General features: G+C 57.6%; 37 protein-coding genes and 6 pseudogenes (1 of these 43 cut by a window edge). 20 read left to right on the top strand and 23 right to left on the bottom strand.

Annotation, left to right across the window (positions count from 1 at the left end):
* The 3 genes from BN77_RS30210 to BN77_RS30220 form a co-directional block, all read right to left on the bottom strand.
* Nucleotides 1–1,308, bottom strand: partial view of a choline dehydrogenase gene (locus BN77_RS30210; protein WP_007539475.1) — the 5' portion only. It extends 357 nt beyond the left edge of the window; the window shows 1,308 of its 1,665 coding nt (coding positions 1–1,308); it begins with the start codon at nt 1,306–1,308; its stop codon lies off the left edge, out of view.
* A gap of 318 nt (nt 1,309–1,626) precedes the next feature.
* The gene (locus tag BN77_RS30215; protein WP_028746903.1) at nt 1,627–2,802 is read right to left on the bottom strand and encodes an aminotransferase class V-fold PLP-dependent enzyme; all 1,176 of its coding nucleotides are present in this window, start codon (nt 2,800–2,802) and stop codon (nt 1,627–1,629) included.
* A gap of 128 nt (nt 2,803–2,930) precedes the next feature.
* Nucleotides 2,931–3,770, bottom strand: a complete 840-nt coding sequence (locus BN77_RS30220; RefSeq protein WP_007539477.1) for an ABC transporter substrate-binding protein — start codon at nt 3,768–3,770, stop codon at nt 2,931–2,933.
* A gap of 167 nt (nt 3,771–3,937) precedes the next feature.
* Between BN77_RS30220 and BN77_RS30225 the strand changes: the two genes are divergently transcribed.
* Nucleotides 3,938–4,891, top strand: a complete 954-nt coding sequence (locus BN77_RS30225) for a LysR family transcriptional regulator (RefSeq protein WP_007539478.1) — start codon at nt 3,938–3,940, stop codon at nt 4,889–4,891.
* 104 nt (nt 4,892–4,995) lie between these two features.
* Here BN77_RS30225 and BN77_RS30230 read toward each other — a convergent pair whose 3' ends face one another.
* From BN77_RS30230 to BN77_RS30285, 14 genes and pseudogenes are all read right to left on the bottom strand, one after another.
* Nucleotides 4,996–5,463, bottom strand: a complete 468-nt coding sequence (locus BN77_RS30230) for a RidA family protein (RefSeq protein WP_007539479.1) — start codon at nt 5,461–5,463, stop codon at nt 4,996–4,998.
* Nucleotides 5,464–5,547: 84 nt separating this feature from the next.
* Nucleotides 5,548–6,351, bottom strand: a complete 804-nt coding sequence (locus BN77_RS30235; protein WP_007539481.1) for an amino acid ABC transporter ATP-binding protein — start codon at nt 6,349–6,351, stop codon at nt 5,548–5,550.
* Nucleotides 6,348–7,289: an amino acid ABC transporter permease gene (locus BN77_RS30240; protein WP_007539483.1), complete on the bottom strand. Its 942-nt coding sequence runs from the start codon at nt 7,287–7,289 to the stop codon at nt 6,348–6,350. The genes BN77_RS30235 and BN77_RS30240 overlap by 4 nt, the downstream gene beginning before the upstream one ends.
* A gap of 503 nt (nt 7,290–7,792) precedes the next feature.
* A pseudogene (locus BN77_RS36100) lies at nt 7,793–7,911 on the bottom strand (methyl-accepting chemotaxis protein); the annotation flags it as partial.
* A gap of 370 nt (nt 7,912–8,281) precedes the next feature.
* Nucleotides 8,282–9,253 (bottom strand): ABC transporter permease, encoded by a 972-nt coding sequence (locus BN77_RS30245; protein ID WP_007539487.1) that lies wholly within the window; start codon nt 9,251–9,253, stop codon nt 8,282–8,284.
* 2 nt (nt 9,254–9,255) lie between these two features.
* Nucleotides 9,256–10,275: an ABC transporter permease gene (locus tag BN77_RS30250; RefSeq protein ID WP_007539489.1), complete on the bottom strand. Its 1,020-nt coding sequence runs from the start codon at nt 10,273–10,275 to the stop codon at nt 9,256–9,258.
* Nucleotides 10,265–11,809, bottom strand: a complete 1,545-nt coding sequence (locus BN77_RS30255) for a sugar ABC transporter ATP-binding protein (protein ID WP_007539491.1) — start codon at nt 11,807–11,809, stop codon at nt 10,265–10,267. Before BN77_RS30255 ends, BN77_RS30250 begins: the two co-directional genes overlap by 11 nt.
* Before the next feature lie 65 nt (nt 11,810–11,874).
* Nucleotides 11,875–12,885 carry a sugar ABC transporter substrate-binding protein gene (locus BN77_RS30260; protein WP_007539493.1) on the bottom strand — a complete coding sequence of 337 codons (1,011 nt, stop codon included), beginning with the start codon at nt 12,883–12,885 and terminating at the stop codon, nt 11,875–11,877.
* A gap of 177 nt (nt 12,886–13,062) precedes the next feature.
* Nucleotides 13,063–14,070, bottom strand: coding sequence for a sugar ABC transporter substrate-binding protein (locus tag BN77_RS30265; RefSeq protein ID WP_007539496.1), 1,008 nt, complete (start codon nt 14,068–14,070; stop codon nt 13,063–13,065).
* A gap of 118 nt (nt 14,071–14,188) precedes the next feature.
* Entirely contained in the window at nt 14,189–15,466 is a 1,278-nt protein-coding gene (locus tag BN77_RS30270) for an acyl-CoA dehydrogenase family protein (protein WP_007539498.1), read from the bottom strand.
* 33 nt (nt 15,467–15,499) lie between these two features.
* Nucleotides 15,500–16,918, bottom strand: a complete 1,419-nt coding sequence (locus BN77_RS30275) for an LLM class flavin-dependent oxidoreductase (protein ID WP_007539500.1) — start codon at nt 16,916–16,918, stop codon at nt 15,500–15,502.
* A 374-nt stretch (nt 16,919–17,292) separates the two neighbouring features.
* On the bottom strand, nt 17,293–17,550 hold the full coding sequence (locus BN77_RS33090) for a hypothetical protein (RefSeq protein WP_040679114.1): 258 nt from the start codon (nt 17,548–17,550) through the stop codon (nt 17,293–17,295).
* A gap of 31 nt (nt 17,551–17,581) precedes the next feature.
* The gene (locus BN77_RS36105) at nt 17,582–17,788 is read right to left on the bottom strand and encodes a sigma factor-like helix-turn-helix DNA-binding protein (protein WP_007539502.1); all 207 of its coding nucleotides are present in this window, start codon (nt 17,786–17,788) and stop codon (nt 17,582–17,584) included.
* Nucleotides 17,789–18,075: 287 nt separating this feature from the next.
* Nucleotides 18,076–20,043: a DNA/RNA non-specific endonuclease gene (locus BN77_RS30285; protein WP_007539504.1), complete on the bottom strand. Its 1,968-nt coding sequence runs from the start codon at nt 20,041–20,043 to the stop codon at nt 18,076–18,078.
* Nucleotides 20,044–20,412: 369 nt separating this feature from the next.
* Between BN77_RS30285 and BN77_RS30290 the strand changes: the two genes are divergently transcribed.
* The 11 genes from BN77_RS30290 (at nt 20,413) to BN77_RS30340 (ending at nt 32,513) form a co-directional block, all read left to right on the top strand.
* Nucleotides 20,413–23,409, top strand: a complete 2,997-nt coding sequence (locus BN77_RS30290; RefSeq protein WP_007539506.1) for a Dyp-type peroxidase — start codon at nt 20,413–20,415, stop codon at nt 23,407–23,409.
* A gap of 81 nt (nt 23,410–23,490) precedes the next feature.
* Nucleotides 23,491–24,588 carry an endonuclease/exonuclease/phosphatase family protein gene (locus tag BN77_RS30295; RefSeq protein WP_007539508.1) on the top strand — a complete coding sequence of 366 codons (1,098 nt, stop codon included), beginning with the start codon at nt 23,491–23,493 and terminating at the stop codon, nt 24,586–24,588.
* An 18-nt stretch (nt 24,589–24,606) separates the two neighbouring features.
* The gene (locus BN77_RS30300; protein ID WP_244426309.1) at nt 24,607–25,638 is read left to right on the top strand and encodes a heparin lyase I family protein; all 1,032 of its coding nucleotides are present in this window, start codon (nt 24,607–24,609) and stop codon (nt 25,636–25,638) included.
* Nucleotides 25,639–25,719: 81 nt separating this feature from the next.
* Entirely contained in the window at nt 25,720–26,235 is a 516-nt protein-coding gene (locus BN77_RS30305; RefSeq protein WP_007539512.1) for an LBP/BPI/CETP family protein, read from the top strand.
* 29 nt (nt 26,236–26,264) lie between these two features.
* Complete coding sequence (locus BN77_RS30310) at nt 26,265–26,870, top strand: hypothetical protein (RefSeq protein WP_007539514.1); 606 nt, start codon at nt 26,265–26,267, stop codon at nt 26,868–26,870.
* 797 nt (nt 26,871–27,667) lie between these two features.
* Entirely contained in the window at nt 27,668–27,964 is a 297-nt protein-coding gene (locus BN77_RS30315; protein WP_007539516.1) for a DUF2604 domain-containing protein, read from the top strand.
* The gene (locus tag BN77_RS30320; protein ID WP_007539518.1) at nt 27,957–28,574 is read left to right on the top strand and encodes a putative metal-binding protein; all 618 of its coding nucleotides are present in this window, start codon (nt 27,957–27,959) and stop codon (nt 28,572–28,574) included. Before BN77_RS30315 ends, BN77_RS30320 begins: the two co-directional genes overlap by 8 nt.
* 44 nt (nt 28,575–28,618) lie before the next feature.
* The gene (locus BN77_RS30325) at nt 28,619–29,059 is read left to right on the top strand and encodes a Mov34/MPN/PAD-1 family protein (RefSeq protein ID WP_235777069.1); all 441 of its coding nucleotides are present in this window, start codon (nt 28,619–28,621) and stop codon (nt 29,057–29,059) included.
* 2 nt (nt 29,060–29,061) lie between these two features.
* On the top strand, nt 29,062–30,618 hold the full coding sequence (locus tag BN77_RS30330; RefSeq protein WP_007539521.1) for an E2 ligase fold family C protein: 1,557 nt from the start codon (nt 29,062–29,064) through the stop codon (nt 30,616–30,618).
* A gap of 319 nt (nt 30,619–30,937) precedes the next feature.
* Entirely contained in the window at nt 30,938–31,273 is a 336-nt protein-coding gene (locus BN77_RS30335) for a helix-turn-helix domain-containing protein (protein WP_007539523.1), read from the top strand.
* Nucleotides 31,266–32,513 (top strand): type II toxin-antitoxin system HipA family toxin, encoded by a 1,248-nt coding sequence (locus BN77_RS30340; RefSeq protein WP_007539525.1) that lies wholly within the window; start codon nt 31,266–31,268, stop codon nt 32,511–32,513. The genes BN77_RS30335 and BN77_RS30340 overlap by 8 nt, the downstream gene beginning before the upstream one ends.
* A gap of 106 nt (nt 32,514–32,619) precedes the next feature.
* On the opposite strand, the gene BN77_RS30345 is transcribed toward BN77_RS30340, so the two are convergent.
* The 3 genes from BN77_RS30345 to BN77_RS36110 all read right to left on the bottom strand — a co-directional run bounded on the left by BN77_RS30345 (nt 32,620) and on the right by BN77_RS36110 (nt 34,593).
* On the bottom strand, nt 32,620–33,525 hold the full coding sequence (locus BN77_RS30345; protein ID WP_007539527.1) for a TIR domain-containing protein: 906 nt from the start codon (nt 33,523–33,525) through the stop codon (nt 32,620–32,622).
* Nucleotides 33,522–33,806: a hypothetical protein gene (locus BN77_RS30350; protein ID WP_007539529.1), complete on the bottom strand. Its 285-nt coding sequence runs from the start codon at nt 33,804–33,806 to the stop codon at nt 33,522–33,524. The genes BN77_RS30345 and BN77_RS30350 overlap by 4 nt, the downstream gene beginning before the upstream one ends.
* Nucleotides 33,807–34,014: 208 nt before the next feature.
* Complete coding sequence (locus tag BN77_RS36110; protein WP_007539531.1) at nt 34,015–34,593, bottom strand: MobA/MobL family protein; 579 nt, start codon at nt 34,591–34,593, stop codon at nt 34,015–34,017.
* A gap of 246 nt (nt 34,594–34,839) precedes the next feature.
* Between BN77_RS36110 and BN77_RS30360 the strand changes: the two are divergent.
* The 4 genes and pseudogenes from BN77_RS30360 to BN77_RS33105 all read left to right on the top strand — a co-directional run.
* A pseudogene (locus tag BN77_RS30360) lies at nt 34,840–35,103 on the top strand (mobilization protein); the annotation flags it as partial.
* 143 nt (nt 35,104–35,246) lie between these two features.
* Entirely contained in the window at nt 35,247–35,546 is a 300-nt protein-coding gene (locus BN77_RS35765) for a hypothetical protein (protein WP_007539535.1), read from the top strand.
* Between the two features lie 23 nt (nt 35,547–35,569).
* Nucleotides 35,570–35,893 (top strand): annotated as a pseudogene (locus BN77_RS35770) (type IV secretory system conjugative DNA transfer family protein); the annotation flags it as partial.
* Between the two features lie 115 nt (nt 35,894–36,008).
* Nucleotides 36,009–36,259, top strand: a pseudogene (locus tag BN77_RS33105) (WGR domain-containing protein).
* Between the two features lie 52 nt (nt 36,260–36,311).
* Here the strand turns inward: BN77_RS33105 and BN77_RS30375 are convergent.
* Nucleotides 36,312–37,223 carry an ArdC family protein gene (locus tag BN77_RS30375; RefSeq protein ID WP_007539539.1) on the bottom strand — a complete coding sequence of 304 codons (912 nt, stop codon included), beginning with the start codon at nt 37,221–37,223 and terminating at the stop codon, nt 36,312–36,314.
* A gap of 271 nt (nt 37,224–37,494) precedes the next feature.
* Nucleotides 37,495–37,604: pseudogene (locus BN77_RS36115) on the bottom strand (LysR family transcriptional regulator); the annotation flags it as partial.
* A 482-nt stretch (nt 37,605–38,086) separates the two neighbouring features.
* Here BN77_RS36115 and BN77_RS30380 point away from each other — a divergent pair.
* Entirely contained in the window at nt 38,087–39,541 is a 1,455-nt protein-coding gene (locus tag BN77_RS30380; protein ID WP_007539541.1) for an ATP-binding protein, read from the top strand.
* A 242-nt stretch (nt 39,542–39,783) separates the two neighbouring features.
* On the opposite strand, the gene BN77_RS30385 is transcribed toward BN77_RS30380, so the two are convergent.
* Nucleotides 39,784–40,695, bottom strand: coding sequence for a LysR family transcriptional regulator (locus BN77_RS30385; protein ID WP_007539542.1), 912 nt, complete (start codon nt 40,693–40,695; stop codon nt 39,784–39,786).
* A 96-nt stretch (nt 40,696–40,791) separates the two neighbouring features.
* Here BN77_RS30385 and BN77_RS33110 point away from each other — a divergent pair, with 96 nt between their 5' ends.
* From BN77_RS33110 to BN77_RS30395, 3 genes and pseudogenes are all read left to right on the top strand, one after another.
* Nucleotides 40,792–41,013: a helix-turn-helix domain-containing protein gene (locus tag BN77_RS33110; RefSeq protein WP_081593644.1), complete on the top strand. Its 222-nt coding sequence runs from the start codon at nt 40,792–40,794 to the stop codon at nt 41,011–41,013.
* Between the two features lie 329 nt (nt 41,014–41,342).
* A pseudogene (locus tag BN77_RS35445) lies at nt 41,343–41,586 on the top strand (helix-turn-helix domain-containing protein).
* 807 nt (nt 41,587–42,393) lie between these two features.
* Nucleotides 42,394–43,038, top strand: a complete 645-nt coding sequence (locus BN77_RS30395) for a DUF2971 domain-containing protein (protein ID WP_007539549.1) — start codon at nt 42,394–42,396, stop codon at nt 43,036–43,038.
* The last annotated feature ends 128 nt before the right edge of the window (nt 43,039–43,166 follow it).

Genomic DNA, 43,166 nt, shown 5'->3' on the forward strand with positions numbered 1-43,166 from the left:
CGGGGGCGAAGCTATTAACTCGCGAACCAACCCGATCCCCTCGCGAAACGTTTCCATGTCACGATCGTCCGAAAGATAGTTGAAATGCAGGACGGGCTTGTCCGAAGGATCAGCGGTGCGGAGGCTTATACTCCCACGGGCATGGGACGTCTCCAAGGTACAGTGCACCTGAAACGCCTCCTCCGGATAGGGCTTGTAGTTCGAGTGCGAAATGCTGAGCGGAAAAAACTCAAATTTCAAATTTGGCTTCGAGATGCCGGGGCGGCTGCGGACATATGCGCTGACCTCAAATTGGTTGCTTGCGGCTACGCCCCGTTTGAATAGAAACCAATTTATCCCAACAAATGCCTTCCGAGGCCATTCCGCGCTCCGCCTTAGACTGATAGGCTGCTTGCATCGGTACTGGATTGGCAGATCGAGATGATCTTGAAGGTTCGCTCCCACCGCACTTCTATCGTGAACCACAGGAATACCATTCTTGCGGAGTTGCTCTGCAGGGCCGACGCCGGAGAGAAGCAAAATATGAGGCGACCCGACACCCCCTGCGCAAAGAATGACTTCGCGGCGAACGCGAAAGTCTCTCGGCCCGTTTCTAGTGCAGCATCTGACGCCGACCGCCCGCCTTCCCTCGAAGAAAACCCTTTCAACGGGATTGCCAGAATTGATCGTCAGATTCGGCCGGCTTCTCACAGCTGCGCTTAGGAATGCGGCTGCGGAACTGTTTCGCCGACCGTTGACGATCGTCTGCTCGGCCACGGCAAAGCCCTCATGCTGAGGTCCATTGGAGTCGTCTGACAATGGATATCCGAGAGCTTTGCCGGCATCTAGAAACGCTTGGTTCAATGGGTTTGAGGGCTTGGGGCGAGTTACTTCCAGCGGTCCACTTCTTCCTCTATAGCGGTCGTCGCCGGCTTTGGCGGTTTCCATTCGCATGAAATATGGAAGCACATCGGCATAGCCCCAACCCGTGCATCCGTTCTCATCGCGCCAACTGTCGTAATCTTGAGGATTTCCCCTCGTGTAGACCATTCCGTTGATCGCGGAGGAGCCGCCCAAGACACGTCCTCTGGGGTGTGTTATTCTCCGGCCCTCAAGGCCTGCTTCTGCTTCTGACTGGAAGTTCCAATTATACGTAGTGGCGTTCAGGAGGCCGTCGACTGCAAGCGGCATGCGGATCTGCCACGGGTTCGCGTCCGGACCTGCTTCAACCAGCAGGACGTCCACGGAGGCGACCTCACTCAATCTAGAAGCTAACGCGCATCCGGCCGAGCCACCGCCTACAACGATAAAATCGTATTCCTGCTGCATAGGTTTTCGCTCCAGATACCCCGGCCGAATCACGATTACAAGCCGCGCAAACTAAACGGTATGTAATTAGACCAAGTAGTATATCGAGCATCGGCGAGCGTCAAGATAGTCTGGTGTGGTTGGCAAGCTTTTGCCAAGACGGGCAAAGATGACCGAGCAGACTGTCCTGCCCTGCTCGGTCTCTGGGGGAACCCTTCAGTCCGGATCCTAAACAGCGGTGATCTGATAATCCGTGTTCTTAGGGTCCTTGGAGTGGAAGTGGGCCTGGACCACGTCCAGACGATCAAGGCCGCTCAGCGATGACCGTTTAACAGCTCTTTACCCAGCATAAGACTGCGACGCGCTCCGTAGCACGTCGAAAACCGACGAGAGTTCGTCGTCATTGCTGTAGCAGTGAGGAGAAAAGCGGATTGCATCGTTTCTTACGCTGCACTTTATGCCGGCGGAATTTAAGCGCTCGAACAAGACACTCGTCGGGATAGCCGAATTCCTGACCAAAATGATGCCAGATTGGGATTGGGGCGGCCAATCGCTCATGACGTTGTATCCTGCACGTTTCGCCTGCGTCCGGATCTTGTTTCCGAGTTCCATGACGTAGTCCTCGATCTGCTTCATGCCGATGGAGTCGATCTCTTCAAGTCGACGGGCAAGACCGAAAACACCGGGACCATTTTCGGTGCCAGGCTCAAATCTCCTAGCGTCCGGAAGAAAATCGAGCACGCGATGGAACGAAAACGCGTCGTTCACGCTCAGCCAACCCACTATGCTTGGCCGGATGCGAGCGAATGCCTTCTCGGAGAAGGCGATGAAGCCGATTCCAACTGGGCCGAGCATCCATTTATGTGCGCTCACAGCGAGCACGTCGACCCCGTCCGCCGCCATATCGATGTTAAGCACTCCAACTGATTGCGTACCGTCCACCACCAAAAGCGCGTCGAATTCGCTGCAGATCTGCGAAAACGCCGCAAGATCGACACGGAACCCGCTGTAGAATTGGACATGACTCACCGCCACCAGCTTTGTCCTAACGTCAACGAGCGGGCGAAGGTCATCAGGAGCCAGCGCTCCATCACGCGCTTTCATCTTACGAACTTCGACGCCGTGTCGGGAAAGCGATTCCCAGATTAGGTAGTTCGATGGAAACTCTAGTTCCGGCACAACGATGTTGTCACCAGCGTTCCAGTCAATACCCAATGCGACGAGCGATAGACCATGCGAAGTGTTTTGAATGTAGGCAACCCGGTCGGCAGTTGAGCCTACGAGCTTTGCTGCGAGGCGACGGCCCTCATCTCGTGTCGGCCCGCTTGCGACCGTAATCCCGGACGTATCCAGGGTATGGAGCGCCGCCTGCCGAGCAATAGCATCCCTCACGCCGATCGAGATAGGGGACACGGCCGCATTGTTCCAGTAAATGCATTTTTCAACAATCGGATACTGCGCGCGGATATTAGCGAGCTCAGACTTGTCGAGCTTTATGTAAGCATCAGCGTTCATAGTGACCTCAGTCCAAAATGCACCCAGAATCTCCATAGGTTCTGTTGTCTCGTGAGCGCGGGCGCAGCAGACCATGCCGAAGCGTTGGGGACAGCGAGCGGACTCGTGAGAATCCGCTCGCCATCGTGTCATTCCGCAATCTCATTGACCGACGTGATGATACGGGACTTCTCGACCGCCGCGAGAGTCATGCCGTATTTATCAAGGATAGCCTTGTACTCTCCATTGGCGATTAGTTGCTGAAAGATGGCTTGCATCATTTCGGCGGTCGCCTTATCGCCCTTCTGGACGGCAACACCTAACGGCAGTATGTCGTAGACACCCGGGGCCACGACGAGCTTTCCCTTGCTTGTCTGCTCGTAGTACCCTGCTGCTGTGGAATCGTCGAAGCGGGCATCGACCCTACCGGTTAAGACCGCTTGGATCGTGTCTTTCTGCTCGGGAAAGATCAACTTTTCGATTTTCGGCAGATTGGATTTCGTGCAGCTCTCGCTGAGCTTGTCGGCCGTGAAATCGGCGGCCGAGCCTGTCTGGACTGCAACTCGCATGCCACAGAGGTCTTGAGCGCCGGAGATGCTATCCTTCTTGTCTGGAAGCACCATTGCCACGGTCCCGGACTGGAGAAACGTGACGAAGTCGACCTGCCTCAAGCGATCTTCTTTAACAGTGAAGGTTGCCCAGGCGACTTTCACTCTTCCAGCTGCCAGTGAGGGAATTTGGGACGCAAACGGTATCCGCTGAATATCGAGCTTGACCGAAATGAGCTTTGCAGCCGCATTCGCCAAATCTACGTCCAATCCTGCCGGCTGACCGTTAGGATCGACGAACTCGAAGGGCGCGTAGTCCAGGCCGCTCGCTATGCTGAACGTGCCCGATGACTTGACGGAGTCGATCAGCGGAATCTCCGCTCCGACGGCGTTTTGCACAAGCGCTGCTGCGAAGAAAATTCCAAGATGCGCTGCCTTCATGATGATCCCCTTTTATCTGATCGGTGGCGTTGGCACCATGAGGAGACCACATCGTATGATGTGAATCGAATTGAAAATATGCATTGACAACATGAGCAAGATTCATTGCTAATTTGGGCGCCACCGTATAGCTGTCGACCTTTAATGCGTCTTTCCAGGGTTGCTGCATGACCGAGTTCTCCCTCAACCATATCGATCTTAACCTACTGAGAACGTTTGATGTCCTTATGCGGGAACGGAGCGTAACGAGATCCGCCGACCGGCTCGGACGGACGCAATCCGCTATAAGCCATGCACTTGGCAGACTTCGCGAAGTTTTTCAGGATGAGCTCTTCACTCGAGAGTCCGGGATTATGGAGCCCACCGCCCGGGCGAAGGAGTTGGCTGAGGTTATCTCCCGCTCTCTGCATGAAATCCGGATTGCTGTTGACCGGCATCTGAATTTCGACCCGTCGACCACATCAAGGAATTTCCGCATAGGACTGTCCGACTATACCGCGATCACCTATCTGCCGGCATTGATCGAAACATTCTCGAAGCTCGCCCCGAAGGCATCCTTGAATGTTGTTCACGCCAGAGAACCGGATGCCCTCGGTTCATTGAAGAGCCGCGAAGTGGAGTGCGCGGTCCTTGGCAACGCCAGGCTCGATGCTGAGAATTTCGAGGTTATGGAGCTTTCGCGGGATCCAATGGTGTGCGGCGGCTGGAAGGGAAATTCAGCCTTCACCAACATGACGTTGGATCGCTATCTCACGTCGCCACACCTTCAAATATCAGCGGACGGAATTGCGGCGGGGGTAGCGGACATCACATTGCAGCGGCTCGGTCTTAATAGGAAAGTCGTTGCAACCATACCTCATTACCTGGTCGCTCCCTGGGTCATGAAAGGCACCAACCTGATTTCCGTATTTGGTGACGGTGTGCTGCTTGCCCTCACGGAAGAGAGTGAGACTGTAATCGTTCCTCCACCAATGGCCCTTCCCGATGTCACGATTTCGCTGATCTTCGACAAGGCAAATGAACTCGACCCCGGGCACCGATGGTTCCGCGACTTGATCAGAACCGTTTCCGAGAAGCAGAGGATGCTGAAACAGGGCGTGTACAAGCGTCTGGAGCTTTAACAGCCGGCGTGACGAAACCGCACATCGTTGCAGCTCGCCAACGCAAAGCCCCTATCAAGCGATCTTCGTGCGAGATCGGAGGTACCGTTTCATTAGGCAGCGAGTTAATGCAGTTCAAACAGCGCTTCGACCTCAACAGCGGCCTGCAATGGCAGGGAAGAAACGCCAATTGTGCTTCGCGTATGGCGCCCTTGCTCGGCAAAAATTTCAACAATGAGGTCGGAGGCACCGTTCATGACGCGTGCGTGCTCTGAAAACGAAGGGGATGCCGAAATGAACCCGCCCAGTCGAACAACCCGCTTGATTTTATCCAGGCCCTGAAGTGCTTGCTTGGCTTGAGCCACGACATTTATTGCGGCCGCTCGCGCGGCAAGGATGCCACTTTCAACCGAAACATTATCCCCGAGTGAGCCTGTCGCCACAAGCTTCCCGTCCGGCGCCAAACACAGCTGCCCCGAGATATAAAGGAGTTTTCCGATCTGATGCGTCGCAACATAGCTCGCCACCGGTTTCGGCGGTTTGGGCAATTCAATACCCAGTTCGACGATGCGCTGTTCGAAAGACGAAGTCATATGTAGACCCTATGATGTGGACCGATTAACCGACTTAATTCCGGCAATTCCGATCGACGGTTCGGACTAACCGGTTCACTGTCGTCAACGGACTCGTGCCAAAAATTCTCGTGTCCGTGGAGACTGAGGATTGGCAATCATTTCCCTCGGGTCGCCCGCCTCAACGACGACACCGCCGTCCATGAAAATCAGTTGATCGCCCACCTCTCGCGCAAATCCGATTTCGTGCGTGACGACCACCATTGTAATGCCCTCACGCGCCAGGCCTTTCATCACCTCAAGCACCTCGCCCACCAGTTCTGGGTCAAGGGCGGATGTCGGCTCATCAAACAGCAAAACCTTTGGGTTCATCGCGAGCGCCCGGGCGATGGCGACCCGCTGTTGCTGGCCGCCCGACAACTGTCTTGGATACGCGTCCCGCTTATCGGCAAGGCCCACTCGCTTAAGCAGTTCGATCGCATTAAACGTTGCCTGATCGACGGGCTCCAGCTTCACCCGTACAGGAGCCTCAATCAGATTTTCGAGCACAGTCATGTGAGGAAACAAGTTGAACTGTTGGAACACCATCCCGATTTCGGCACGGCGCTTGCAAATCGTACTCGGCGTAAGTTCGTAGAGTCTATTTCCCTCAAGGCGGTAGCCAACAAAGTCTCCGTCGACAAGCATCAAACCGCCGTTGATTTCTTCCAGGTGGTTGATGCACCGCAGGAATGTGCTCTTTCCGGATCCAGATGGGCCAATGATGCACGCAACCGTTCCCGCAGGTACCGTCATGTCAACGCCCTTGAGGACCTCGAGATGGCCATAGGATTTACGGATGCCCTTGGCGTGGACCATTGTCGTTGGTGCGATTCCAAAGCGATCATGGTGGTTTCCTGATCTGGTCATGCCAGGATCTCCTTCTGGCGCATCTTTATCAGGCTGCCGAAGATCACCTTCGTGATGCTCGGATTGCTGCGCCGCTCATCCCGGCTGAAGTGTCTTTCCAAATGGAATTGCCCCACGGACATGACCGACACCACCGCGAGGTACCAAAAGGATGCGACGAGAAGCAGGGGAATGGTTTCAAAAGTCCGGGCATATATAGATTGCGCGGAGTAAAGCAGATCCCCGACCGCGATAATGCTGACCAGAGATGTGGTCTTCAGAAGGTTGATCGTCTCGTTACCGGTTGGCGGAATAATCATCCTCATTGCTTGCGGAAGAACGATCCTTCTCAATGCCAGGTTGGGCTTCATGCCCAGACATGCCGAAGCCTCATATTGGCCCCGGTTAACCGACTTGAGCCCGCTCCTCACAATCTCTGCCATATAGCCGGATTCATGCAGAGACAGCGCAACAATGGCCGAGACGAGCGGCGTCATGACGTCATTCGTTGGAATGGAATACACTGTACCAAGACCCGGCAGCCAGAGCGTCAAGTTTTTCACGACTATCGAGAGATTGTACCAGAGGATCAGCTGAACCAGCGCCGGCGTGCCTCGAAAGAACCACACGAAGATTGCTGCAGGGGCAGAAAGCAACCTGCTTTTGGAAAGCATCATCAATGCAGCAATGGTCCCCCCGATGGCGGCTAGGATCATCACGACCAGCGTAATCAGGAGCGTTTGCGCAAGACCATCGAGTATGAGCGGATTGAACAGATACTGTCCAGCGACTGGCCATTGGAACTCGGGGTTAGAAATTGCAGATCTCGCTGCCGCGGCAATCGACACAGACACCACGATGATCGCCGTCCATCTCCAGGGGTGTTTAAGTGGGACGATAACCATCGGCTCTGGGTCAAAACCGTCGACCCTCTGTGCTTCGGACTGCTTACGTGTCATACCTGTCCTCTCCGCTTTGCGCGTAGCCGGTAGCGCGCCAATGCAGCGAGTAGTCCCGGCGTGTCGCGTTATTCCCTTAGTGTTGTGTCTGCAATCTGAGATCGGCGGTCCAACAACCACCCAAGCCCGAAGCTGCAGTCTTCCGCGTGGCTGTTCACGCATGCGAGTTTCATGCGCCTAGCTGTGGCACTCAATGAGTTTCGTTTCACCAGCAGCCAGATCCAAGGACGCCGCTCACGCTCGGAAAATGGACAAACCCGCACGCACCCTGGACTGATCTGGCCGAATTGATAGGTAACGTCTCCTCAATATCTATTGCCTCTTGTGCATTCTGAGACGGCTAAGCTATTCAATCAAATTAATAATGCGCATCATCAAAATGAGCCGGATGCATAAACTGTCACGCTAATCGTGTTGCTCGCCGTGAACCGCTGTCAGCGGCTTCTCGCCTTCGCTTGCGAAAGGTCCTCAGTGCCGTCGAAGCGGAAACTCCGTGACGATCCGCCGGCGGTCACTTCGTCGGTGGAATTGCGGATCAGTTCCTTGATCTCTCGTGCCGCCTGGGCCGATCGTTAGCGAGTTCCCGGATCTCCTGGGCAACGGCGGCAAAGCCCCTGCGGGCCTAGCCGGCGCCGCCAAACACTTGCTGGGTGCCAACGAGGAACGCAAAGCATTACGAGGTCCAGCAATGCCAATTTCCGGGAAGAGAAGTTGCAAGACCCGAAACGCCTCTTCGAGCTGATGGGCCTGCCAGAGGTAAGCGAGCATGCCTTGTTCGTCGTTGAGCAGATTGCTGAACATCTTGAACACGGAGCCACGTGAGGCAAATCCGATCACCGCCAGCATGGCGGCACTTGGCGAAGACAGCCCAGCCTACGCGCGGCCCCCAGCATACCACCGTGTTACTCGGCTTAGATGGAGAAGGCGTATGCTTCGCGGTCTTGGTGGTCAACGCCGATTTTGACAATGGAGGAGCTGGCCGCGCCTACCGTTTAGCTGGCCTTTCGTGTCGCAAAGCTGAGCGCCAGGACGAGAAAGATCAAGGTGCCCGTTCCAACCTGCTGCCAGTAAAAATTCAGGCCGCTCAAGAGCAGGCCGTTTGCGACGATAGCAAGCAGCAAAACGCCGAGTACGGTCCCCACGATATTGGGGCGACCGTGGATATGGATGGTTGTCCCTATGAATGCGGCGCCAACGGAATTGAGCAAAAATGCGTTGCCTGAATTGGGTACGTAGACTGTCACGGTCGAGGTCAGGACCAGGCCTGCCACCGCTGCGATGACGCCGATCAGGACATAGGTTCCTGCAAGAATGAGGCGCAGCGGCAGCCCGGAATAGCGCACAATATCGGCTTGCACGCCTGCGGCAACGACCGCGCGGCCGAACCGGCTCTGCGAAAGTAGGAAGGCGGCGGCCGCCGCCGTGGCGAGCGCGATGATCAGCGGCACCGGGGCACCGAGGATCGTGCCATGCCCGATAGCACGGAAAGAACCCGGTATCGCATTTTGCGGGAGGTAGATCGGGTTGCCGCCATTGGTGAGCAGCTGCTGAATGCTGCGGCCGACAAAGAGCGTGCCAAGCGTCGCAAGAAAAGGCGAAAGGCCTGCCCAGGAAATAAGGATCGCGTTGAACACACCGACAAGCGCTCCCGCGGCAAGCCCGCCTAAGGCCGCAACACCGACGGAATGGCCAGTCAGCACCAATGACACGAGAGCGAGGCTGGAAAAATCGATCGCCGCGCCGATCGACAGATCGATACCGCCGGAAGCCACGGCGAAGGTCATGGCGACGGCTACGATTGCCAGCAAGCTGAAATTGTTGGCAAGCAGGCTTGAAAGATTGCCAGCTGTCAGGAAGCTCGGCGCTAGCGAGGCAAACAGCCAAAAGACGCAGATCAGCGCGATGATCAGAGCCGTTCGGCCGCCGAGCGCGACAACATTCCTGGAAAGAGATTTGGTCGCCATGGTCAAACGTCCCTGCGAATAAGTGTCGTAACCGATACGGTCAGCAGGATCAGTACACCCTGGACGCCGCTGACCAGCGTGCTGGAGAGATTGAGGAGCTGAAAGCCGTTGAGAAGAACACCGACGAACAAAGCCGATAGCAGGGTGCCGCCGACGGTCGGAACAAGTCGGCGGGAAAACACCGATCCGAGCAGCGCGGTGACGACCACAGGCAGGAGCATCTCGCCCGAACCCGTGCTTGAGCCACTGAGATATGCTGTATTGAGGATGCCGGCGAGACCACCACAAAGACCGCTGATCAGGAAGGCTGCGGCGAGATAGGCCTTCACCGGAATGCCTGCGGAGCGCGCGGCTTCCGGAAATTCACCAACCGCATAAAGTCGCAGCCCATAACGCGTGCGCTGTACGAGAAGAGACATCGCCAGAAAAAAGGCAATCAGCACATAGCCAAGCACCGGGATACCTAAAGGCCCCTGGGAGGAAAGGGCTGTGAGCACATCGCTGGAGGCAGGAATGACCGTGTTTTCGCTCAGCACAAGCTCGAGCCCGGCAATGACATTCATGACCGCCAGCGTCGCCAAAAGAGGCACGATGCCAATCCCGGCCACCGCAATCGCGTTTACCGCGCCGACCGCAAGGCCGGAACCGAGCGCCGCGATCACGGCGGCGCCGTCACCGTAGCCTGCCTGTATCAAGCTCGCGTAAATGGCTGCACTAAGACCCATGTTGGCGGCGAGCGAAAGATCGATGCCGCCGGTCACGACATTCGGACCTCCCGCTATCACGACGACCGTGAGGCCTATCGCCAGAACCCCGGTGATTGCCGTCTGCCCCAGGATGTTGCCGATGTTGAACACCGAAAGGAAGAAGGGCGCCGAAACGGAGAATATGACGAGGATCGACAGAAAGGTTATCAAGGCGCCATAACGCAGCAAAGTGGTAGCGAGCCCGGTCTTTTGCTGAGGCGTCTCCGGTTCCGCTCCGGAAACGGGAGCCGCGTAGCGTTCGATATCAATTGACATGACGCAACCTTTCCCGAGCGCCGGTGGCCTCGGCCAATATGTCGTTTGCCGTGGTGTGGCTGGATTGAAGCTCGCGCGTGACGCGCCCGCGGAACATCACGAGGACCCGATCCGTCATGCCGACGAGTTCATCGAGATCGGTGGAGAGAAGGATGACGCTTGCTCCGCTCGAAACGAGGCCGGCGATCAGTGCATAGATCTCGGCTTTTGCGCCGATATCGACGCCCACTGTGGGTTCGTCCAGCAGATAAAGGTCGGTGTCGCGAGCCAGCCATTTCGCTATCGCCACCTTCTGCTGATTGCCGCCAGAAAGTGACCGGACTAACGCCTCTCGCCCATCAGCCTTGATCTGAAGCTTTCGGACGAGTTTATCCGTCTCCCCTGCTTCAGCCTTCCTGTCGAGCCGGCCGAACCGCAAGAATCGGCCGAGGCTGGCGATGGTCACGTTTTCTCTCACACTCATATCGAGTGCCACCCCGTGGCGACGACGATCCTCCGGGACCAGGGCAAATCTTGCCTTGGCCGCGTCTCGCGGCGAGGCAAGTCCGACGTTACGATCTTCGTGGACAATTGTCCCCGATGTTGCGCGTTCCAGCCCAAAGAGGACACGCATCAGGTCCTTGGCACCCGATCCTAGGAGCCCGGTGATTCCGAGCACCTCACCGCGGCGCAAGCTGAAGGAAACCGGCTCGAACTTGCCTGTCACCGCCAGGTCTTGCACGCAAAGAAGGTCCTGGCCGAGGCGCACCTGACGAGCGGGAAAGAGATCACCTGTCTCGCGCGCTATCATCAACTGCCCGATTTCCTCGGCAGAGGTTTCGGACAGGGCAAGCGTCGCAACATCACGGCCATTTCTCAAAATCGTGACGGTCTGGCAGATTTCTTCGATTTCTCTGAGGTAATGAGAGATGTACAAGATTGTGACGCCTTCGCCGGCGAGCCGCCGGATCAGCCGAAACAAAATATCGGCCTCCTGGCGCACGAGCGCTGCTGTTGGCTCATCGAAAACGAGAAGCTTGGGCTTGCGGATCAATGCACGAGTGATCTGGATGATTTGCTTTTCCGCCGTGGTCAGCTCCGAGATCAGCACGTTCGGAGGCAGTTCGATCTCGAAATAGAACTTGAGCAATCGCGCAGCTTCATGTCGCATGCGCCGACGATCGAGAAAGGGTGTTGCCCCAAGGCTTGGTTCGTCACCGAAGAAAAGCGCTTCCCCGACAGTGAAGCTTGGCGGCAGGAGCCGATCCTGGTGGATAAAATGGATGCCAAGTTCTTCCGCAAGCTTCGGGGTCAACCGGGTGTGTGTCGTGCCATCGATCTCTATTGCGCCATCGTCTGGCTGGTGGAGACCGGCGAGGACCTTGATCAGTGTGGATTTGCCAGCTCCGTTTTGGCCGACCAACCCGTGCACTGTTCCCCTTTTTACAGTCAGTCCCGCGCCATCAAGAGCGCGCGCTCCGCCGAAGGTCTTGACGATCTGGCTCAGCTTGAGAATGTTGGCAGAGTCAGTTTCCGCTCTGATAATTTGGCTCATATTGCTGCTCCAAACGCTGAACGATGGCCGCGCCTTCGAACAGAGGCGCGGCCTGGCCACTAAAGTCAGCCGATGCCAAGCTTTTTGGTGACCTCGCCGACATTCGCCTTATTGGCGAGAAGGGCCGGCACGTAGGTTTCGTGTGGCAGTTTTTCGCCAGAAAGCAGGCGGGCAACGTTGCGAATGGCGGTGCGCCCGAGTTCTGCTGGTTGCTGTGCAACGTCGGCTGCGGCTGGAGATTTGGGGTCGGCAACCAGCTGGAGGACTTCCGGGCTGCCATCGACGCCATAAGTCTTGATCTCGGTTCGCCCAGCAGCCACAAGAGCCTGCGTTGCGCCAAGCTGCGGCACATCCCAGGCCGACCAGATCGCTTTGATCGAACCTTTATTCGGATAGCGATTGAGGATCGCGGTGACCTGGGTAAAGGCATCTTGGACGGTATTAGGGATGACATCGCGCAGTTCCGGCTTGATAATCTCCACCTTGGGGAAGTATTTGACGACGTTTACGAGCTGATCGTAACGGATCGCGCAAGGCGTGACGCCGTAGAAGCCGTTGAACACGACGATCTTGCCTTCGCCGCCGATATCGGACACGAGCTGCAGGGCGAGGTCCTTGCCGAGACCCCAGTTATCCGAGGTCGAGTTGTTCAGTGAATAGGTGGAGCCGACGTCGATGGTCAAAACCGGTATGCCTGCATCGCCGGCCTTCTTGAGCCAGGGGTCGATGACCGTCAGCGTTCCAAGAAGCTGGACAATGGCGTCCGGATTCTGCCCGATAAGGGTCTGGAGCTGCGAAACGAGTTTGCCGTCGTTGCGCCCAGCATCCACGGCGATTGGCTCACCACCCAGCCGCTTTACCTCCTCGATCTGGGCATTGTAGGCCTGGAGGTCGAAAAAGTGGTCAGTGCCGGCGGCGCTGATGCCGATACGCTTGCCTTTGAGCGGCAGGTCTTCGTCAGCCAGTGTCGGACGAATCCCGACCGCTGCGGCACCGGCGGCCGCTGCGCCCGCCAGTGCGGTAAACTTCAGAAGGTCGCGGCGACCTAGACCTGAGCCGAATTTTTCAGTCATCATTTACTTCCTTTGATTGTGGGTTGCTTTGGCTGTTGGGGATGCGAGGCGGAGATCGTGGCAGTTGCAGCTAGCAAGGCCACCATCGTTGTCTCGCAGCTTCAAAAACGACGGGCTGTCGATCGTTAAGAGACAAGACGACATATTGCGGAAGCACTGGAATACCGTCTCAGCCCCGACTTAATGCAGGCCGAGTTTCTCGATGACTTCTTTGACGTTGTCCTTGGTCGCAAGTATGGACGCAACATAGGTCTCCCGCGGCAAGGTCTCGCCGGCCAGGACACGGGCGACATTGCGGACCGCGGTGCGCCCAAGTTCGGCCGGCTGCTGGACGACATTGGCGACAGCAGGGGAGTTTGGATCGGCGAGCAGTTGCAAGGCTTCGGGGCTGCCGTCGATGCTGTATGTTTTGATATCCGTGCGGCCGGCAGCCACGAGAGCCTGTGTGGCTCCCACTTGAGGGATATCCCAGGCCGACCAGATCGCCTTGATCGAGCTTTTTTCCGGGTAGCGGTTTACGATGGCGGTGATCTGGGTGAAGGCATCTTGAACGGTATTGGGGATAACGTCGCGTAGCTCCGGCTTGATGATCTCCACCTTCGGGAAATACTTGATCACATTCACCAGCTGATCGTAGCGGATCGCGCAGGGCGTGACCCCATAGAAGCCGTTGAAGACCACGATCTTGCCCTCGCCGCCAATGTCCGAGACCAGCTGCAGAGCGAGGTTTTTGCCGATTTCCCAATTGTCGGATGCCGTGTTGTTAAGCGAGTTCGTCGATCCGACGTCCAAGGTCAGGACGGGGATGCCGGCATCACGCGCCTTCTTCAGCCATGGATCGATAACCGTGAGCGTGCCGAGCTGCTGGACAATGGCGTCGGGCTTCTGCGCGATCAGTGTCTGAAGCTGGGAGATGAGCTTGCCGTCGTTGCGCCCGGCATCAACGCCGATCGGAACGCCGCCGAGGCGCTTCACCTCCTCGATCTGGGCGTTATAGGCCTGGAGATCGGCGTGGTGGTCTGTGCCCACGGTACTGATGCCGATGCGCTTGCCCTTAAGAGACAGCTCGCCGCTTGCCAGGCTGGGCCTGGCGCCGACCAAAGCGGCACCGGCGACCGTTGCGCTGGCAAGCGCGCCCAGTTTCAGGATTTCACGGCGGCCGAGACCGCGATCTGCACTTTCCATCATGGATATCTCCTACAGTTGCGAAATTGCTGCCCGAGAGGCTCGGGAGGTGGAATGCACTTCACGCGTCCTGCAAAATATGCTTGCTGCAGGCCATGAGCGCGCATCCCCTTGACGGCGGTCAGGCCGCAGCGGAACTTTTGTCGACGTTGTCCGGGCTCTCTGCCGTTAATGCCGGTGCTTGCCCGATGCGCCACTGACCGGGCGGCGGCGTTCCATTCACCGCGAAATCACCGACAATCCGGTCTTTGTAGATCCGGGGATTGTGTGACGATATCGTTCGGGCATTACGCCAGTGACGGTCGAGGGCGGTGGACGATTTAGCTGCCGAGGCGCCCAGCGTGTCGAACAGGATTGTCGATGCCTCGAGAACAAGATTGGTCACCACGCCGAGGGCTTGTGATGTTTCCAGTTCGGCAACCGCGTTTGCGCGTTCCACCGCCTCGTCATTGCCCGCCAAATAGGCGACATGGGCGCGTTCTTGGGCCGCCGCAACCTGCAACACGATTGCAGTGGTGGCGTAGGCATTGGAGCGAATGCGGCCAACGACCTGGAGCACCTGTGGATCCTGGCTCGATCGGGGACCGGCAGCGTGCGAAAATTGGCGTATTCGCGCCGAAACCGCAGCGGCCGTCTCAATGGCGATAGCGCGGCCTATCCCGGCCAAGGTCGCCAGATGAACAGTCTGGTAGAACGCAGGGCTGTAGCCAAACTTCGTGTCGTCGACCACGACGTCAAGGGGATCTACGCTCGCCTCGGAAAATGTCGTGGTTCCGCTTGCCGTCAGCCTCTGGCCGAACCCGTCCCAGTCGTCGACAACGCGCACACCCGGGTCGTCGCGCCGGACGAGCACGGTGACGCCCTCGCCTTCCAGGCCTGTCGCGCCGACATCGATCCAATCGGCAAAAAGCGAACCGGTCGTGTAATATTTCTCGCCATTGAGCACGAGGCCATCGCCTTTGCGAGCGATATGGGTTGCAAAAGTGCCTTGTTTCGCATCGCCAATTTCCGTCCAGGCGTTGCCAGCAATCTCACCGTTAGAAATGCGCTCAGCCCAACGTCTACGGAAAGCGCTCGGAACGGTGTTGACGACGTTTTCCACAAAACCAAAGTGGCCGCGCAGTGCTTGTGTTATGTTTGAGTCGGCGGCCGAAAGTTCGATCAAGAGATTGAAGAACTCCGGCAGCGTCGCTCCAAGTCCACCTTCGCCCTCCGGCAGGCGAAGTGCACCGAAGCCCGCACGTTTTAGCGACGCGATCTGGGCATCAGGAAGGATGCGGTTGAACTCGCGAGCGACAGCCCCTTTACTGATCTCCTCGAAAAGTGGACGAAATTTCTTGGCGAAGTCCTCGTAGCGGGCGCTCGGCCCCGCTCCCCAAGCTTGATCAACCTGTGACATGATGCACCTAATGTTAAGAGGCTGTGGCAGCGATTACGCGCCAATCGTTTTCAGCTGGGGCGTCAGGGCCGCGGCTTCGCGGCGCTTAACCGCCTCGATATCCCGATACGCGTTGGCCGGATGGGTGGCTGGCAGATAGGGACCGTTGCCGAACAACTTCTCGCGAAGCGTTCCGGCGCGGTAGGCTGTCGGATAGGCGCCGCGTTTTTGAAGTTGTGGCACAACGTGCTCGACGACATCTTCGAAGCTGCCGGGCGTCACCGCATAGGCGATGTTGAAACCATCGACGCCGGTTTCAGCCACCCATTCTTGCAGAATATCGGCAATCTGTTCGCCCGAGCCAACAAAGACCGGCCCCATTCCCCCGATGCCACCGAATTTCGCTAGTTCATCGATGGTCCAGAATTTGTCACCGCCGGCAATGTGCTCGACGAAGGAATGGATCGCGTTTGTTTCAATTCGCTCGACGACATCGGTGGGCGGATACTGACCAAAATCGATCCCGCTCCAACCAGACATGAAGACGAGAGAACCGTCGTACGAAACGTACTTCTTGTAGTCCTCCAACTTGGCCTGCGCCTTTGCCTCGGTCTCATCTGTTATGATGGTGATCAGCGTGTAGATGAACACCTTCTTCGGATCGCGCCCGGCGGCCACGATACGCTCGCGGATATCGGCGACATAGCCCTGCAGGACAGATTTTGTCGGCGCCGCGACGAAGATGCATTCGGCATGGCTGGCGGCAAAAGCCTTGCCGGGACCGGAGGCACCAGCCTGATAGAGTACCGGCGTTCTCTGCGGGGAGGGCTCCGACAGCTGGTAGCCGGGAACATCGAAATATTTGCCCTTGTGCCCGATTTCATGGACCTTCCTAGGGTCTGTGAACATGCGGCGATCCCGATCCCGCACCACGGCCCCTTCTTCCCACGACCCCTCAAGCAACTTGTAGAGCACCTCTACATATTCGCTCGCGATCTCGTAGCGGTTGTCATGACGTTTCAGCCCTGCCTGGCCGATATTCTTCGCGCCGCTTTCCAAATAGGAAGTGACTATGTTCCAGCCAACCCTGCCTTTGCTGTGGTGATCGGCCGTCGCAAGTCTGCGAGCGAAGGTATAGGGATGTTCGAATGAAGTGGACGCCGTGATGCCAATGCCGAGATGCTCAGTAGCCAGCGCGATGGGCGCAGCCAGCTGCAGGGGGTCGTTGACCGGGATTTGTGCCGCCTGGTGAATGGCGTGGTAGTTGGAGCCTTTGTACACGTCATAATAGCCGATCACGTCGGCAATGAAGATGCCATCAAACACGCCGCGTTCCAGAGTGCGAGCCAAAGCCTGCCAGTATTCCAGATCCTTATAGGTCCACGATCTATCGTCCGGATGGGCCCACAAGCCAGGGGATTGGTGGCCGACGCAGTTCATATCGAAGGCGTTGAAACGGATCTGTCCAGTCATGGTATCCCTCTTCATTCGAGAGACTAAACCTAACATCGCGCCGCGATAAATATAGATTATCTATGGTTTAACTAGATTGAAGAGCGGAAAATTTTTGCGTGCCTACTAGCAGACCGTAGACAATCTCCGCCGTAATACCCGAAGCACAGAGCAGCCACGACCGCGGCTGCAAGCGGATGCACTCCGAAATGCAAGTCACGAGCAGGAAGGTGATGACCACGCCTGCTGCCAAGGAACGAATTCGCCGAAAATTCCGCCGATGAACCGTGGCTGTCTCACTCGTTGCGAACTGGCATGCGCTTCCTGCGCGCCCTAGCCGCTGTCATGGTACGTGCGGATCTTGGCCTTCCGTAATTCTAGCTTCAGGATGCTCTCTAAGGTGCATCCCTGATCGGAAACATGCCTTCGCCGTAATGGTGAAGGCGCGTGTGATGTCGTCGGCACAACCACCGCACCTTTAAAGGCTCCTCGTATTCATCATGATGGGCATCGACGGCTTCGACACCGCAGACTTCACAGGTTTGCTTCTCCAGCTCGCCCGCCTTTACCGCTCGCTGCACAGCAAGGTGAGCATCGTATTTGCCCGGATTGGCACGACGCCAATTCGCTTGGCGGGTATCGGTTTTCAGCATCGCCGCATCCTGCCTTCCTACCTGTAAGGGCCTATTGGCCGCCATATGGTTTTGTTACCCTCCTCAGTGGGGCCTCAAGACGCCGTTTGATTGCGCGTCGGTTTTTTTCCTGCTTGGCCAGGATCTGGCTGATCGTACTTTGGGAGACGCCGAATTCCTCGGCTAGGGCAGCAAGTGTCGCCCCTTCCCGCCTTTTGCGTTCAATCACAACATTCCGGCTGGCTTTCGATGCTGTCATCCTGCATCACCCCATGAAACGAACTGGCGCGTTCAGGCATACCACGGCGTAAATCGTTCTTCATTTGTTTTCCACCTCATTCCACAGGCATGTCCTGCTCCGCCGCGACTTTGCCGCAGCGGGTATCGGCACATTCGTGTGACGATCCTTCGTGTGAACAGCGAGATCTCGCCGGTACAGATGCGACATCTGGCGCAGGATCGTTTGTCTTAGAGGGGCCGAGGGCTTTGCCCTTGCTCCCTGCCCTGCTGCGTTCGCCCGCCCCTGCCATCCTTTTCCGTCAGCAATCAGATTACAACATCATTGATATCGCTGATCCAACGGGTTTGCCGGGTGGATTCCAGTGTCCCTTGTGCATCAAAGGGGCGAACCGCGGAAAAATCGAGCCCGGTCTCACCTTCAATTGCAGCGATGGTGGTCTGGATCCGGCGCTTGCGCATCTGATCGATGGTGTAGGGCTTCAGCCCGGAGAACACCTTCGCCTCATAGAGCGCCTGCACGTACTGCGTCTGACCGACGATGAAGGCGGCGGCTGCCACCTTGGTGGCGGATTTCTGAAGGACTGCGATCTTCCAGAAAGACAATGGAATTTTCCAAGGCCCACCCTTTCGGCCTTTGCCATACAGAGGATCGTCTTCCCGAAAAATCGGGCCTGTAAAAATGGTCAACCGCTTGTCCGTGCTTTGCGCTTTGTCGAGCAGGTAGTCTTCGAGATTGCCCCAGTCGATGTCGTTGTAGGTTTGGACCTGTGGGGCCGCGTTGGTGTAGTGGAAGGTATCCTCTGCCCCCAATTGCGACTCGACCAGCGCCTGGTTGACATCGTTCATGGCGCTCCAGCAGGGATCAAGCAGCCGAACCTGGTGTCCGCGGCTGAATTGCACCGGATCTTTTCCCTTGTTCTCATAGAATTCTCCGTCCGGCTGGTATTCCGGCGCGATACGCGCATCGCGCCGCCACGTGTCCTTCCCCGGACCGGGATGGACCAGCTTGTTGCCGTCGATATTGACGGCGGTCAGCAGCGGAAACTTCCGGTCTGCACGGATTACAGACGTGAAGTCGTGATAAGCAAGTTCGTGACCGGACCCATCCAGCAGCGGCGCAATCTGTTCTTGCGCGAGCCACGGTGCATATATCTCGGGAAGGTCGATCCGGGTGGTGAGAAAGAGTGGATCATAGCCGGTGACGCCGGCCCAACGCTTGAGCGCGAGAGGCTTTCGGTCCGCCTCGAGAAGAGCTTCGCCCTGGATGCCGCCTTGAGACAGGGACGGCAGCCCAAGCGAGGTATCAAGCCGGTCCAACACAAGGCCCGCCTGCGGCTGTTCAAAGCGCTGTCTTTCGAGCAGGCCAAAAATTGCACTAATGCGGACACCTTCATTGGCGATCCAGACAGTTTTGTTCTCAGGCCTTCCGGGCTTCTTCGGCTCAGGGACTGCCTTGTGGTGCAGGGCCAGGACCTGCCATTGGTCGTTCAGCACCGGGGCGCCGGATGAGCCCGGCTCCGTATCCGTCGAATAGTGGATGAAATGATCAAGGTTGACGTCGGGGGCCGCGTCCGGATCAAGAATAATGATCTGGCTTGCTCGTATAGCAATCTGTTTCGGCTCGCTGTTCGGGTGCTGGATGATCGTCACCCACTTGCCATCGATCGCCTTGCCGGAAAGCGGGATCAGCGGCAGCCGGCCATAACGGTCGATCGGTACGCCCTCATCCGACAATGGCGTGACCGCGACAAACGTGATGTCGAGCTCAGCGTTGGTGTAAAAGATCTCGTGCGGACGCAGATTGAACCTGACGCCTTCGCGAAGAACCCCATCGATATCGTGCTCATAACCGAATTCGGCTTCGCATTGGCTGGCTTCATCGGCATTGCCGAGCACATGGTGGTTGGTTAGCAAAAGTCGTGGCCCGACCAGAAACCCCGTCCCATACCAGGCTCCGCCATCGCTCGGCACCTTGATCCGGCAAACGGCAGCAGCCGCCCGTCGCCCACGATCGAGGAAGTTGATCGACATCAGGTCGCTTTGGCCGATGATCCGCTCGAAGCCGTTTGGATCGCTGCGCGGTGATTCAAGAAAACTCTTGCGAGCCGAAAAACGACTATCGGCTTCCGCGCGAGCCCGCCTCAGGTCGCGCTCTTCGGCCGGGACGTAATTGAATTCCGCAAGCGCAACCTTTTCTACCTCGACGGAAAGCGCGGCCGATTGGGTGGCGACGATATCGTTTTGGCCAACTGCCGCTTCCGGGTCTTTCTCCATGCTGATCTCCGATCTGGACGAAGTGGGTGTGATGCGGGTTTCGACGTTCGCTTTTTGGGGTGACGAAAAGGCAGCGGAGAGCACATTGTACTTCGCGTAAGGAATTGAACCGCGTTCACGTTAAGCGCGAAACCGGTTTTGTAGTAGTGTCTTGTTCAGTACGCCGCCAATTTACTTCGCTAAAGTTGACAGCTTTATGAAAAGACGATCGCTCCAAGCATTTCCGATGGATTTTGCTTGAAGACCCACGAATAAAATGAAACAGGTATTGCACGCCTGACGCGAGAGGTCGTCATCAGCCTCGTGGGGGAATCGGCGGGACCTTGCAGCAGTGGGTAGCTTGCATTCTTCGTGAGCTAGGGGGCAAACATGACGCAATCGCTTGTGACGAGTGCAATCCCGTTCAAATTCGACAGAGCCGATCGCGTCGATGCAAAGCTCAAGCAGTTCCGCCCTGAGCTGTTCGGCAAAGATGGGCTAATCCGCGTCGCCCTGCGAGACCAGGGCGTCCATTTCATGTCGATCACCGTGGTTCGCGGCGATGTCGGAGAGCCTACGTATCTGGTATTCGAAATGTCGGTCGACGGCGAGCCGCAACATGCCTTCGACACGGTCGGCACCAAGCTGGCATCGTTCGTCAGCGAAATCCTGTCGGTTGCCGAAATAAAAGCGGCAAGTACCCTCAGTCGTCTTCTCACGTCCCACCACATTCGCACCGGGCAAGGTCTGTTCGATGTCCCAGGTCTCGACTTCTGTGGCACGCCAGGCATGACCGTGACACGGATCAAGCGAGAGTATGCGCTTGCCCGCGAACTCCGTTCCTATTTCGATACCAACCCTGCCGCAGGGGCACCGCTGGACACCGTTTTGCGCGTGCGGGATTTCGTCAAAGCCGATGCCGACCTGGCTCCGCTGCTGGACCCCGAGCCATTTCCGCGCCTCACCGCTGAAGAGGCCCCCGGCCTTGATTTCGGCTTCATCCTATCTCTGGCTTTTCAAGGGCTCATCAAGTTCTTCTGGCCGGTTCTTTTTCTGCTCGGCCTTCTCGTTGTTACCGCGACAATTGCGGCAGGGCTTTCGCAAGGCTTCGCGGTCGGCGTGATCGCCTTCATCGTTTCAACGATTGTCGCAGCCGTCGCAATTCTTGCGATCGTCGCGAATGTCTACCTCGGCCTGCGGCGGCTCGAATCGGCCAACACGCCGGTCGACACCTTGGTCGATCCTGATGTGATGGCGTCGCTGACGGAAGCTGAAAATCTCAAGGACACGCAGCAAAACCATCTTGCCGGCATTTCGGTCATGCAGGCCGGAGCGTTGCGGGGCCTGACGCTAAGAATAGCGTTCTGGGTGATCGGGCAGATGGCAACAAAACGATTCCGTCCCGGGTTTCTTGGCGATATCAGCACGATCCACTATGCCCGTTGGCTGCGATTGCCGAAAACCAACAAACTTCTGTTTTTCTCGAATTACGGCGGCAGTTGGGAAAGCTATCTGGAGGACTTCATCACGAGGGCGTCGAACGGCCTGACCGCCGTCTGGAGCAATACAGTCGGTTTTCCACGTACTGAAAACCTGTTCTTCAAGGGCGCAACTGATGGCGACCGGTTCAAACGCTGGGCGCGCAGGCAACAGCAGCCGACATGGTTCTGGTACAGCGCCTATCCACATCTGACGACGGCGCGCATCCGCACCAACGCCGCGATCCGCCAAGGGCTTGGGACGGTGTCGACGGAAGATGAGGCGGCGGCGTGGCTGGGGCTGTTCGGCTCGAAGGTAAGGCCGGCGACGTTGATTGAAACCTTCGAGGTCCAGACGCTGCTATACGGCGGCTTGAGCAAACACCCTTATGCGAGATGTCTTGCGATCAAATTTTCCGACGACCCCAAACAGGCATGCGCCTGGCTGAAATCGATCGAGGACCAGATCACCTTCGGAGATCAACCCCCGGCCGACAAGGTGTTGATTTTCGCGCTGACGGCGGATGGCTTGAAGCGCTTGGGCCTGCCTTCCGATGTCGGGGACTCCTTCCCGACCGCATTCCGCTTGGGGATGGGCTCGCCCGGCCGGGCCAACCTGCTTGCCGATACCGGCGATGACAAAGCCGGCACATGGCTGTGGGGCGGGCCGGAAAAAGCAATCGACGCGACGCTGCTGCTTTACGCAGATTCACAAACCACTCTTGTCTCATATGCCAGCGAGTTGAGCTCGGGCATCGATGCCGCCGGAGGAAAGGTGCTGCATCAGGTGACACCGACACCGTTGCCCCAGCCGAGACCGGGCGAAACGGCAGCGCAAATCGTCAGAGAGCCATTCGGCTTCGCCGACGGCATATCACAACCGATCATAAAGGGTACGCGGCGCTGGATGCGCCAGTCGGACGCCATTCATGCCGTTGAGCCGGGAGAATTCTTGCTTGGTTATCCCGACACGCGCGGCTTCTTCCCGCCATCACCGCAGGTGCCGGCCGCGATGGACCACGACAATCTTTTGCCGCTCGCCGATCCGAAGCACTCCCGCGGCACTTATCAGCCGGATTTCGAAATGAGCAGCGCGACTGCCGCCCGTGACCTCGGACGAAACGGCACGTTCCTGGTGATCCGTCAGCTCGCACAGTATGTCGATGTCTTCAACGATTACGTGAATGATGCGGCCGCCCGCTATGCCGGCCATCCGGCAATCCCGGATCAGCTCGAACCGCAGCTGTTGCCGGAATGGATCGGTGCGAAGATGGTCGGTCGCTGGAAGGACGGTTCCTCGCTGGTGCGGTATCCGAATGGTCCGGCAACGGGGAAACAGCATGGCGAAACGTTTCGCCCTGACAACGATTTCCTTCCTGGGGCCGAGGATCCACTCGGCGCGCGTTGTCCCTTGGGGGCCCACATTCGCCGATCCAATCCACGCGACAGTCTGGCGCCGGGCTCAAAGGATGAGCTTTCGATCGTCAATCGTCATCGCATCCTGCGCGTTGGACGAGGCTTCGACGCAGTTGGCGGTAGCGATCCGGAGGAGCAAAAGCCCGGTCTCCTTTTCATGTGCCTCAACGCCGACATCGAACGTCAATTCGAATTCGTTCAGCAGACCTGGGCCACAGCCTGGCAGTTCCACGGATTGGAAAACGAAGTCGATCCGATCACCGGTCGTGGGGGCGGCATGGGGCGGCTGACGATCCCATCGGCGCGCGGCCCGCTGAACCTGACGGGGATAAAGGATTTCGTGCGGATGCGCGGTGGGGCTTACCTGTTCATGCCGAGCAGAAGTGCCGTTCGGTTCCTCGCCCGCATTGAGCAAGGACCCGACGCTGAAATGCCGCCCCCGCGCGAAGACAAGCTCAATGAAGAACGGTCGTTGCTGAGCACGAAAGACTGAGGGCAAAGCGTCCGACGACGTGCACCTTGCAGATGTGGATGGCGACATGCCGCGTGAATGACCAAGATCTCGGAGGGAAAAATGCTGGGACGTTTGATATGTGTAGCGCTTTTCGGAATGGCCGCGCCGATCCAGGCCGTGGCGGCGGATTTCACACTCGGCAACTGGAACATTCAAACGCTGGTCTACCCCGGCGACCCCAAGACCGTTTTCCCCGATGACCATATCCGCACCCAGCAGGACTACGCCGACCTCAGACACTGGCGTGACGCGGTATCTGCAGATGTCCTGTTTCTACAAGAGGTCACAAGCCCTTCTGCGCTGGACGCGGTTTTTCCCGTGGCCGAGGGTTGGGAGCATTGCATCAGCGGCCAATTTGCGGAGGCCGAGGGCCAGAATATCGCTCCAGTTTGTACCAAGAATGGCATGACCGCTGTCAAGCAGACGACTGCGACGCGCGTGCAATACCCGGCAGTGGCCATTCGCCCGAACTCACAGCTGAAGATCATTTCTGCGGCGGACTATAAGCCGCTCGACGTCACCTTCGACGACAATGGAACGATCCGCCGGATCCGATGGGGCCTGGACATCACGATCCGGTCGCCGGGCGGGTCGACGTTGCGGGTGCTTGATGTTCATCTCAAGAGTGGCTGCTTCGACGACTTTATCAGTTTCAAACTCTGGAACATCGATCCGGCAACCGGGCAGCCAGCCAGCCGGGCATGCGATACCCTGGGACAACAGATGTATCCGCTTCGCAAATGGATCGAGGCGCGCGAAACCGCGGGCGAAGCGTGGATGATCGTCGGTGACTTCAATCGCCGCCTCGACGCGCAGCCGGGTGCGATCCCCGATGAAGTTTGGATTGCACTGAGCGGCTATAGCGCCGACAAGACCGGTCACGACAGGGATCCGCGGTCGGATGTTCAACTCTTCCGGCAGCCCTATGAAAACATGTCGACATGTTGGCGCGAATTCCGCCAGCCGAACCCATCCGGCATCGCCAACCCCGACGACTATAACATTCTTCCCATCGAGTTCTTCCTCTACGGCACCCGGGCCGCAGCCATGATCGTGCCGGAATCGGAAAAGCAATTTCCCTGGCCCAACCCGACGCCGGGCGACAAGGTGCGCCTCTCCGATCACTGCCCCAGCAGTCTAGCCATCAAGATGAACTAGGAGGACCGGCCATTGAAAATGCAACTGAGTTATGCGCTGGCCGTCATGCTGATTGCGGGCGCTCCGAATGCGAATGCGGCGTCGCCGACCGTCCGAGACGAGTTCGATGCCACGAGCGTGTCCGACAACTGGTTTTCATGCGGTCGGGACGAAAACAGGTTCTCCTTCGGCAAAATCCCGGATGAGGCAAGGTCAGCGGCAACACAGATCGTCAGGGCGCTGCCGCAAAATAATGTGCTGGCCTTTGCCTGGCATCCCAAAGGATGCGCGCGTGAAGACGGCACCTACGATCGCGATGGCAGCGAACGCTCGGAACTGTGGGAAGCGGAGAAGGTTCTGGCGCCGATGGGCACCGACATTTGGTACCGTTTCGACATGTTCGTCGATGCAAGCATCACGCCGACCACAGGACGATTTGTGATCGGACAATGGAAACAAACAAACTCCCCGCAAGACGCTCCTATCCTTGCCCAGCGTTTCAACGGCCGAGCTTTCACCGTCTCCATAGAACAGGATAACGCCGATCCGAACCGTGACCCGAAGAACGTCCTTTGCCGCGTTTTCATCGCCTCGCAGGAGACCGCCCCGGTCGAACCCGGATTTGGCAACGCACATACGCTCGTCAAGCCGGCGCAACTCCTCTCGTTGATGAAAAACCAGATGCTATCCGTCGGGCATGACGCCGAGGATCTCGCCCATGGAGCAGCCCCGTTGTCGCTACCAGGCCTGACCGGATGTGCGCAAGGATTGTCGGTCACTCGCTATAATTCGCTACCCGATCCGTTCGGGAAATGGACGACGATGGTTTATCACCTGCGTCTGGTCTCCGACAAAACAGGTCTGATTGAAATCTGGGCTGACGGGAAAAAGATCTCCAAAACCGAGGGCGTTATCGGCTTTAAGCCCTTTCTCGCGAAGGAGCGCGAATATTTCAAATTCGGCTCATATCGCAACCACGCCGAGTTCGAAACGGTGACGCGCCTCGATCACTTCATCCGCAGCGAGCGGAAAGCGGATGTCGATCCAGACGGTACGCTCGCGCCGCCCTGACCGACGACGAACTGGCGCAGGGCCGTGGGCCATGCGCCAAGAGGAAAAGCATATCCACGGATCGATGGAAGGAGAGTTAGCATGAACCAGCGGGGGCTGACGGCCATGGCCACACCGAACAAACCTGTATCCCCTGGACCATCCGGACTCTGGCGAGTTTTTCTCGTCACTTCCGTGTTGCTGGCCCTATCGTCGTCTGCGGAGGCCGGAAACGCCCTCGAGAATGCGATAGAGAAAGCCCAGCCTTGCCAGTCGCTAAAGGTAAAGACTGGGCTGTTCAGCATCGGTGTGGACAAATTCGAGAAAGTCGAAATCGAAGAATTCGCCGTCGACGTGAAAGGGGATCTTGCGACAGCAAGAGCCATAGGTTCACTGACTTGCCGCACATCGGACGCTGCGGCCCTGAAAGGTAACGTCTCGGCCCGACTTAGTTTCGACGCGGAAATGAACCTCACCACCTGCGTGGTGAGCCGCCGAGACATCAAGCTTCTTTCCGCTGGTGGGACATTCGGCGACGTCGTGAAGGCGCTTGGCGAGCAGATTTCTCAATCACTTGGCGATGGCCTGTCCAACGAGGCCAAGAAATTGTGCGAGTAGCACGTGCGACAGCAAGAGGGGAACGGTAAATGAGCGAAACATCTGCGGGAGATGCCGGAACGTTCCTAAAGGATCCAGTCGTCCGGCTTGCCCTCATTACTCTGGCGGGTCTTGTTCTAGCCCTATGGATCGCACGCGCGCCCACGAGCTATACCGGCAAGCTCCCGTTGATCGGCGACTATATTCCTCTCAAACTGAATGCCGTGTACTTCATTGTTTTTGGTCCGATTGTTGCCTCTTTCGTCGCGGCGGTTTTGTGGTTTCAAGCGGCCCGTGCCGAGCGACCGCCCTCCAAAAATCTGACCTCGGACAAAGGCGATCGTGATGCGATCGCGCTGCTGATCATCTTTGCGCTTATCGTTATCGCGTCCGCTGCCCTGTCGCTGCAATATTTCCTCACATTGGCGCCGGCGGAGCTTTGCCCCTCACGGCCCCACTACGACTTCCTCTGGACGAACGTCCCCGGACCAACGCGCATCACCCACTGCATGAGCGACACGCAGGCAATAAACTTGGAATCGCCTTATTATTTTGAGCCGCAAATCCTCCAGTCGTGGGGACATGTTCTTTGGCCAGTTCTAATAACGGCTCTCCTCATCGGAACATGGCGTTCATGGCGCAAGACAGCTCGTTGATGAACGGATTCCGCGATCTGGCTGTCGTCCCATGTGTGGGAAGTTCCCAAGAGCGTTCATTGCTTTGATCATAGGCAGAGAACTGGGTCACCAGCTGCGGCGGTCGACCTCGAAAAAGTGGTCTGGAAAGTCCGCCTACGGAGATTGGCACGCACGACGGCGGCTACGTAGCAGATGCCTGCTGACTTTCGCTCGTGAGTCCGAGAGTCTCGAAAAGAGCCCGCAAGTCTGGGTCACTGACTGCCCATCGGTTCGGATCGTGTCGTCGCCTAATGCAGGCCACTGCATATCTTTCCCACTGCATATCGAATGCCAGAACCGTTCTAGTATGCAGACAAGTAGATATCAAGTGATGTGCATAACTGGAGCGCCGTGACCCGTGGGCACGCCATCGATCCGCCGGGCACTCGATGTGCAGATCGAGCTACATTGACTGAGCTCGACCGCGACAGGCCACCGCAAAATCGCGAAAATCATGGGCGGAACGTCATCGACCCCGTCGCCCGCACACTCACCATTCTGCCCCTCCGACAGGTGACTGCGCCAGCATGTGAAGAAAAGGCCAATACTTTCTCAATTCTCTAATCGATTAGAGTTGTAATGAGCAGTTTTTCCCGTTTACTTGCTGCTCAACTACTGCGTAAAAGAAATTCAGCACCGATTCGGTAGCTTATCCCCTGCCTTTGACGTACTCGCGGTTCGTGGCGCCGACTGGACGATCAAAAGAATGCCAGCCCGCTTACCGGCGGCCGGCAGTAGTACCTTGGGGCCGGTTGGCAAGCCACAGGAGTATGTCAATGTCGAAGAATTCGGGTCAGGGGAATAATCACGGCGGCGGCCCCGGGAAGATCGATATCACGGTCGTGGTGAACGGCCAGCCCACTGAGGTCGAAGCCAATCCCAACCAGCCGCTTCACGTCGTTCGCACCAAATCCCTTGAGCAAACGCAGAATCTGGCTCAGCCTGCCGAGAACTGGGAGTTCAAGGACGAAGCTGGCACCTTGCTCGACGCCGACAAGAAAATTGGCGATTTCGGCCTAGCCAACACTGTAACTCTGTTCCTTAGCCTGAAGGCGGGTGTCGCAGGTGCCTGAACTCCAAACTGTGGACCCGGAGGTCTCCCGAGTAAAGTTTGATCGGGAGGTCGCCCGGTTCCGGGCATATGCGGATGCCTATTGGACACAAGGCTGCTTCCTGGTCGAGGCGAGCTTCCCGAGCGCTTTCTTCATATTCGCAAGCCCTAAGGTAAAGCCGCGCGCTATCTGCGCGGCCACCAACATCGACTTTACCAACTACGATCTCAGACCACCGTCCGTGGTCTTCGTCGATCCGTTCACTCGCCAGCCGGTTGCCCGGAAGGATCTTCAACTGAATATGCTGAGGCGTCCGCCACTGCCCGGAACCCCGCCGGAAATGATTGCAAATCTCATTCAGCAAAACGCGGTACAGTTGACGGACTTTATTCAAGCGAACAGTCTCCAGGACCCCCCATTCCTGTGCATGGCGGGAGTCCGGGAATACCACGATAATCCAGCGCACTCAGGTGACCCATGGCTTCTTCATCGGGGTTCTGGCGAAGGCTGTTTGGCCTTCATCCTGGACAAAATCATCAAGTACGGAATCAAACCGATAGACCAGTTGCAGATTCAACTCCAGCCGATAGTCGTGGGAATGTTGGTGTCGCCTCAGGCAATTCCAGAATGACCGGGTTAGCGGACGTCAGAACCGTCGCCCTCTCTCGAGACTGTGTGTCTACTGTACAGGCGCATCTGCGGTCGGTTGGACAGCAGGGCCATGAAGGGATGGCGCTCTGGGTCGGCGTCCGGCAAGACCAGCATTTTGTCGTGTCGGAGACAGTAATCCCGGCGCAGCGCCACATCCGAACAAGCGATGGCGTCTGTGTGATGGTCCCTGCCGAAGAACTGCACCGCCTCAATGTCTGGCTCTACAAACGGGGTCTGACGCTTCTGGCGCAGATCCACAGTCATCCGGGCCGCGCCTATCACTCGACGACCGATGATGCCTACGCAGTCGCTACCACGGTTGGGTGTCTGTCGCTGGTCGTGCCGAATTTTGCGCGCGAGCCTTTCGACCTTGCTCGCGTTGCCGCCTATCGACTCGACGCGAAGGCGAACTGGAACGAGCTGCCGTCGGCGGTACTGACGCGCATGATTTCGATAACGAGTTAACGATGGCCCTTGCTAATTTCATCGATCGCGCCGCGACGGCGGCATCTCAGGTGCTGGCCGATTTTCATCTGGCCGACTTCAAAGCGGCTCTTGAAAAGCAGGTCGTGGCCATCGCCTTCGACGAGCAGGCCGCTTCGTGTGCCGAAGGCCAGGCGACGCTGGACCTTGCGGTGAGGTTGCTCGCCAGACTGTATCCGGTTCTGGCAATAGTTCCCTTGGACAGTTCGGCGAACTCCCAAGCCAAAGCGCTGGAGCGTCTGGCAAAGTCGATCAATCCAAAAGTTGGCATCCGGCGTTCCGGCAAGTCCGCCACGGTCTGCTTGGTTGCAGGCACGACGCGCCCATCGCTGCAATGCACCACCTTTTTCATGGGGTCGGACGGTTGGACGGCAAAACTATCGCGTCACGACCCGGTGGGCTCTGGCTCGAGCTTGCTGCCTTATGGAGCTGGCGCCGCGAGCTGCTTCGGCGCCGCCAACGTCTTTCGAACCATCTTCGCCGCTCAGCTGACCGGCGCCGAGCTCGACGAGAATATCGAACTCTCGTTATACAGCTACAACAAGACCAAAGCCGGCGATGGCCCGCTTGATCTTTCTGTCGACCTTGGTGAAGCGCACCTCGTCGGGTTGGGCGCCATTGGCCATGGCTCGCTTTGGGCCCTGGCGAGACAATCCGGCCTCGCGGGTCGCTTGCATATCATCGATCACGAAGCGGTCGAACTCTCAAACCTGCAGCGCTACGTCCTGGCAGGCCAAGCGGAGATCGGCATGTCCAAGGCGGAGCTTGCAACCACCACCCTCCGATCGACCGCTCTCAAGGTCGAGGCGCACCCGCTGAAGTGGGCAGAATATATTGCGCGCCGGGGCAACTGGGTTTTCGACCGAGTGGGTGTGGCGCTTGACACAGCCGCCGACCGTCTTGCTGTCCAAGGTGCTCTGCCCCGTTGGATCGCGAATGCCTGGACGCAGGAATATGATCTCGGCATCTCGCGGCATGGTTTCGACGATGGCAAGGCATGCCTTTGTTGCATGTACATGCCATCCGGAAAATCCAAGGACGAGCACCATCTGATTGCCGAGGAATTCGGAATATCGGAAGCACACGAGGAGGTGAAGACGCTCCTACAGACTAATGCCGGAGTGCCAACCGACTTCGTTGTTCGGGTAGCTACGGCGATGGCTGTGCCTTTTGAATCGCTGGCCCCGTTTGTTGGCCAGCCGCTGCGGTCTTTTTATCAACAGGCGATCTGCGGCGGTCTCGTATTCCAGCTCAGCAATGGAAGTCGTCAGGTTCGAACCGTGGTTCCCATGGCCTTTCAGTCAGCGCTCGCCGGGATCATGCTTGCCGCGGAGCTGTTCAAACACAGTGCCGGTTTCCCGATGAGTCCAACGACAAGCACTCGCATAAATCTACTGCGCCCCCTCGGATCTCACTTGCATGACCCGAAAGCCAAAGACTCGAGCGGCCGCTGTGTCTGTTGCGACGGGGATTTCATCTCGGCTTATAGGCGCAAATACGGCAACAGCCTTGAACCGCTAAGCAACATATCCAGTGGCTAGACAAAGGTGGACATTTCCGTTGCCGCGGACGGTGTGTCGGCCAGCGTCGACCTTCACTCTCAAAGCCTAAAGTATGTCGCGCAAAAGTGTGCAGCGGTTTTGTGGCAACGACATGCATAAGAAAAGCGTAGGGAGCGAATCTGAATGATCGCGACGCGCTTTGCCACAGAGTCAACCTGTTACGCATCGCGGCGAACTGGCGTGCGGCGGCGATGATCGCGGAAATCGGGGACGTCTGATAAACAAGATCTCGTCTCACTATGGATTTTTGTAATCTTCGTGCTACATATCCTTCCATTATGTAGTGCGAAGGTCTCAAATGCCTACACCACACAACCCTCCTGCCGCTGTGCGGCGAGCCTTGCGCAAGCTCGGCTCGGATATTCACGATGCTCGTCGGCGCCGTCGGCTACCGATGGCGGTCGTAGCCGAACGCGCCTTCACGTCCCGCTCGACCTTGCAGAAAATCGAAGCCGGCGACACCAACGTCAGCATTGGCATCTATGCTGGCGTTCTTCAGGCGCTCGGATTGCTCGACGGGCTGAGCCAAATCGCCGACATAAGCAACGACAGGGTCGGGCAAGCACTGGCCATCGCCGAATTGCCAAAGCGTGCGCATCTCAAGCGGCCCGCCGGATCATCACGTAATGGCTGATTTTGAGGTACATATCGATCTGAACGGCCGCACGCGCCCGATCGGACTGGCAAGGAGCAATCGCGTCCGAGGCACGGAGACGATCCTCTTCGAGTACGGCAGTCAATGGCTCGAGGATCCCGATCGTTTTTCACTCGAGCCAGCCCTTGCCCTAACCCGGGGCGCCTTTGCCCCGCCGGCCGGGCTTGCCACCTTCGGTTCGATCGGCGACTCCGCACCTGACACCTGGGGCCGCCGCCTCATGCGGCGTGCAGAACGTCGCCTTGCCGACCGCGAGGACCGTGCTGTGCGGACCCTTGCGGAGAGCGATTTCCTGCTCGGTGTTGCGGACGAAACGCGGCTTGGGGCGCTCCGCTTCCGCTGGGTCGGCGAGGAGATGTTCCAGGCACCGATCCGCGCCGGCGTGCCCGCCCTGATCGAGCTCGGCAGGCTCCTCCAGATCACGGAGCGTATTTTCCGCGATGAGGAGACTGACGAAGACCTCCAGCTCATTTTCGCGCCCGGCTCCTCTCTTGGTGGGGCTCGACCAAAGGCGTCGGTTATCGACCATCATGGACACCTCGCCATCGCCAAGTTCCCGAAGGAAACTGACGATTACAGCATGGAGACCTGGGAGGAGGTGGCGCTGAGATTAGCTGGCCAAGCCGGCATCACTACCCCACAGCACGAACTCATCGAAGTCGCCGGTAAAGCAGTCATGTTGTCACGGCGTTTCGATCGCGAGGGCGAAACCCGCATCCCGTTCCTGTCGGCGATGGCGATGATGGGCGCCAGAGACGGCGAGCGCGGCAGTTATCCGGAGATCGTCGATGCACTCGCGCAATATGGAGCACAGGGAAAGACGGACGCACACTCCCTCTATCGGCGTGTCGTCTTCAACGTGTTGATCTCCAACGTCGATGACCACCTCCGCAATCACGGCTTCCTGTGGCTCGGAAAAGCTGGATGGTCGTTGTCACCGGTTTACGACCTCAATCCAGTCCCGACCGATGTCAAGCCGCGCGTGCTGACAACCAACATAGACCTCGACGAAGGCACCTGTTCGCTCGATCTGTTGGAGGCGGCTTCGGAGTTTTTTGCGCTCACCTTGGCGCAGGCGCGCACGGTCATCAAAGAGGTGGCGACGGTGACGGCGACCTGGCGCGATATCGCCAAAGCGGTTGGCGCCCGGACGGCCGAGATCAATCGCATGGCCAGCGCGTTCGAGCATGACGATCTCAAGCGGGCTTTGACGTTGTGAAGGCCACAACGTTGATCCGCGGATGACGTCTCGCACCATCTCTTGTCGGATAAAGGAGATTTCTGACCTCGGTGCCGGCAAGAAAGCTTTTGTGGCGGTCGTTAAACTAACCGCCTTTGATGAGTTTGTTGAAATCGATGTCATACCCAGCGGCGTCTAGCTCCTTGGCCAGCGAAAGCTTCCAAGCTCCAACTTCGTCCCACGAAACATAAACCGTGCCTACGTAGTCGCTGGGGATCTCGATGTCGCCTTTCAACAGACCGCAGACCTTGTCCCGACCCAGCCTTCCCACGAAATAGCCGAGTTCAAGGATGACGTTTTGCCTGGCGCGTAATCTCTCCTGCGTGTCCTTCTTTGACCTGCCGAAGTCATCTGGCGTCAGGAGAACCACGGCAAACCCAACGTTCCCGTACTTCGCGAGTTTTTCAGGGATGGTCATTCCGCCGCTCGCCTTTTCATGCAGAATGACGGCTTCTAGGCCGAGCTGCTCGATAAAGCGAGCGAGCGTCTCGCGAGGTCCTTCGTCGTGGCCATGCACGATGAAAACCTTGGACTTGTCCGCCGGGCGCATTTCAGTGACAGGCGCTGGTAGGTGCTCCAGAACGTAAGCCTTGTAATCACGCCCGAATGGAATGAGGACGGACTTGGTCATTTTGCGGATCCCCGCGATCAGCTTGTTTCCATCGTGAAACCATTCGTGGCCAAAATTCATGAACCAATCTGGATTTTCCGCGCCCTTCTCGATCAATGTGATCGTAAGACCGAGTTCTTGTGCCTTACCGTCGGGCCACGACAAGCTTGCACTGCCCATCATCGAACTGCCTTGCTCCGAGCCGTTGATGAAGGCTTCAAAGTCTACGGCGCGTTTCAGCGCATCGTTAAGGTCCTTCAGTTCATCGCTCTGAAGCGCTTTCGACAGCTTCCTCAAGGGGCGGTCATAGGTGTTATAGTCAGCCTGCTGAAGATCGAGAATGGCATTGTTCACATCGTTCAAAGCGGACGCGACGGTCATTCCGCGCTCCTCTCAAGCCGTGCCACTGCGGCTCGCTCCAGGATTTGATCGCGAACGCTCTCTTTCAACTGTTTCACGAGGGAAGTGATCCAATCATTTTGCTCGTAGGGAATGGCTTTATGATCAATAGCGTCATGCGCTTCTTGGATGGCCGCCTCAATGCTCGCAGGATCCGTGGGATCGAACGAGACGTTCGCTATCTCGCCATCAATCGCTTGCGAGAAACTCGAAAGCTGGCCGGTCTTCTTCTTGAGTTTGTCAAGTCCGGTGATTTTGAACATTGTTTCGTTCCATATCATCAAGCACTGCATCTGAGTGCGGATTCGACTGGTGGCGGCCGAAAGCCTTCGGGCTCGCTAGTAATACAATTAACCTGGGGGCAAGGCGCGAACCTTGGCGCTAAAGGTCCACAAGCCCGACAAGAAGAGGTCGCCTCCTTTTTTGGGGGAAGGCAACATCGGGGAGTAGCGCAGACCGCCCCTTTTTGGCCTATCGGCAGACCTCGTATATCGCGGTGGCCAGGCTGTTGCTGTTCCAGTTGACCATCACGTTTGCTTGGCGCTCGAGCTCGACCGGTGTTCTTTGCTGGCTGCGCCTCCTGATGCCAATGATCGGCTTGGGGTACATGAACGCGTTGAGCGCCAAGTCGATCTCCGTTTGTATCCAGAAACGATCGTTCACGTACATACCGGCGGGCACGATCACGCAGCTTGCCTGGCGGATTTGCTCTTTCAACCGCGCTTTCAAGACCGAATTTCGGACGGTTTCATTGGGCGCGATGATGGGTTCGTTTCGGGGAACGCTATAGTCCCTGTAGGAGAACCAAGAGAGGTTGCTAGAAGCGATATCCAAATTCCACAGGTCGGACCGCTTCTTTGCCCACTCCGCAGGCATTCCGGTCGGCAGCACGATTTCGGTATGCTCGACACCCTGCTTGTTGGTGAAGTCATTGGTCAGCCCATCCCGCTGGTTTGTGAGGCGTTCAGCCGCCCGGTAGGCGGCCGAGGCTACGGCACTGCGCCCGCCACTGCGAGCGATCGGCTTCATGCTGAAGTGATAGATCGCCAATTCCTACCCTTCCCGCGGATCTGGGCTCCCGCACGCCGAGTTGCGCAGCAACTCGTAAGTGCGCCCTTGTGCCCTCATCGCCTTCGGCTCTTCGGCCCCGGTGGGACTATGCGGCAACGTCCGCGTTCTATTTCTAGGTTTTCGATCGCGTGCTTCTACCCACACATATGCGAGTTGCCGGAGAGCACCCGCTAGGCGACCTTCGTTGCCGTGCAACCTGCGAGCTGGCGGGCCAGTTGGCCGTAGGCTCGGGCGAAAACAAAAGCGGAGATGCGTCTCAGTAAGCAGGAGCGCGCAATCGATACGCGCCGCAAGGTGCTGATTGGAGCACTGGTGCTGCATCGGCTCGAGAATGGCGACCATGCATCATCGTCACGACCCTTTCTCGAATGGCTTCAACGCGAGTTACCGAAGTTCCTCATTCGGGAGGGCGACCGGGAATTGTTCGATGATCTTCTAAAGCCACACGGCCAAGAGCAGTCGCCAAAGGATGACAACATAGCGTCATGATCCGTCCTCGGGAAATCAAGTACGCCGCCACGATATGATGCGCATGGCAGCCCGCGATCCACTATTGGCAGCTGTCGCACTTCTCACCATTCCTCTTCGGACAGCAAAGCGATCTGCTATAGGCAACTTATGCGATCACGGTGATGGGCGCCGCCATCGTTATTCAGTATGTCGGCGAGAGCTTCGGATCCGAGAAAGGCGATCTCATCTCGATGATCGGCAATTGGGTGTTCTCCGCCTTTGCGATCATCCTGCTCATCAGGATGTTGTCGGCCCCTCTGATCCTGCACTTCGGATCGGCGAGCGACGACAGCCACGGATCCGCCCGCTTCGCCGACAAACGTGAAATCGCACCACTCGTTCGCTCACGGCGTGGCCTGCTCATTGGTCGTGATCTGCGCACACAACAGCTGCTTAGATCTGACGAGGCGGCGCACCTCTAACGATGGCGCAGACGCGAAGCGGCAAGGGTGTTGGATTGATGGCGGGCTATGGCGTGCAGCTCTGGACCATTCGTCAAGATGTCCATCAACGGTGCGCGACCCGCGGACATCGCGCTGCTCCATTTCTGTCGAATGCTGGCGTGCTCCAGGTTGGCGTCAACGATCATGGGAGCGCCCGTCTCGTCTCCGACCTCCTCGGTCAGGTGACCGTAATCTTCAAATCAGCGGCACGCGCTATGGACCCGGAAACGTCCGGCTCGTCCTTTGCCGAGCAGCATGTCGAACGTCCTCTTTTGACTCCGGACGGGGTTCGCAATCTGCCCGCGTCCGATGAACTTCTGTTCGTCGGAGTTTGCTTCATTGTTCACTCGGTGATCGCCATAACCAACATGAATCAGTTACGCTCGATTGATTCAGAAAAGTCGTTGGACGCCTCGGACACGACTTTGCGATTGTTCCCTTATGATCGCACAACGCTACCATCTCCGCATTGAGCGCACCGACTTCAAGAGAAACATGGCTCGTTTCTATCAGTTGTCGATCGAGTCGACCCTGTTTGGTGACGTGTCGCTTACCCGCAATTGGGGACGGATCGGAAGACTCGGCCAACAGAGAGTGCACCTCTTCAACAGCGAGAAAGAGGCTGCCGTCCTTTTCCGAGACCGCTTGCTCAGAAGCGTTCCCGCGGCTATCGACCGAACCTTAGAGCCTGAGACTGACCCGGTGCCGGCCTTGCGAGCGGCTCCGTTGAGGGGAAAAGACGGCTCACGCCGTCTCCCCTTCGGGCTGCAGATGGTGCAGGTAGCTGACAGCGCGCTGCGCGTGGCTGGCGGCGGTAAAGATCGCCCGCGTGTCGCTTGAGAGCAGCTTGAGCCAGGCGGCGAGATAGCTCGCATGGTCAGGCCGTGGTTCGAGTTCGGGCACGATGCCGAGATCGGCGCAGAGGAAGCAGCTGCCGAGTTCGGCGATCAGTTCCTCGCGGGCGCGTGCGCTGTTGTCCTTGGCGTAGCGGCTGAGGTCACGATCGAGACGATGCGCGGCCGCCGTCCAGTGGGTCAATTCATGGCTCATGATTGCAGCGTATGATTGTGCGTCGCGGAAGGCTTCGAAGGCCGGCATCTGGATGTGATCGCGGGCCGGTGCGTAGTAGGCCGACGAGCCGCCGTGCCGGATCAGGGCGCCGGTATTGGCAAAGAAGCGGTCGGCATGGCCAATGCGGACGATCGGATCTGGAGCCGGCACAACGGGCCGGCAGCGCTCGCCTAGCCCGTCGATCTGGTCGCAGTTGAAGACGGTGTAGGCTTTCAGAAACGGGATGTCGTGCGTAACCGCCTCGCCGGTGTCGCTGGTTTCGGCCCGCAGGAACGAGCTGGCAAAGACGACGGTGGTGCCGGTCTCGCCCTTGCGCACCGCCGCCCCGAATTCGCGAGCCTGACGGAAGGTCATCCAGGTGGCCGAGGTAAAGCCACGGGCGATCGCCTCCGACCAGAGGATGAGAACGTTGATGCCAGAATAGGGCTCGCCATTGTGGCGCAGCGGCCGGGTGATCCGGTCGCTGGCATAGGCCGTGTTCCAGGGCTGCATCCAGGGTCTGACACCCTGTTCGAGTTCGGCGACGATCTTGTCGGTGATGCGGCTGTAGAGATCGGATCGTTGCTTGGTTGGCTGCCTCGTCATGTTTGACCCTCCGTTTGAGGTCGCGACCATCGCGACCTGCTACGGCGGTCCGCATGCCGGGCTTTTCAGCGCTGGCCCGCACCCGACAGGGCCGGAACGACAGTGGAGGACGGCAACGCCGTTGCGGGCCAGCGCGAGCCCGGCAGGACCAAAAGCCGGGGCAGGACGCGGAGCGCGGCCGGCAGATGGGATGGTCAACGGCAGGCAGACCAATCAAGGATCGGCGGGCGGGCGGCCGAGCAATCACGAGGTCAGTCGAGCACGGCCGCCCTCACCGCCCCGGCCGTGCCAGCGACCGGGCGATATCGACGATGTCGTCGCGCGAGGCGGTCGGATCTTCCCGGTTTCACGCGCCCCAAGCCCGATCCGAAAGTCGATCCCCGCACCTCTTCGCTAAGAGATTGTAATCACGCCGCTTCGTCTCCGAGGAGTCTTACAACAGGCGCTTCGTGCTCTGCCGGGGACGGTGCAAACATGTCGAGTTGTGAAGCCATCACGTTACCCGCGTCTCTCGGTCACAATCGGACACATGACGGCGCTCATCGCGTCATCATCACCGCGGTTCCGACATAACGACGATATTATTCAAACCTAATAGCAGTCTGCATCATATCGTTTTTGTTTGATTTATTTCGGTACTTAATGCCTAAACAATGGCGATCCCGACTAAAGGGGGATAAAACGCGCCTGCGTCATCAGTCGCCCTGCTCCTCTCCCACTGGTTCAAAACCAGGATAAAAACTTTCGCCCGAATCTTGTTATCATCGCATTGTTTTTGCTGGAAAAATTCTTGCAGATTTCCTCGAAAGATCATTACGACAGGGTCGAATCTGATATAAGGGGGATAAAATGAGGACGCGAAAATGCCAATCCATGATCCATGCGCATTGCTCAATCGGTTACTTCAAGAGCCGAACGAAAGTGCCTGGCTGGAATTCAAGGTCAACAACAAGGACCCGCGCGAGATTGGTGAATATGTTTCCGCCCTCGCGAATTCAGCCATGCTGGCTGGCAGGGATCGTGCTTTCCTTGTCTTCGGAGTGGAGGACCACACGAAAAAACGCGTGGGGACTGAACTCCGATTGCAACAGCTAAAGCAAGGGAACGAGGATTTCACCAATTGGCTGAGCCGGATGATCGAGCCGCGTGTCCTCATCGAGGTTCTGGATTTCTCGTGCGACGGTCTTGCATATTCCGTGATTGCCATCGAACCGTCCTATGAACGGCCGGTAAAGTTCAGCGGTACGGAATTCGTCCGGATCGGCGAAAACAAGAAAAAGCTCGCCGAATTTCCCGAGCACGAGCGGGCACTCTGGATAGCCACCGGAAGACGCCGCTTCGAAACAGCTGTTGCTACATCCAACGCGAGCACGGAAGACGTCTTCGCCTTGCTCGATCCAGATCCTATGTTCGATTTGACCGGCGAGCCAAGGCCGAAGAGCCAAGAAGAGGTGATCCGCAAAATGGCGGATCGAAGGTTTGTTCTGGATAATCTTGAAGGCCGGTTCGACATTACCAACCTCGGCGCAATCATGCTGGCCCGCGATGTCACGGCTTTTCCGTCCATCGCCGGGAAAGCCGTTCGCATCGTCAAATATGTCGGCCGTGACAAATCTCGGTCCGACTTCGAACAGGAAGGCAAAAAGGGCTACGCGGTCGGCTTCACCGGCATGATGAAATTCCTGATGGAACGCCTGCCCAAAGACGAACGCTACATCGAGGGAGTGCGACGCATGGTTCCGCACTTCCCGGAAACAGCCATTAGGGAAGTGATTGCCAACGCACTCATCCACCAGGATTTCATGGCGACCGGGGTGGGCCCTGTGGTCGAGATCTATGATAACCGGATTGAGATCAGTAACCCGGGTAACTCTTTGATCAATACCGACCGGATGCTCGACGAACGCCGCTCCCGAAACGAAAAGCTGGCAGCCACGATGCGTTCATTCGGTCTTTGCGAGGAGCGCGGTGGCGGGCTCGACAAGACGCTGATCGAGATTGAAGCGGAGCATCTCCCCGCTCCGGATTTCATCTCGTCCGAGAACTCAATGCGTGTCGTGCTGTTCGCACCCAAAAGCTTCAGTCAGATGTCGAAGGCAGAGAAGATGAGAGCGTGTTTCTTCCACTGCGTTCTGCGCTGGCTAACCCATGACTACATGAGTAATGCGACCCTAAGAGAACGGTTCTCGCTTCCGGCGGAAGAGTATCAGGCAGTATCCACCATTATCGCGGAATCGATCAAACTCGGCCGTATCGCGCCGGCGGACCCGGATCAGGGCAGGAGAAACGCAAGATACGTTCCCTACTGGGCCGTATGAGGCAGAGGCCCTAGCCAAGATGGAATTCGAATTCACATTGGTTGCCTAAATCTCTGGCGAAGCGTTTCTGCAAGCGACTTGCACAGCATGTGGTTTTCTTCCTCCAGCCGAAACAGCTCTGCCATATCGTCGGCAGCCGAAGCAGGAGCAGCTGTCGCGGTAGGGGCGGACTTTGCAGCGCTCGTTTTGCCAACCCGCTTTGCTCCGCGTCGGTCCGTGGTGAGCCACCTTCCGTCGCGTCGCTACCCAACCTTGTTCAGAGCGCCTCGCCCCGGCCGTGCCAGCGACCGGGCGATGTCGACGATGTCGTCGCGCGCGGCGGTCGGATCCTCCCGGTTCCAGGCGACCCCGAGCCCGATCCGAAAGTCGATGCCTCTGACCTTCTTCAGTTCGAAGGCGCGGTTCGGAAGCTCGCGCGTCCATTCCGGGACAAAGCCGATGCCAAGCCCGGCTGCGACGAGCGACACCAAGGACCAGGTGTCGTCACAGCTGTAGGCGATGTTCTTTACCAGGTCGTAGGCCTCGAACTTCTCCTGGAAGTAGCGCTCGGAAAACGACAGGTTCTGCCTGGAAAAGGCGATGAGCTTCTGATCGCTGAGGTCGTCGATGGTGATCTCGTCGCGCTCGGCCAGCGGATTGCCATGGCCGACCGCCAGATAGTAGCGCTCGGAGGCAATCGAGAAGAAGCGCAAGGCGCCGATGTTTTCCACCGGGCGGATGAAGCCGAGATTGATCTGGCCGCTTTCCAGGTTGCGGATGATCTCGCCGGTGTTGCCGGCGGCGATATGGATCTTCACGTCCGGGAACTTGCGGGCGATCTTCGCAAGGAAGGTCGGCAGCATGCCGATGGTGGCCGGATAGACGGTGCCGATCTTGATCTGGCGCATGCGGCTGCCGCCGGCCGCCCGCGTCAGTTCGGTGGTCAGATCGACCTCGCTGAGGATGCGCACACAGCGATCATAGAAGGTTTCCCCTGCCCTGGTCAGTTCCACCCGTCTGGTCGAGCGGATGAACAGCGCACAGCCAAGCTCCCTTTCCAGGGCCATGACATGATTGCTGAGCGCCGGCTGGGCAATCCGCACCCGCGCTGCCGCCCGGCCGAAGTGCAGTTCCTCGGCCACTGCTTTGAAATAGGAGAGTTGGCGGAGTTCCATGAAGACTGTTCTCCTCGCGTAAGCCGCTGAGAGGCACTACCGAGTTACATACTATAGTTGATAAACTTAAAAGATGTAAACGGCGATCTTCCGGGCATGGATATGCGCAAACTGGTTGGCCGTAATTTTGCTCGTCTGCGCCGCGAGAAAGGCCTCACGCAGGAAGACGTCGAGGCGCGCTCTGGCTACAGTCAGCAATATTTGAGTGGCCTTGAGCGCGGGCGACGAAATCCAACTGTGATAACGCTCTACGAATTGGCTCAAGCTCTGGGTGTTAGTCATGTCGACCTCATAGCACCAGATGACGAGCACGCCTGATACTTCGCGTGGCTTGAGCAGGTTCCCGCTCCAGCGTCCTGACATGATTGCTGAGCGCGGCTGGGCAATCTGCATCCTCGCCGCGGCCCGTCGAAGTGCAACTCCTCGGCCACGGTTTTGAAATACGAGGGCTGGCACAGTTCCATGGAGTACGAGTCCGAGCCTCGTTCCGATTTGACGCATGCGCAGTTGCCTCGCGCCGCCTGTCGGAACTAGGTATAGTTTTCTAAAGAATCACTCTTGCACGTGATTGCACTGATTGAACATAAATCGCAACGTCAAGGCGATTTCAACATAGGATAGCGATTTTGTTGCCGATCCAATGCAAGATGGCGCGCACTGCACTTGGCATGAGTGTCAAAGAGCTGGCAGAAGCAGCGTCCGTATCCACGAACACCCCTGGTGCGTTTTGAGCGAGGCGACGAACTGAAGGCAAGAACGGTCAGCGCCATCCGAACAGTGTTGGAAGCGGGAATAGTTTTCATTAACGGCGAATATACTGGCTCAGGTGGCCCCGGAATTCGTCTGAACGACCGCGAAATCAGCGGCGAGCGCGAAGGAGCAGATAGCTAGGTCGCCTTGAAAGGAATCGAACCGTAAACCGATCGCGGGAACTAGCTATGTGTTTGGCAACCGGTGACTTTTCCGTGCGTCGGTACAGCCGGTTCCCCTCGATACATTATGGGATTTTCTTGGCCCAGTACTTGAACAACATAACAAAACGCCGCCGTGACTACGGCGGCCGTAAACCACCGTCGTGCTAGCTACATTGGTATAGGAGTTTTGCCTCCTGCACCGTTGGGAGCTCTTCAGCGCCATAAAGCTGAACAAGAACCCGCGGTCGGCGCTTCTGTTCTCGATCGCGCCAGCGGCGCATTTTCAGGATGCCTCATATTCGATGCCCCTCCAAATCATGGCGGTTGCATGTGCCTGCGCCCGTCATTAGCTGCGATGAGGAAGGAAGTAGTTCTGCCTGTTTCGACGCGCCGGGACTTGCAACAAAGCCGCCGCATCAACTGCACTTCTGCATGGTTCTACTTTACCGAGAATATGGTTCACAACGACTCTGACAAGGCAAGCAACTGACCATGGCTGGCATGCGCGCCGGCAAACGGTCGAAAGGCGGCGCATCAGGCCCAGCGTGAAGTGGTGTTTCCGGTTCCCAGCGGTCGCGGCGGCCAGACCCCGTCATGGCGGTGGTCCGGATCCGCGCGAGATGCCACCGAAACGGCTGCGTCCGCGCAGTCTGGCAACGCCCTATGACCACATCAGCGACCTGAAAGTGAAAACGGGGATTTCAGGTAGAAAGTTTGGATTGTACGATCGAGATCCCGCAGGTTTTCGCGAATCGCGCACTCAAACTCTCATTGGTGGAGCGCCATGCGCCTCTATTATTTCACGACGCAGCAATACGGACTTATGGCCCTTCAGAACCGGCGATTGAAAATCGCCAGAATCAAGGATCTGAACGACCCTTTCGAACTGCTCGGCTGGAACCTCCGCGATCGCGAAACGCGGGAAAAGCTGAAGAGGTGGAAGTCCGAGCGAAATGACGAGTTCGGGATCCTGTGCATGAGCCACAAATGGTCACACCCGCTCTTGTGGGGGCACTATGCGGAAAAGCACAAAGGGATGGCCCTCGGGTTCGATGTCCCCGAGAGCGATGTTTTTCTCAAGGTCAATTACTGCCGAAGGCGGGTCCCGGCCCCGGCGGGTCGGAAACTCGTTGAGCGGGATCTCGACAGTCTGCTCCTCTCCAAATTCACGGCCTGGAAGTATGAGACGGAGTACCGCTGCTTTTGCTCGCTGAACGACAGCATTCGCGACGGCGAGCACTATTTCGAGCCATTCTCCGACACGCTCAGGCTGAAGGAGGTGGTCGTCGGCGATCAGGCCACGATCAGTCGCCAAGGACTGGCGGATGCGCTTGGCGCTTTCGGTGACGGTATCGCCTCCTTCAAGGCTCGTCCGGCGTTCGGCTCGTTCCGCGTGGTTAGAAACCGCGATTCCAGGCTCTGGAAGTGAAGGACCGGCTGGTTAAGCCGGTCGGATCACAAATCGACCCACCTCGATGGCTCGACAGAATGCGCTGGCAAACATCCTAGAAGTCCGAGAAATCCAGCGACACGAGAACCTTGCGAAGATCGATCTTT

The sequence above is a fragment of the Rhizobium mesoamericanum STM3625 genome, assembly GCF_000312665.1.
Taxonomy (GTDB): Bacteria; Pseudomonadota; Alphaproteobacteria; order Rhizobiales; family Rhizobiaceae; genus Rhizobium; species Rhizobium mesoamericanum.

Bases quoted from the DNA above. Each gene is read 5' to 3' on its own strand.
- BN77_RS30235 (WP_007539481.1), bottom strand. From the start codon at position 6,351: ATGACCAGATCAGGAAACCACCATGATCGCTTTGGAATCGCACCAACG.
- BN77_RS35765 (WP_007539535.1), top strand. From the start codon at position 35,247: ATGGGCGCCGCCATCGTTATTCAGTATGTCGGCGAGAGCTTCGGATCC.
- BN77_RS30250 (WP_007539489.1), bottom strand. From the start codon at position 10,275: ATGTCAATTGATATCGAACGCTACGCGGCTCCCGTTTCCGGAGCGGAA.
- BN77_RS36105 (WP_007539502.1), bottom strand. From the start codon at position 17,788: ATGACAGCATCGAAAGCCAGCCGGAATGTTGTGATTGAACGCAAAAGG.
- BN77_RS30215 (WP_028746903.1), bottom strand. From the start codon at position 2,802: ATGAACGCTGATGCTTACATAAAGCTCGACAAGTCTGAGCTCGCTAAT.
- BN77_RS30285 (WP_007539504.1), bottom strand. From the start codon at position 20,043: ATGGAGAAAGACCCGGAAGCGGCAGTTGGCCAAAACGATATCGTCGCC.
- BN77_RS30310 (WP_007539514.1), top strand. From the start codon at position 26,265: ATGAGCGAAACATCTGCGGGAGATGCCGGAACGTTCCTAAAGGATCCA.
- BN77_RS30225 (WP_007539478.1), top strand. From the start codon at position 3,938: ATGACCGAGTTCTCCCTCAACCATATCGATCTTAACCTACTGAGAACG.
- BN77_RS30245 (WP_007539487.1), bottom strand. From the start codon at position 9,253: ATGGCGACCAAATCTCTTTCCAGGAATGTTGTCGCGCTCGGCGGCCGA.
- BN77_RS30220 (WP_007539477.1), bottom strand. From the start codon at position 3,770: ATGAAGGCAGCGCATCTTGGAATTTTCTTCGCAGCAGCGCTTGTGCAA.
- BN77_RS30350 (WP_007539529.1), bottom strand. From the start codon at position 33,806: ATGTTCAAAATCACCGGACTTGACAAACTCAAGAAGAAGACCGGCCAG.
- BN77_RS30295 (WP_007539508.1), top strand. From the start codon at position 23,491: ATGCTGGGACGTTTGATATGTGTAGCGCTTTTCGGAATGGCCGCGCCG.
- BN77_RS30305 (WP_007539512.1), top strand. From the start codon at position 25,720: ATGAACCAGCGGGGGCTGACGGCCATGGCCACACCGAACAAACCTGTA.
- BN77_RS30335 (WP_007539523.1), top strand. From the start codon at position 30,938: ATGCCTACACCACACAACCCTCCTGCCGCTGTGCGGCGAGCCTTGCGC.
- BN77_RS30255 (WP_007539491.1), bottom strand. From the start codon at position 11,809: ATGAGCCAAATTATCAGAGCGGAAACTGACTCTGCCAACATTCTCAAG.
- BN77_RS33110 (WP_081593644.1), top strand. From the start codon at position 40,792: ATGGATATGCGCAAACTGGTTGGCCGTAATTTTGCTCGTCTGCGCCGC.
- BN77_RS33090 (WP_040679114.1), bottom strand. From the start codon at position 17,550: ATGCTGAAAACCGATACCCGCCAAGCGAATTGGCGTCGTGCCAATCCG.
- BN77_RS30240 (WP_007539483.1), bottom strand. From the start codon at position 7,289: ATGACACGTAAGCAGTCCGAAGCACAGAGGGTCGACGGTTTTGACCCA.
- BN77_RS30230 (WP_007539479.1), bottom strand. From the start codon at position 5,463: ATGACTTCGTCTTTCGAACAGCGCATCGTCGAACTGGGTATTGAATTG.
- BN77_RS30375 (WP_007539539.1), bottom strand. From the start codon at position 37,223: ATGACGAGGCAGCCAACCAAGCAACGATCCGATCTCTACAGCCGCATC.
- BN77_RS30260 (WP_007539493.1), bottom strand. From the start codon at position 12,885: ATGATGACTGAAAAATTCGGCTCAGGTCTAGGTCGCCGCGACCTTCTG.
- BN77_RS30300 (WP_244426309.1), top strand. From the start codon at position 24,607: ATGCAACTGAGTTATGCGCTGGCCGTCATGCTGATTGCGGGCGCTCCG.
- BN77_RS30395 (WP_007539549.1), top strand. From the start codon at position 42,394: ATGCGCCTCTATTATTTCACGACGCAGCAATACGGACTTATGGCCCTT.
- BN77_RS30345 (WP_007539527.1), bottom strand. From the start codon at position 33,525: ATGACCGTCGCGTCCGCTTTGAACGATGTGAACAATGCCATTCTCGAT.
- BN77_RS30275 (WP_007539500.1), bottom strand. From the start codon at position 16,918: ATGACTGGACAGATCCGTTTCAACGCCTTCGATATGAACTGCGTCGGC.
- BN77_RS30270 (WP_007539498.1), bottom strand. From the start codon at position 15,466: ATGTCACAGGTTGATCAAGCTTGGGGAGCGGGGCCGAGCGCCCGCTAC.
- BN77_RS30265 (WP_007539496.1), bottom strand. From the start codon at position 14,070: ATGATGGAAAGTGCAGATCGCGGTCTCGGCCGCCGTGAAATCCTGAAA.
- BN77_RS30330 (WP_007539521.1), top strand. From the start codon at position 29,062: ATGGCCCTTGCTAATTTCATCGATCGCGCCGCGACGGCGGCATCTCAG.
- BN77_RS30385 (WP_007539542.1), bottom strand. From the start codon at position 40,695: ATGGAACTCCGCCAACTCTCCTATTTCAAAGCAGTGGCCGAGGAACTG.
- BN77_RS30380 (WP_007539541.1), top strand. From the start codon at position 38,087: ATGCCAATCCATGATCCATGCGCATTGCTCAATCGGTTACTTCAAGAG.
- BN77_RS30340 (WP_007539525.1), top strand. From the start codon at position 31,266: ATGGCTGATTTTGAGGTACATATCGATCTGAACGGCCGCACGCGCCCG.
- BN77_RS30315 (WP_007539516.1), top strand. From the start codon at position 27,668: ATGTCGAAGAATTCGGGTCAGGGGAATAATCACGGCGGCGGCCCCGGG.
- BN77_RS30290 (WP_007539506.1), top strand. From the start codon at position 20,413: ATGACGCAATCGCTTGTGACGAGTGCAATCCCGTTCAAATTCGACAGA.